Genomic DNA, 57,671 nt, shown 5'->3' on the forward strand with positions numbered 1-57,671 from the left:
GGTTACTCAACGAACGGATGGGCAAAAACTTCAACGAGTTTATCAATCATTACCGGATTGACTATTTCAAAAAACTGGCTCTCGATCCCGATAACAGCCATATTTCACTAATTGGTCTGGCCTATGAGAGTGGGTTCAACTCGAAAACTGTTTTCAACACCTATTTCAAAAAAGAAACCGGGATGACGCCAAAGGAATTCCTGAAACAGAACAGTTAGCCTACTCCCTTCTCTTTTCCCACACAGACAGAATAAATCACACTTTTAGGTTCACAATTATAATTGCGAACCCTTATCCTGTGCGTCTCACCTACATTTGCGTCATGATTTCATTGAAAATCATATCGAAAAGCAATAAATTAAATCTCAGAAAATAAAAACTTATGAAAAAGGCCATTAAGATCATTCTGCTGACACCCCTTGTTTTGATTTTAGCCGCTCTGATTGTTCTTTCCATTATGTATTCGCCCACCTACATGTACCGGTTAATTACCATGAATGTGGCGGATGTGTATGACTACAAAAACTTCGAGAACCGGAAAATTGAAGGCTCACAAGACACTTTCCATTTTGCTAAAAAGTTGGATGAAGATTATGTGGAATCGTTGTTTAACGATCGGGTCAAAAACTCCGGCTTTAAAACATTCGACGAGTGGGCCCAAAAATCGCAAACCACTGCGTTGATCTTCATCCGAAAAGACACCATTCTGTATGAGAAATACTTCAACGGTTTTTCCCGCGATTCTTACTTTCATTCGCAATCAATGGCCAAATCATTTATCTCGTTTCTCATCGGAGCGGCCATTGATGATGGTTTGATTTCAAGTGTTGATGACCCGATGACAAAATATATTCCTGAGCTGAAAGAACGTGATCCCCGCTTCGAAAAGATTACCATCAAAAATTTGCTGGAGATGCGTTCGGGCTTAAACTACTTCGAGGGATATTTTCCCGGTACCCACATTCACCTTCCCTGGCACGATGAAGCGGTTGGTTATTACCATCCCAACGTTCGGAAACTACTGTTGAAGAAGATAGACATTGCCCGTGAACCGGGAAAATCATTTCAATATTGCAACTACAATACCAGTTACCTGGGATTAATTATCGAGCGCGCCACCCACAAAACAGTATCAGCCTACCTCCAGGAAAAATTGTGGTCACGAATCATGGAATACGATGCGCTGTTTTCCATCGACAGCAAAAAATCGGGCTTTGAATATATGCCTAGTCGGTTAATTGCCCGAGCCATTGATTATGCCCGATTTGGTCGCCTTTTCCTGCATGATGGCAACTGGAACGGCCAACAAATTATCTCAAAGGATTGGGTGGTATCATCTACTCGGGAGAACAAATCCATTCCGCGGGATATTTACCCGGATTGGCTAGGGAAAGGATGCAAACACACCTATTATTCCTATCAGTGGTGGGGAAACACCAATTGCGATTCCACCTTTCATTTTTTCGCCAATGGAAATCTCGGCCAAAATATCTATGTCATTCCTGACAAAAACATTATCATCGTTCACTGTGGAAATTCGCTGGAGTACTACAACGAAGGTGACCTATGGCATGCAGCAGAACAGATTTGACTTAGAATTCTATAATCTTCCATACAAAACCTCGTGACCAGCGCCACGAGGTTTTCTTTTTCCTACCGGGAAAACTATTCCTTACCGCCAATATCAGACCATTGAGTCCACAATTATAATTCTGAACTTCTGCACAGCAATCCCGAACTTCCGCCAGAAATAGCTCCCCTACATTTGCATCATCACTTCATTGATAATGAACAGAAAAACAAATCAAAATAAAGAAGCCATGAAAGCAATTGTTGCCACAGGCTACGGAGCACCGGATGTGCTGAAACTACAGCAGGTGGACAAACCTCAACCCAAAGAAAACGAGGTATTGGTAAAAGTACACGCCTCCTCGGTTACAACCGCCGATGGTATGATGCGGACCAGCAAACCTTATTTCGGTCGACTGGTGACCGGATTAACCAAGCCTAAGCATCCCATTCCCGGAACCGGTTTTTCCGGTGTCGTGGAAGCGGTTGGCGAAAAAGTAGAAAGTTTCCAACCGGGTGACGAAGTCTTTGGTGAAACCACGCTTGGGTTTAGCACCAACGCTGAATATTTCACCATCCCTGAAAAAGGTGTCATTCTGCACAAGCCTGACAACCTGAGTTTCACTGATGCAGCCACCTTCTGCGACGGACACCTCACTTCCCTGAACTTCCTGAAAGAGATTGCCCAAATCAAACCGGGACAGAGAGTACTGATTAACGGGGCATCAGGGAGCCTGGGAACAGCAGCTGTGCAAATTGCCAAATACATGGGTGCTGAAGTGACCGGAGTTTGCAGCACGCGAAACGTCGGCCTGGTCAAATCGCTGGGAGCTGACTTTGTGATTGACTATACGAAAAAAGACTTCACCAAAGCCGACAAAACGTACGATGTAGTCTATGATACCGTTGGAAAAAGTTCCTATTCGAAAAGCAAAAACATTCTTTCGGAATCAGGATTGTATGTATCGCCTGTTCTGAAATTCTCGCTGTTGCTGAAAATGATATGGACATCACTCTTCAGTAAAAAGAAAGCAAAATTCAGCGCCACCGGGCTTCGTTCCGACGAAGATTTGCGAAAGCAACTGACCGATCTGGTCACCCTTTTCCAGGAAGGAAAGCTGAAAACGGTGATTGACCGGCAATATCCGCTGGAAAAAGTGGCTGAAGCCCATACTTATATCGCTTCAGGACACAAAAAGGGAAATGTTGTCATCATTGTGCAACCGGAAAATGATTCGTTATGGTAAGCAAGAGAAATTCCGCGCAGATAGCAGGTATCGCCATTTTGATAATGGCCGCTGTTGCCGCATTTACCTATGGCTACATTCACAATTCCCTGGTCGTTCCAAATCATTCTGAAACCACAATTGGCAATCTCAAAGCTTCCACATGGCTTTTCCGGACAGAAATTGTCGGGTGGCATTTCATCCTGTTATGTGATGTTGTTGTTGCCTGGGCTCTCTATAAGTTTTTCAAAGATGAAAATCAGCTTCTTTCTCAAGTCACTGCCATCTTAAGGCTTATTTATGCTGCCTTTTTGGGCGGAGCCGTTTTCAAACTCATCAGTATACTGAGAATCATAAACGGGGAGGCGGGAATCGCACCGGAACTGGCCGGCCAGCAAATGTTGTCTTTCCTGAAATCCTTTGAAAGTACCTGGTCGTTTGGACTGATCATCTTTGGATTTCATCTGTTGTTACTGGGCTTTCTTGCACTCCAATCAAAAGCCATTCATTCTTCCTGGGGAGTTTTATTGATTCTTGCAGCCCTGTCGTATATCACGATTCACAGCTCGAAAATAGGTTTTCCCCAGTTCGATAGCCAGATAAAAACCGCTGAAACGATACTCAGTTTACCCATGGCTTTGGGAGAAGTTGGCTTTGCCGTGTGGCTGATCATTCGGGGAGGAAAACCAAAAATGAAAATAAATGAAGCCTTTCAAAACAGTTAACTAAAATTCAAGGTCCTGAAAACAAAATGATCGTTTTTCGAACTAAATAATTGGCACACCTTCGTCCGTTTTATCCGATAAACGGATATAGCAAATTGAATCAAGGATTGGCCAATGGTTTTGCTACTATTTCGACAAATAATATAGGATCGCTTTTAATCCAGATGCTCCAACAGCAACAATCATTGAAAAATGAAAGAGCCACAGAACATAAGCTCTGTGACTCTTTTTGGTTGTTCGGATTTTATCAAATAAATCGGAATAATCGAATAGCTAAATTAATTCCTGATACAACGAACACTAAATCCCATCCACTTATCCTTGTACTCATCCTGAGTGGACCGGATTAATGTCGCTTTAACGTATCTCAAAGTTCGGGACCAGGCGGTTGAAGCTGTTGACTCAGTAGCACTCCACCAGAAACCAGCCTGCCCAGGGCGGATTAAAGCATGCCCTAAGAGACCACCGCCCGGAAGAGCCGTAAAACCAGAAGAATTATTGGATGACAAATCGTATCCAATTGTAGCATTAATACGCGAGCCCCACCAGCTGGTCGTAGCTGCTAAGGCTTTGGCAATATAAATGTCTTTATATACACCATATCCATTATCGATTAGATAATTCGCAAGTTGTGTCCACTCTGCATCACTTGGCAGGTGCCATCCTTCGGGACTGGCTGTTTTGGCAGCCGGCCAGTTATATAAAACACCGTAGGTTTTATAATTATCGGTTGCTTTGGCATCGGCTGTATTCGTTCCCCAGTAACCATTTACGTAATAATAAGGCTTGGTGCCAGACAGGATTAAAGAATTTACGCTTGGCAGGTAGGCCAGGTTTTCAGCCATCCAAATCTGGTCGCCGATTTTTATCGTTTTATATACTTTGCCATCTCTCGGGTCGGTATACGTTGGGTTTTCACCCGCCAATGCCCGGATATCGAAAATAATTCCGTTACCGATTGTTGTATCAATAGTGTCCGAACCTACCAATCCATCAACCTGGTTAATTACTGCCTGAAGTTGATTCATTGCAGGCTTCTCATTCCCTTTATCAACACTTTTAATTACATTTTTAAGCTTTGAGACAAGGGCATTGGCAATTCCGGATTGCAGTTCTCCTTTGGTTACATAACCATTAATCTTCGAAATCAAGTTGGTGATAAGCACAGTAGAGATAGATGAACTCTGAGATACGGTAGAGATGGAGGCACTTTTTAACTGGCCCCCCGGAGCTGCATTTAAGATACTTTCATCCTTCTGACAGGATTGGAATGTTACTGAGAACAAAACAGCGATTAGAACAATGGGGATTATGCGTCCCATAAAACCTTTTCGACGGATCTGAATTTTCTTTTCCATTTTTGTGAATGTGAAATTTTTAAGCATGTCCTATTAAGTTTATTAAGAATATAAAATTGGTGTCTACTCGGGTGATATAATTGCATTACGATGCTAGTATTAAAGAAAATTCAGAAGGAGATATCAGACAATTTAGTCTTTTTTTAGCGGAAAAAAAAGTAACCCGGTTCCGGCTTTCGTGGTGAAACTCAATCTTTCTGCCTTTCGCATGATAAAAACAGGCATTGTTGACTTACCCGGGACCATCTTAATTTGGTTGTTACTCCAAATCCCAAAACGGGATATCCAGGATGAAAACAAAACTATCCTTCTTTGTGTCTATCAAGAAGTTAACAACACACCGAATTAATGGTACGGGTTTTGCATTCTTTGTATCAGAAACAGCTCATTTAATACCTACAGCTATGAAAAAAACAATTATCATATCCGTCCTTGCAATCCTCACCCTAATAACAGGCATTGCAACAGCAAGAGATTATCCGGATGAGTACCTGGGTTTGCCGGGTGACAACCTGAACCTCTATGCTACCATGAAATTATTCCAGGAGTCAGAAACGCTGGAAGCTTTTGAAAGAAGCCTGAACGACCCCAATTCACATATCAATAATCTCGACCTGAATGGGGACAACCTGGTTGACTACATTTCGGTGGTTGATTATGTTGACGGAGACGTTCATAACATCGTTTTAAGAACTCAACTCAACAGGAATGAAACACAAGACATAGCTGTCTTCACAGTTCAACGCTTCGACGACGGGACAGCGCGGATACAGCTTATTGGTGACGAAGCGCTTTACGGCAAAAACTACATTGTTGAACCCATTTATGCCGACAGTCAGGAAACACCCAACCCGGGGTACATGGGTAATACTACAGTTATAGCAACTCCGGCACCGGTTACCGTCACGACCTACCAGGTTGCATTCTGGCCCATCATCCGGTTTATCTATCGTCCCGGTTATGTTCGCTGGCATTCCGTCTGGGGATGGGGACATTATCCTTCCTATTGGAATCCGTGGCGCCCATACTACTGGCATACTTACTTTGGCTATCACAGTCACTTTGACCATTACTATTATGCCCATTATCGCCATTGGAATCATTATCGGTACCATCGCTATCACAATTTCTACTACAATCATGTGCGGGCACACTCTCCACAAGTGAACGTCAGAATCAGGAGAGGAAACTATAGATCGACCTACTCACGCCCGGACCTGAGAAGAAGAGGTGACGAAATATACAGGAGAACAGCCCGAAGAAGCACGGGATATCGAACGGACAACTCACATTACCGAAGAACGAACAGCGGCCAGTCTGTAAGCAACAGAAGAACTTACAATACCCATTCAAATTCCGGAAGACGAACGGTTTCAGGTACCCCGTCGCGGACACCGACCAATTCCTCTGCCAACAGGAGATCCGTAGACACACGAAGATCGTCAACAATACGCTCCGGAAGATCCACCACAAATCCATACCAGGGAGGTAATAACGGCGTATCTCAAAGTCGAAGCAGGAACAGTTCATCATACGGAAGCGGCACACGTTCTTCGGTAAGCACCCAAAGACATGCGCCGCAAAAAACGACAATAAACAGAAGCAGATCGTCGAGGTCATCTACTGTTGGTCGGACTTACAGGCGACCAACGCAATCACGCACGACTTATTCAAACAGGTCATCTTCGAAACCAAGGGTGTCCTCCCGGTCTTCGAGTTCAAGAAGTTCATACCGGAAGCCCAATGTGTCATCGAGATCTTCTGTTTCAAGAAGTTCTTCCAGTCAACCAAGGGTGTCGTCCAGAAGTCATAGCTCAAGCAACAGAAATTCAAGCGTTTCACACAGGAGCAGTCGTAGCTCCAGCAGCAGAAGCTCAAGCGTTAGAAGTAGTCGCAGCTCGAACAGTCGAAGTTCCAAAGCGACCACTAAGAGCAGTCATTCCCGATCATCTTCGGGTCGAAGATCTGGACGCAGGAAATAAAAAGATGCAAGAAAGCCGGTCATTTCTGACCGGCTTTTTTAATTTATTTCTTTTGCAGAGTTTAAGTTTACAACTGGGCTTCTGCCGCTTTAATCTCATTCCAGGCTTCTGCATCCAGTTGCGCTCCAACAACGCCGATAATCCGGCCTGCCAAAAGCGCACCAAGGCGACCGGCTTTTTCCAGTTCGTATCCTTTCGATATACCAGCGAGCATTCCGGCTGCGAAGAAATCACCGGCTCCGGTTGTATCAACTACTTTGTTTCCTTTAGCAGGAATGTGCCATTTGCTGGTTCCTTGTTTGATGAAAGCACCTTTACTCCCCACCTTTACAACGGCAATATCACAGCGTGATGCAATCGCATCCAACGCTTCTTCCGGCTCTTTATCGGTAAATGCTTTTGCTTCCTCTTCGTTGGCAAACAAAATGTCAACGTAATTATCGACCAAGTCATTCAGTACCTCAAGATTTGCTTCCACGACATTGTAGCTGGCCAAATCGAGTGCCACTTTCAAACCTGCTGTTTTGGCTTTTCTGGCTGCTTCGAGAATCAATGCATAATTCTGTACCAAATAGCCTTCAATCAGGAAGTAGTCAAATCCTTCAAATACTTTCGGATCAACGTCGTCAGCTCCCATATCAACCGCAGCTCCAAGGTAGGTTCCAAAGGTTCGTTCTCCGTCCGGGGTAATCAGGGCCACAGCCCTACCGGTGCGGGTATCCATCTTCTTCAGAAACGGCTCAATCCGGTTTTCTTCAAGTTTCGATTCAAAGAAACGTCCCATGTCATCCTCGGCAACGGATCCGACAAAGCCACAGGGAACGCCCAAATTAGCTACACCATTCATGGCATTGGCTACTGAACCTCCGGTAGTTATCTTTTTCTCAAAACCATTTGTCTTTTCCTGCATCTTCTCTGATAATTCGCGACCGACCAGGGTCATGCTTCCTTTCGGAAGTCCAAATTCCTGCAGAGTGGATTCGTCACTTAGAAGAGTCATAATGTCTACCAGGGCATTGCCTATTCCCAGGATTTTCGGATAATCAACGTTATGCATATTGTGCTGTTTTTTGACTTTAAAATTTTCACAAATATATTTTAGTTTTTAGGAAAACCTGTTATTTTTGCAACGCCTTTGACGAAAACGTTGAAGGAATGTTCTTAAAAAAATCCGGTGAAAACAATAGTTTGCGAGCCGAAAACAACTATCTTCGCACAGCAAACATTGGTTAAAAACCGATAAAAAAATTCCCTAGTAGCTCAGTTGGTTAGAGCGGCGGACTGTTAATCCGTAGGTCGTAGGTTCAAGTCCTACCTGGGGAGCACTTTTAAGGAAAATATTTTCCCTAGTAGCTCAGTTGGTTAGAGCGGCGGACTGTTAATCCGTAGGTCGTAGGTTCAAGTCCTACCTGGGGAGCTGAAAAAAAGCCGGTCATTTCTGACCGGCTTTTTTTGCACCTTAACATTTTCAATGCATTAAAGTAAAAATGTTTTACATCTACATCCTGTATTCTCCCTCCTCAGATATCTATTATGTTGGTTCTACAGATAATGTGGAGCGTAGATTAGAAGAGCACAATTATCTGTCAGAAAATAGTTTTACCAGCAAACACCGTCCCTGGCGTTTAAAAGTTGCATTTGAGGTTGGTCATTCACGCACGGCCGCTCTCAAGATTGAAAAACATATCAAAAGACAGAAAAACAGAAAATATATTGAAGACATTATTGAACGAAATTCGATCGACCGATTAATTGCAAGGTTCAGCTCAGTTGGTTAGAGCGGTCCCGACGTACGTCGGGATTAATCCGTAGGTAGTAGGTTCTCCCGAAGTCCATCGGGACTACCTGGGGAGCTGAAAAGCTGGTCAGAGACGACCGGCTTTTTTGTAGACATTACTCGACTTGAAAAAAGAAAGGGCGCCACATGGCACCCTTTTTTATTTTATAATCATACGATTTGTCTATTCATGCTTATTAATCGCTTCCAGGTAAGCATCAAGATAATGCTTGTCGAGCTGATCCGAATCACCATATTTCTGACGCAACTCGGTTAACCGTTCGTGCATCATTTTCTGCACATCGGCGTAAGCCGGATCGCCATACACACTATGCATTTCATGCGGGTCTTTCTCCAAATCATAGAGCTCCCATTCGTCGATATCGTAGTAAAAATGCATGAGTTTGTACCGGTTAGTCCGGACACCGTAATGCCGTTTCACCATGTGAATTGACGGATATTCATAGTAGGTGTAATAGATCGCATCGCGCCATTCAGAACTCTGCCCATCAACCAACTTACGGAACGACATACCCTGCATGTCCTTCGGAATTTTCACACCCGCATAGTCGAGGAACGTCGGAGCAAAATCAAGGTTTTGTACCAACTGGTCAATCTTAGTCCCTGGCTTGATCTCTTTCGGATAACGCATTAGTAGTGGTGTCCGGAAGGATTCCTCGTACATGAAACGTTTGTCGAACCAGCCGTGTTCGCCTAAATACATTCCTTGATCGGAAGTGTAAACCACGATGGTATTGTCGGCCAGGCCGCTCTTATCGAGATAATCGAGCAATTCGCCCACGGCATCATCCACCGAGGCAACACACGCCAGGTAATCCTGCAGGTAACGCTCGTAACGCCAGTGTGCCAGTTGTTGCTCGTTCATGTTCGGATACGCTTTTTCGAAGGCTTCGTTCATGGGACGGTATACCGAATCCCAGGCAGCCTTTTGCGCGGAATCCATCCTGCCAACATTGTGTTTGAAGGCATTGCGGCCCCAGTTGGTCGGATCTTTCAGACCCAGTTTATCCATCACCTCCGGATAGAGTTTATCGTCACCCGACCAGTTCTGATCGCGGTAGACCCGCATCTCAGCAGCGTGGGCGGCTGTTCCCCGGCCACTGTAATCATCATGGTAGGTAGCCGGCTCCGGAAACTCCTTCTCCGTGTATTCCTTGTAGTACTTTTCTTCAGGCATCCACTCGCGGTGCGGCGCCTTTTCGTGGAAAAGTAAACAAAACGGCTTGCTGGTATCACGTTTTTTCAGCCAGTCGAGTGCCAGCCGGGTGGTAATTTTCGTTACATAGCCCGGAATCCGCTCCTCCTTCCCATTGATTATAAAATCGGGATTGTAATAATGTCCCTGGCCGGGAAGAACAGCGGAATAATCGAAGCCCTGCGGCGTTCCGTCGAGATGGATTTTACCGACCAGGGCAGTTTGGTAACCCGATTGCCGCAACAACTTCGGAAAGCTTTCCTGGTCCCAGTTGAACCGTTGGACATTGTCTACTTTGCCGTTAATGAAACTGTGTTTACCGGTCAGCATCACGGCCCGGCTCGGCGCACAAAGTGAGTTGGTGACAAAGGCGTGGGAAAAAATAGCCCCTTCATGTCCAATCCGGTCGATGTTGGGCGTCTTAATCAGGGTCGAATCATACGCACTAATGGCCTGGTAAGCATGGTCGTCACTCATGATGTAGATAATGTTGGGCCGTTGCGGTTTGGGAGCCTTCTGCGTGCAGGCGGTTGCAGCCGCTCCTACTGTCAGCAGGGCGAGTGCGTGTGTCAGGTGATTATTCATTTGGATATCGTTAAGGTTTGTGTCGTTCGATTCAGGTTGCCGGATACGGTTTCCTATTCCCCTAAAACCGTATCTCCCTAACAAATATAAAAATCTTACCTGCCGGAGACGTATCCTCACCTGCTTTTTTACGATTGACCCGCTGAGAAAGAACTCAATGCTTCTTCTTTTCCGGCCACATACTAATAGACAAACCAACACCGATGATAAGAGCTCCCCTTAAACCCGGACGCTCTATCTCCGTCGGAGTATTAAACTGAATACTGTTTATGTATTTATTGTAGCTGATATTATTCCCTCCCAGAGAAAGCATACTGGAAACCCGATGTGATAAGCGCGCCCGAACTCCTAATGCCATTCCCTGAAAATATTGGAATCCGGTATCACCCAAACCCGAATACGAATTCCCTTCCGGATCCTGAAAACGACCGTCTCCCCACATGCGCCAGGTGCCGACACTGTATTCCATAAACAGCGCCCAAAAACCATCTTCATCGTCCTGCAATACCAGGTAAAGTCGGGGTGTGGCCGAAAGAATGGAATACGTGGCCGAGATATTGTAATCACCAATTTTAAACCATTCTCCATCCCAATCCGATAGCGACTCAATGTCCCACATTCGTCCAATTTTCCCGTCGACCTGGAGCCCCATAAACGACAATGGAAAAAACTCATGTCCCAATCCACCAAAAACCGAATTCAAATCATCCACGGCATTCTGGTCAATTCCATATGACAGGATGAGGTTGTTGGGCTGATCGTGCCACTGGGCCTGAACTGTCAGTGAACAAAAAAGTAGGACAATAATATAAAACAACATTCTCATTGGTCAGCCTCTTCGTTTATAGTACCAATCCTAAACGAACACCCAGAATCAAACCGCCCGACATAACGCGGTCGCCTATATTGCTTTCAATTCCGGTGAATAAATCCCAGATAACAGCGTCGCCCACGGGACGACGAATGCCCCAAGTCAGTCGCCATGTAAAGCCACCGGAATAAATTCCATCCACATTCTCGCGGTACAGTGGAATATTCAACGCTTCCACATAATAACGCCCCGACAAATTCACATACGATCCGATGTGATGGCGGATACTTTTATTCATCCGGATACGTCGCGCGTCGGAATAGCGCCATTGCACACCGGTTTCTACGTACGGTAACAGGTAAAACGCTTTAGCCTGAAAATGCAACAAATGGCTGAGATAGGCGCTTGTTTCCGTGTAATACGGTGTGGTTTCAAAACCTGCACTTCCGGTGAATCTGCCCGTAAGCGGAAATTCATAGCGGTAACCCGGCGAAATAAAATCGACCCGGTGAAAAGCCGGAATTCTGGTTTCACTATTCTGAGCAATGGATTGAAAAATGGATAAGGTAAAAAGGCAAAGGAGAGCAACTCCCATTTTTTTCATGAAACAAACTTTAGTTAAATAATTAGATTTCGTTAGTGGTTCTGTTCTTTTATTCTTTTCTGAAGGAAAAGGTTACCTGTAAAAATATTGTTAAGTAACATGAAATGCAAGCACGCTAAACATTGCAAATACCGCTTTTTTTAAGAAAGGATATTATTCCCATCTTATCCGTATACTTTCATTCTATATGCTGAAAAGCAGCTCTAATAAACGTTTATTAGGATTTAATTAAATTTTTTAACAAAAGTTTAATAAAGTTAATCTTATACTTAGCCTCCGAATAATAAATCACCTAAAAAACATTGGAGGATTCTTTTATGTCTACCCGCACTAAATGGTTAAGTTTATCATTAACTCTTCTGTTTCAACTGGTTTTCATCGGAACCTATGCCGCCGGAACCGGCGTCGAGTTGTACACCCCTTACACCCGCATTTCCGTTCCACCAGGAGAAACGATTAATTACAACATCGAGGTTATCAACAACACCAGCCAGATTCAAACCATGCCCGTCAAGGTGATAGGAATGCCCCGTGGATGGGATAGCCAATTGAAATCGGGTGGCTGGAAAATCAGTCAAATCTCTGTCCTTCCGGGAAAAAAAGAGAAGCTTTCCCTGAAAGTAGATGTACCGCTGAAAATAAACAAAGGCAGCTATCATTTTAAAGTGTTAGCCGGCGGATACACTTCGCTCTTGCTGAATGTGGTGGTTTCGAAACGAGGAACCTACCAGACCGAGTTCACTACCGACCAACCCAATATGAAAGGGAACTCGAAGGCATCGTTTACGTTTAAAGCCAAGCTGAAAAACAGTACCGCCGACAACCAACTCTACGCCATCAAAGCTGATGCACCCCGTGGATGGAACGTCACTATCAAAGCCAGCTACAAAGAAGTCGCATCAGTCAACATCGCTCCTAACGAATCAAAAGATATTACCATCCAGATAAAACCGCCGTCTGAAGTGAAAGCCGGAACTTACCGAATTCCGGTAACAGCTTCTTCCGGAACCACCTCCGCCGAAATTGCGCTCGAAGTGGTGATTACCGGAACATTTAACATGGACCTGACAACGCCCACCGGCCTGCTCAGCACCGACATCACTGCCGGCGACCAAAAACAGGTTGAATTCCTGGTCCAAAATACCGGTTCATCCGATCTGAAAGACATCAACTTCGATGTAACACAGCCAACCGACTGGAAAGTTACTTTCGATCCGAAAAAAATTATCGACCTCGAAGCGGGCCACGCCACTAAAGTGATGGCTACTATCCAGGCTTCCAAGAAGGCAATCGCCGGTGATTATGTCACCAAAATCGAAGCAAAAACACCGGAAGTAGGAACCAAAGCCGAGTTACGTGTCACTGTCAAAACACCTATGTTGTGGGGATGGATTGGCGTTTTCATTATCCTCTTAGCGCTCGGAAGCGTGTTTTATCTGTTCCGCAAATATGGAAGGAGGTAATACATGGCTGAAAACATTATCGAGCTGGTCGATCTGACCAAAAAATACGGATCGTTCACAGCCGTCAATCGTTTAAACCTTTCGGTGAAAAAGGGTGAGGTATTTGGCTTACTCGGGCCCAACGGCGCGGGAAAGTCGACTACCATCCTGATGATGCTGGGACTTACGGAGCCATTTTCCGGCTCGGTGAAAGTTTGTGGCATCAATTCCACCGAAAACCCGATTGAGGTGAAAAGGCGTGTCGGTTACCTTCCGGAAGATGTGGGCTTCTACCCCGATCTGACCGGAATGGAGAACCTAAAATACATCGCCCGGCTGAACGGTATCCCGGAAAAAGACGTCGAAGCCAGGGCCAGGGAACTGTTAGCCCGCGTAGGTCTCGCCGAACAAGCCGAGAAGAAAACCGGGAAATATTCGCGCGGAATGAGGCAACGGCTCGGTTTGGCTGAAGTGCTCATCAAAACGCCCGAAGTCATCATCCTTGATGAGCCAACCTCAGGCATCGACCCGACCGGAATCCGCGAGTTCCTCGAGTTGATTGTCCAACTCAGCAAGGAAGAAGGTATCACGGTCTTGTTTTCTTCACACAATTTGCATCAGGTGCAGCAAGTTTGCGACCGGGTGGGATTGTTTGTCAGCGGTAAGCTGATTGCCGAAGGGAACATTGAATCGCTTTCGCAGAAACTCTTTTCCACCGAATCGTTCGTTGTGGAGGCAGGCGTCAATTCTTCCGGAAAGGAAAACAACGGAAATGGTCTGGAAGAAATTCTGAAAGACATCGACGGAGTTACTTCGGTTTCGCAAAAAGATCATACGTTCTACGTGGGATGTTCCCGCGATGCCACGGCTGACATTGCCAGGGAAATTGTCTCATCGGGTTCCGAATTGGCTTTCTTGCGCAAGAAGGAATACGGCCTCGATGACATTTATAACCGCTATTTCGAAGGAGGTGAAGTTCATGAGTGACATAGCAAAACAGATACAACAACCCAAAGAGCCGTGGCTCAGCAAACTGGGACTCACTCCCCGCAAAGATGTGGGCATGCATCCCTTCCGGGTGATTGTCGACAAAGAGATTTCGGACCTGGTGCGTAGCTGGCGTTTCAAAATTCTGATTGGCATCATCGTGCTAACGTGCCTCGGTTCGCTTTATACGGCTTTGACCAACATCGGTCACGCGGTGAAACCCGGCGATCCGGACAATGCGTTCTTCTTTCTGAAACTGTTCACCATTTCAGACGGAACGTTACCGTCATTTTTCGTATTCATCAGCTTCCTTGGGCCGCTATTAGGTATCAGCCTTGGTTTTGATGCCATCAATTCGGAGCAGAACAGAGGAACATTGAGCCGCGTGATGGCACAGCCCATTCACCGCGACTACCTGATCAATGCCAAGTTCATGGCGTCGATAACGGTCATCAGCGTGATGTTCTTTGCTCTGGGTTTCCTCGTTATGGGCCTCGGACTGGTCATCATCGGCATTCCGCCTACGCCCGAAGAATTTCTGCGCATCGTATTCTTTATCGTACTCAGTATCTTCTACGTAGCCTTGTGGCTGAATCTGTCCATCCTGTTTTCGGTCCGGTTCCGGCAGGCAGCCACTTCCGCTTTGGCGGGAATTTCGGTTTGGCTCTTCTTCAGCATTTTCTACAACCTGATTGTAAAGCTGATTGCCCGGGCGACCATGCCCCCCGAAATGGCACCGGAGCGCTACATCGTTGCTCACCGGAATTTTATACTGGATTTGATGCGCCTCTCACCGAGCCAACTGTTCAGTGAAGCCACCACAACATTGCTAATGCCGTCGGTACGCAGCCTTGGACCGCTCACGATGGAGCAGGTACACGGAACCATACCGAGCCCCCTTCCGTTGGGACAAAGTCTGCTGCTGGTATGGCCGCAGCTAACAGCCATTATCGCCATCACGGTAGTTTGTTTCGCTCTTTCGTACGTTTTCTTTATGCGAAAAGAAATCCGTTCCAGATAGTTAAACTCCGCTAGTGTCATCTTCCTGCCGGGAAGAAGATACGACCAAAGGCAAGTCGTCCGTTCGTTGATCGGACAGCTTGCCTTTTTTATTTCCCTGCGAAGTATCCATCACCAAGCATTTCCCCACTTTTTAACCGTGTAGCTGCACTAAATTTTTATCTTTGAAAGCGTAACCAAATTTCAGAGAATCGTGAAGAAAATTATTCTAAGTATGCTGCTGGCTGCAGGTTTGCTTGGGCAAACTACAGTCAGTAAGGCACAAGATGTGCCCCTGGGCGAAAACCTGGTCAAATATGTCAATCCGTTGCTGGGAACCGAATCGGATTTCTCGTTGTCGAACGGAAACACCTATCCGGCCATTGCCCTGCCATGGGGAATGAATTTCTGGACGCCGCAAACCGGAAAAATGGGCGACGGCTGGGGCTACACGTACCAGGCCAAGAAAATCCGGGGTTTTAAACAAACCCATCAACCCAGTCCGTGGATTAACGATTACGCGGCTTTCTCCATCTTTCCGGAAACGGGAAAAGTGATCATCGACGGAGCCAAGCGTGCATCGTGGTATTCGCACAAGGCGGAAATTTCCCGCCCCGATTACTACCGCGCTTACCTGGCCGACTACGATGTCGTCACCGAAATCACACCCACCGACCGGGCTGCCCGTTTTCGTTTTACGTTCCCGCAATCCGACTCGTCACGCGTGCTGATTGACGCTTTCAACATGGGTTCGATGGTGAAAATTATTCCGCAGGAGCGGAAAATTATCGGCTATTGCCGGAATAACCACGGTGGCGTACCGGACAATTTCCACAACTATTTTGTCATTTATTTCGACAAACCTTTTACGGTCGCCGGAACCTGGAAAGACAGCCTGAAGCTTTCGCCAGGATCGACTGAAGCCGAAGGGGAACATGTAGGCGCAGTTATTACGTTCAAAACGGAAAAAGGCGAGCAAGTCAATGCGAAAGTAGCTTCGAGCTTCATCAGCCCGGAACAGGCCGAGCTGAACCTGCAGAGGGAAATTGGGAACGACTCCTTCGATCAGGTGAAGGAGAAAGCCTACCAGGCATGGAACAAACAATTGAACCGCATCCGCGTGGAAGGCGGAACGGTTGACCAATACCGCACGTTCTACACTGCGCTGTACCGCACCATGCTCTTCCCGCGCAAGTTCTTCGAGCTGAATGCCAACAACGAGATTGTGCACTACAGTCCGTATAACGGGAAGGTGGAAAAAGGCTATATGTTTACCGACAACGGATTCTGGGATACCTTCCGGGCCGTTTTCCCATTCTTCACCCTGATGTTCCCGGAACATGATTCACAGGTGATGCAGGGGCTGGTCAACACGTACAAAGAGAGTGGCTGGTTGCCCGAATGGGCCAGTCCGGGACACCGTGACTGTATGATTGGTTCCAACTCGGCTTCCATCATTGCTGATGCTTACATGAAGGGAATTCGCGGATTCGACATCCATACGCTGTACGACGCCATCCTGAAAAACACGAAAGGCGTCGGACCGGTGCATTCGGTTGGCCGTTACGGAGCCGATTACTACAACAAGCTGGGCTATATTCCTTACAATGTTGGTATTAATGAAAATGCCGCCCGCACACTGGAATATGCTTACGACGACTGGTGTATCTGGCGTTTGGCCAATGCGCTCGACCGTCCGAAGAAAGAGATTAAGCTATTCGCTCAACGGGCAATGAATTACAAAAACGTATTCGACCCGTCGGTAGATTTCATGCGGGGCCGGAATGAAGACGGAACATTCCAGTCGCCTTTCCGTCCCGACAAATGGGGAGACGCCTTTACCGAAGGATGTAGCTGGCATTATACCTGGTCCGTATTTCAAGACCCGGCTGGCTTGGCGAAGCTTTTCGGTAATAGGGAAAAAATGGCCAAGCGTTTGGATGAAGTTTTCACAACCCGCCCCACGTTCGATGATTCGTATTATGGCATTCAGATTCACGAAATCACCGAGATGCTGATTGCCAACATGGGACAGTATGCACACGGAAATCAACCCATCCAGCATGCTATTTACCTGTACAATTACCTGGGGCAACCCTGGAAAGCACAAATGCATGTACGCGATGTAATGGACAAACTTTACACGCCTAATCCCGACGGTTTGTGCGGTGATGAAGACAACGGACAGACTTCGGCATGGTACGTATTTTCAGCAATGGGATTCTATCCGGTGGCGCCCGGAAGTAACCAATATGTACTCGGTTCCCCGCTCTTTAAGAAGATAACCCTGAAACTGGAGAACGGGAATACCTTCACGGTAGTAGCTGATAACAACAGCCACAAAAACGTGTATATCGAGAAAGCATTGCTGAATGGTCAAACGTACGACAAGAACTATCTGACACACGAAGCCATTGAAAAAGGCGGGGAAATCAAGTTTGAGATGGGAAATCAGCCCAATAAAACACGGGGAACACAACCCGATTCGTTTCCTTACTCCTTTTCCGATAAGAAATAAAATCTGACTTCAGAAAAAAAGAAAAGAGGATGCCGTAACTGACATCCTCTTTTTATTTGTTTTTAAGCTTATATTTCGATCAAATGATCAACATGGCATCTCCGTAGGTTCCGAAGCGATATTTCTCTTTAATGGCTACCTGGTAAGCATTCATCACCTTATCGTACCCGCCAAAAGCAGCTACCATCATCAACAAGGTAGAAAGCGGTAGATGGAAATTGGAAACCATTGAATCGGCCACGCTGAATTCGTAAGGCGGGAAGATGAACTTGTTGGTCCAGCCCTCATACGGCTTCAGGGTACCCATCGTTGAAACCGAACTTTCGAGTGTCCGCATCACGGTCGTACCTACTGCGCAAACCCGATGCTTCGACTTCTTGGCACCATTCACCTGCTTGGCCGCTTTATCGTTGATCCAGATTTGCTCTGAATCCATTTTATGCTTGGTCAAATCTTCCACATCGACGCTACGGAAGTTACCAAGTCCCACGTGTAATGTAATCTCAGCAAAATCGACGCCTTTAATCTCCAAACGCTTCAGCAATTCACGACTGAAGTGCAGACCAGCGGTCGGTGCCGCAACAGCTCCTTCATGCTTGGCAAAAATAGTTTGATAACGTTCGGCATCCGACTCTTCAACCGGCCGATCGATGAATTTGGGCAACGGTGTTTCACCCAAGCTGTAAAGAGTCTTTTTGAATTCTTCGTACGGACCGTCGTACAGAAAGCGGAGTGTACGTCCGCGGGAAGTGGTATTGTCGATTACTTCGGCAACCAACAGGTCGTCATCGCCAAAATACAATTTGTTTCCAATACGGATTTTACGCGCCGGATCAACCAGCACATCCCATAACCGCTGCTCGCGATTCAGCTCGCGAAGCAGGAATACCTCGATTTGCGCGCCTGTCTTCTCTTTATTACCATACAACCTTGCCGGGAAAACCTTGGTATTGTTGAATACCATCACATCCTCATCATCGAAATAGTCGATAATATCTTTGAAGGTTTTATGCTCGATCTCTCCGGTTTCACGATGCAAAACCATCATCCGCGATTCATCACGGTTTTGTGCCGGATGCAAAGCAATGAGATTTTCAGGAAGATTGTACTTAAACTTTGATAACTTCATAGAAGATTACAATTTATGTGGAATTTGATGAACCTTTTTCTATTTCGACTCCTCAGCAATCGTTATTTCTTTCAACGATTCGAGAAATTCTTCAATTTGTTGCGCGTTTTCCAGCGTGAAATCCCCCACGCGGGTTCGTTGTAAGCCTATCAGGTAAGCTCCGCTGTTCAATGCCTGACCAATATCCCTTGCCAGCGCCCTGATGTAGGTGCCTTTTCCGCATACAATGCGAAGTTTGGCTTCGGTCTCAGCAAACTGCAGTACCTCGATCTCTTTTACAACAAGAATTTTCGGTTTCAGTTCAACTGATTTTCCTTTTCTCGCCAGATCGTAAGCCCGCTGACCCTCAACTTTTACTGCTGAATATTCAGGTGGAACCTGCTCGATAGTTCCAATAAATTTCTGTACGGTTTCCCGGAATAATTCTTCCGTAATGTGCCCGGTTTCGAAGGTGGCATCTTCCTTCGTTTCCAAATCGAACGAAGGAGTGGTAGCTCCCAGTTTCAGCGTTGCAATGTATTCCTTCTCTCCCGCCTGAAGTTCTTCAATTTTTTTGGTTGCCTTTCCGGTACACAGCACCATAATGCCCGTTGCCATGGGATCAAGCGTTCCGGCATGTCCTACTTTCAACTTCTTTATACGCATTTTCCGGCAAAGGTTATTCCTTACTTTCTGCACCAAATCGAATGAGGTCCACTCGAGTGGTTTATCGAAAACAAGAATTTCTCCTCCCTTAAAATCAAATACTTTCGCCTCTTCAGCCATGTTCGGTTTACTTCACAAAAATGCCGGAGTTAACAATAATTTACTGAATATCAGCCGACAAAAATAGCAATTATCTCAAAGACTGCACAATTGCGTGCAAAATAATGGTCATAAATGCTATATCCGTATTGCCTCAATACGCCTTTTCAGCGCCTATGTACCATGACAAAACATCCGGCAACTCCCGCTTCACTCAAGTGCTTTCGGGATATTTACCGGAACCAGATAAGAAAGGCAGAAACGAGGATTACACTCTTCGTCTCTGCCTTAAAAAATATGATTAAGCCTCTTCTTCGGATTTCGTCTTCTTCATGATGGCGTAGATTTCAAAAAGAAACCCAAAGAGCACCACCATAGGAGCGAGTGTTATCCGGCGAAAGCTGAATATTTGGTCGGGATTGAACACATCGGGGCTGTCGCTTTTCCCACCTACCATCAGGATAAATCCTACCACGATGATCAGAAAACCAACAACGAGTAAACGGTAGTTTTGTCGCCCCAACGCGAATCCCTGATCCTTTAATTTTTCCGAATTTTTGGCCATTGTATCGAATTTTACTAAAAGGCAAAAGTAATATCAATAAAAAAGTTCATCAAATTTCAACCGCAAAAATTTGTTAACGGCAAAGAAAGTCGATATCCCCGAAATCAGGATACCCAGCACGAATACTAACCCCAACAGGATGCCCATGGTTTCCATATTCTGAAAATTAATCACCGCTTTTAATTCTTTCTGGTAAGAAAAAACCAAACCTAAAAGCATGATGGAGGCAATAATAGCTCCGTAAATGCCGTGCAATACCCCTTTCGACATAAAGGGCCTTCGGATAAATCCGCGCGTGGCCCCGATAAGTTGCATGGTATTAATGAGGAAGCGTCGGGAATAAATTGACAACCGGATGGCATTGTTGATGAGTGCAATGAAAATCACCAACATCAACAGACTGAGCACAGCCAGTATGACACTTAGCTTATTCACATTTCGATTGAGTTGCCGTACCAAATTTCGCTGGTAATGCACCTCTTTCACTTCGGGATATTCGAGAAATTTCTTTTCGAGCAGTGCCAGACTATCGGGATTGGCATAACTGGCGTACACCTTTACATCGATAGAAGAAAGCAGCGGGTTGTAACCCAGAAAATCGACAAAGTCTTCGCCCAACTCCTTTTTCAGCTCCTTTGCTGCAGTGGCTTTATCCACAAAACGCGTTGATTTGATGTAGTCGGTCGCATCGAGTTTCTTCTGCAAACGAATTACGTCTACGTCCCGGGCGTTGTCATTCAAAATCAGGGTTACCCCGATATTTTCCTTCACGTAGTCGGACAGCCGCTTGGCATTCAGCAGAAGCAACCCCATCAGTCCAAACAAAAACAGGACCATGGAAATACTCAACGTTGTAGTGAAATACGAACTAAATAATCGTCGTTTCAGTCTTCTGGGCTTTCTCTTTGACATATGTTATCCCTCTGCTCGAATTTACAAATCTGCGTTTTCCTGTTTTCTTCGCATGAATTCTTTTACTCCCAAACCTAACAACAAAAGAAGGAGAATGGCTGAACTGGCCATCGAAATCGTGTTACCCATTCGGTAGGAAACCGGCTGAAATTTGAATTTTATATCATAATCGCCAGCCGGCAATACCATTCCTCTCAACACATAGTCCGTCCGGAAATACGGCACCTTCTTGCCATCAAGATACACATTCCATCCTCTCGGATAATAAATTTCAGAAAAAACAGCCATCTGCTTGCTTTTTCCTTTGTAGTGATAATCAACCTCGTTAGGAGAATAGGAAGTGAGTTTCAACTGCGCATCCGGATCGTATTGAATCTGAACATTCTTCACTTCCGGTGCAAACCGTTTATCGATGACAGCCTGATCGGCCGGATTAATCATGTTCAATGCTGCAATTTCCTGGTCAGCATTATCCACCATGCGATAGTTTTTCACCAACCAGGCATGTCCCAGCGCCATTGGGTTCCTCAACGGGCGGCCATTGGGATTCACTATCACATATTTGGTATTCATCATGTTGATGGCGTTCAGCCCAACAAACAGGGAATCCATATCGGCGTTGCTTTTCATCGCTTTCATGCGACTACCCAGCGTCTGCATCTCGTGTTGCAGATGATATTCAATCAACTCCTGGTAACGGCGCATCTTCGCCCCGTGATATCCACCAATGGATTTAAAATAATACGAGGTAGTGGCATCGTTGAAGGTGCTCACTGTCATGTTCAGTACCCTGAAATCGGGATCTGTGTCTCTTAGAATTTCTTTATCAGCTGTCGTCTCGGTGAAATGCTGTTTGGCCTGACGAGGAGTCACAAAATTATCCTTGTTCAGATAACGGCGGTCAACTCCCCAGAAATCGATCAGGATCAAAACGCCCATCAGGACCAGCCCATTTCGCTTGGTTACTTTCTTCTCATAGGTTCCCCATAGCACTGCAGCGAACAAAACAATGAATATAAGCGAGCGGAAAGCGTCGCTGCGCAGCAAAGCCTGCCTATCCTCCTGAAGCGATTCCAGCAACCAACCCGGCAGCTGTGCATCCTGCGGTCCTGAGAAGTTTCCAGCCAAACCGGGAACTAAAGCAAACAGCAATGAAAAGCCGGCAGTGATACCAAAAGCCCATTTGAAGGCATAAAGCCATTCTTTTTTGCTCACTTCTCCACTCAACAACTTCTTCAACGCTAAAAATCCAAGCAACGGAATCGTGAAATCCGCAATCACTAAAATCATGGACACTGTTCGAAATTTATTGTAACCGGGAACATGATTCAGGAAGAAATCGGTCAAAGGCATGAAGTTCTTTCCCCAGGCTAAGGTAATCGAAAGAACAGTGGCCACAACCAGCCACCATTTCAGCGGCCCTTTTACTAAAATTAAACCGAGAACGAAGAGGAAACAGATAATGGCTCCGACATAGACCGGCCCCGAAGTAAACGGTTGCGGTCCCCAGTACCCGGGAAGCTGTTTTATAATTTGTCGGCTGTTCGGAACATTGTTCTGACGCAGTGTTTGATAAGTTTTGGAATTGGTATCGAAACCTCCGGTCGATGAACCTCCGTTGAAGTTCGGAATCATCAGGGTAAAGGTTTCTGCCTTTCCGTAACTCCAGGCTGTGGCGTAATCCTTATCCAAGCCAGAGGTTTTATTATGTTGATCGTTGGTCAATTCGGACTTACCCCGGATGGAATACTTACCATACTGATATGTTGTCCATAAACGGGTTGTGTTGGCACCGACAGCCAGTAATGCCAGAAGTGCAAGCACACCGGCAGTTATGGCAAACGGAACGAGTTCTTTTCTCCGAATGGCCATTATCAACTCCGTCGCCCCCAACACCAAAACCAACAAGAGCGTATAATAGGTAATCTGAAGGTGGTTGGCAAATATCTGTAATCCCAGGAAAAGGGCCATAATCAAGCCTCCTTTCCATCTGTTTTTTCGAAAAGCGTAATAAAGTCCACCGATAATGGGTGCCATATAAGAAATAGCAATGGCTTTGCTGTTGTGCCCCGCCGCAATGATGATGATGTCGTATGAGGAAAATCCGAAGGCTATCGCCCCGATGATACTGAGCCACGGGTCGACTCCAAACAAAAGCAGTGCAATGTAAAATCCGACAAAATAGAGAAAAAGGAAATAGAACGGATTCAGGTTAAAAAGCGTCACTACTTTATGCAATGGCGAGAAAATAGTTTTCGTGATGGGCAGGGCAACCAAATAGGAAGGCATTCCTCCAAACATACTGTTCGTCCATAGAGCCACATCATCGTGCGAACGGTTATAATCCCTGATTTCTTTTGACATTCCCTTGTAGGTGAAATTGTCGTGCTGGGCAAGCTTTTGGCCTTCGATTGCCGGCGAAAAATAAATCAGAGACAGAACAAAAAATAACAGAATTGCGACCACGTAGGGTAATCCTGCTTTACGGGAAATTTTCTTCATCAGTTTTGCGTGTTACCGTTTCACATATACACAAAAGTATATTTTTTTAACAAACGCTCCGTTCAACTCACTTTTATTAAATATTTTTGACATAAATCAAATTTCCGTGGGAATAATCATCAAACAAACCATTCGAGGTTCCATCTGGTCGTACGCCGGCGTTTTGCTCGGTTTTTTGAACCTGGCCATCTTATCTCCCAAAATTTTTTCGGCGGAAGAAATTGGACTGACGCAGGTGCTGATTGCCATATCCACCATTCTGGCGCAGTTCTCCGGACTGGGTTTTCAGGATGTCACCAACCGGTTGTTCCCCTTTTTCCGAAATAATAAACAACATCACAATGGCTATCTCTTTCTCGCCATGGCTGTTTCGGCTACTGGATTTATTCTGGTTTCGATTTTCTTGTACTTCTTCACTCCTTACCTGGTCACGCAAAACCTGAATAAATCGCCTTTGCTTTCGGAATATGCTTTTTATGTCTGGCCGCTGGTTTTCTTTTTCCTGTATTTTGCCGTGTTCGACAATTACAACAAAGTACTTTACAATATCGTTCTGGGTACGTTCCTCAAGGATTTCCTGCTGAGATTACTCAACCTTGGCATCATTTTGCTGTACTATTTCGATGTTGTTGATTTTGCCAGATATGTGTTGTTGTTTGTGATTATTCAATCTGTGCCGCCACTGGTTCTTAGTTTATACCTAATCCGTAAAAAGAAATTCAATCTTCGTCCACAGCTTCATTTTATCACGCCGGAACTGAAAAAACAAATTCTGTTGCTCTGTGTTTTCGGAATCATTTCGGGCCTCAGCAGCTTTGCCTTGATCAACATCGACAAGTACATGGTGAACGCCTACATCGATTTGAAAGCGGCCGGAATTTATTCGGTTACCTTCTATTTCGGAACGTTAATTATGATTCCTTCGCGGGTGATGAACAAGGCGGTGGTACCAATCATCTCTGAGTCATGGAAAGCCAACAACATGGCCAAAATTGATGATGTGCTGGTCAAGAGCAGTATCAACCAGTTCCTTTTCGGACTATTACTGTTTGCCGGCATCTGGGGAAACCTTCACAATATTTTTCGCATCCTGCCGGAAAATTACGAGAACGGCCAGTGGGTTATTTTCTTTATCAGCATGGCGAATCTGATCACGGTTTCCACCGGTAGCAGTATCATGGTCCTCAACACTTCGCATTATTACCGATTTCAGGCTTATTTTATGTTCCTGCTCATCACGCTTGTTGTGATTTCCAATATCCTGTTAATCCCTGTGCTGGGAATAACGGGTGCAGCATTAGCATCGATGATATCGACACTCATCTATTCAGCGGTTCGTCTGATTTTCCTAAAAATAAAATTTGGACTATGGCCGTGGAAACTACAGCATCTGTCGGGCATTGCGATTGCCGTTATCAGCTACGGTGCCGGAACACTAATACCTTCGATCTCTAATCTCGTCGCCGATATTCTTGTTCGCAGTCTGGTTATTCTGGTTGTTTATATTGTGCTGGTTTATTTCCTGAAATTGAGTACCGATTTCAACCACATCATCAATAAACAACTGGGTAAAAGCAGGGAATAGCATTATCTCGAAGCCATCAGTTCCCGGAACCTTTCAATGGCTTGATTAACTCCTTCTTTACCCAAAATCTTTTCCACGAATTCACGGAAGACTCCGTCGCCTCCTTTTTTGCTCAATTCGATAGAAGTATACTCCTTTACGTATTCAGGAGCATCAGAAGGGGCAGCACTGAATCCGGCATCTTTTAACACATCGATATCGTTGATATCATCGCCAATGTACGCCAAGTCGTCCCACTCGAGATTCAGTTTACCCAATAACTCCTCAACAATCCGGCGCTTATTTCTCACCCCTTTGAACAGGTAATCGATTTTCAGCTTTTCGGCCCGTCGCTCAACTAAGCGAGTATCTTCTCCGGTTACTATACCTACCGGAATATCGAGCATCCGACAAAAAATAACACCGGCACTGTCGCTGGTATTGAATTTCTTCAACTCGTCACCATTCTCGGTATAGTACATCCCTCCATCGGTCCAAACGCCATCAATATCGGTTAAAACCAGTTTGGGTAGTCGTCGGCTAGCGCACATAGTCAGGGTATATTATTTCATTACCGGAAATATCCTTGGTCAGCTTTTTCCCAATCACCTCGTCTCTTTCGCTCCAGCGAAAACCATCACCGGGTGAAAGAAGATGAATATCCTTTTCCCCTACTACCTCACCAGCCTTCATTGCCCGACGTGTCGCCAGCGAACGTTCGAGTTTATTCTTGGCTCCAATCACTGATTCAGGCACGACAATATCTTCCACTCCCATTGCTTTCTCCATGTTACGGATATCACGAACCATGCGATGAATGCCGTCCGGTGCGAGGGAACCTTCCTGATCAGTTCCTTTCATCTGCCGATCGAGGGTGATATGCTTCTCGATTACCTTGGCTCCCATTGCGACAGCAGCAATCGGTGCCGCTATTCCAATGGTATGGTCGGAGTAACCAATGGTGTATTCAGAATAGTGTTTTTGAAGGTAGTGAATGGTACGCAGGTTGACATTCTCATACGCTGTCGGATATTCCGAAACACAGTGCAGAATAGAAATATTGCTGTGGTACCGGGTAATCGTTTCCAGGGCTTCATCAAGCTCCTTCTTGCCCGTCATTCCGGTCGACAAAACAATCGGCAGTTTCGTTTCCGCCATCGCTGCTAACAAAGGCAAATTCGTCAAATCGCGCGAAGCCACTTTTAACCGGTCAGGAGAAAACAGCTTGAGCAAACTCATCGCGCCAATGGCACAAATGGTTTCTACGAACTCAAGTCCGGATTCCCTGGCATATTGATAGATTTCGTAATGCTGCTCATCCGAAAGTTCCAGATGAGCCCGGTGCTCTCCGTAGGTCTTCCCAAAAGAATGCGGAGAATCATAGGGCCGGTTCATCTGCGATTCCGAAAGTTCTTCTGCCAAATCACGTTTAGTCAACTTGATGGCATCAATGGGTTTTAGTGTTGCCTGAAAACGTTCATCAACTACCGGCCGTACAACTGTGTCAATCATTAGCTTGGCAATGTCGACCGAGCCGTTATGGTTTTGTCCGATTTCCCCTATTATGTATGTCATTTTGTATTGGCTTTTATATTCTTTTTCATTCCAGCAAGAAACTCAGGATGATTATCCAGCCAGACAACCAATTCGTCCATCGATTCCCAGTTTTGTTCTATTTTCAGTTGATATAGTTCCTGCATCGTTCTGAAATCCTCCTCTGTATCAACCGTCATACGGATATCGTTGCGATAACGCAGGAAATCAGGCATGTGTAACCAATGTAGCGAAAACATGTCCGGATGTTCGTACACAAAGTTAGTGACATGCTCCAGATACAATGGATCTTTGGTCACAGAAAGGACTTTCTCCAATGCCGAGATGCGAACCATTTCTGCAAAAAATCCAAAGTGAGTCTTCATCGCCGGATGGCCAAATCCATCCCGGTGACAGACATAGTCCAAACTATCTTCCCATGCACTTCCCAGCTCTTTCATATACGAAACCGAAAGAAATGGATTATCGGCACAAACACGGTAAACGACGTCATAATCTTCCGTCCGTGCAGCTTTCACAAATCGGTTGAGTACATTTTCTTCGCTACCGCGAAAACAAGAAACCTTTTCTTTTTGACAAAGCTGCTCCACTTCATCATCGATCTCGTGTGTTGTGGTAGCAACAATCACCGGCAATTCCAGCTTTTTCACTTCACGAATAAGAATCTCCAGAATTCCTTTTTCCTGAAAAAAGGGTTTGACAATTTTATTCGGCAACCTTTGCGAGCCTTTCCGAGCTTGTATAATGACGGCTGTTTTCATTTCAGGATTCTTCACTCTGCATTATTCAATATCTGAGAAACTGCTTCCTCCATCTTTTCCGCGGCATTCGATACAAAATAATAATTCAAATCGACTGTAGTCTGCTCACCTGAAAGCTGCTTTTCCAAAGCGTCGCTTAATTCATCGGTATTGTAAACCCCAACTGCTCCGCCTTTTCCGATTAGGTCGCCCATGTATCCTGCACCATAAAGCTTGGAAAGCACAACGGGTTGCAAACCAAAAGCCAGTGCTTCGAAAAGTGATGTGCTGTAAACTCCGACCACTGCTGATGCCTTTCGCAACTCCTCATATAAATCACTTTTGTATTCTACCGTGATATTCATTCCAATAAAATAGCTCCTGTAATCCTGAGCCTTAGCAATCTCAGACGGATGCAATTTAAAAACAACTGACCACTCGGGATGTTTTAACGAAAGCTCCCTTGCATATGTTCGAATCTGTTCCCCGATGGTCGCCTGCGAAATGAATAAGACATCATATTGATTTTCTCCGGAAAGGTCGCCAACATTTTTTTCCAGGAAAGGAAAACCTGTAACATAACAGTTTTCCTTCGGAATAGGAACAGCCGATGTATCTCGCCAGAAATTTCCCCATATTAACTCAAACCGGGGAAAGAAGTTGTATTCACCGGAAGGATAATTATATCCAATGTGACGGCTCCCCATCGTTCCATGTTGAATCTCGATAGTTATAATTCCAATTTCATTGGCAGCTTGAATCAACGGCATATTTTCCGTTGAATAGGCATTGACCACCACGACCGAACGCGGTCGCTTTTTCGCTAACAGCTTCTTCCAGTAGTCCCTGAAAAAGCGGTAATAGAGGAAGCGTTTGTAGATAAAACGCGCGTAGTATTCCTTCTTTTCCGGGACACCCAGTGCGTCGCAAAACCGATCGGCCAGCTCCACGCTCTGCCTCTTTGCCTCCGAGGTCTGAGCTCCCAGGCCGGTCATTTCGTACCACTTCCCCGCAAACAGCAGACGGTCTGTATAAAATGTTGACGACTCCAGGTGCGACGGTTCCAGGTGAGGTGTATCCCCAAACAACAAGGGCGGTTCAATCACTCCAATCTTCAACCCCGACTGACGGGCCCAGAGGTAAGAGTATTTGCAGCCATACCGCTCTCCAAAGTGCACTTTTCGCGGCTGATCCACCAGCATCACATCCACCCCTGACGGAAACTTCCCCGGGTGCCGAAAAAACTTACCTGAACGAATCATCGACCAGGCCCGCTTCACCTGGCGCTTCAGGAGGACCAGCTTACCGGTCGACACCCCCATCTCCCGCCCGATGAATCCCCTGGCATTCAGCAAATCGTGATACACAGCAAACCGGCAATTCGCCCACAACGGAATGCCGTCAATCCGGTACTTCTCCAGCAATTGACTCTCCTCCTCGAACGTCAGAAACTGTTGAAAAAGCCGGTCGGTTTGTGCAATATTATCCATGCGAAAAGTTTGCGCGGAATTTATTTATGAAACGGATGCTTTGTCAATTCTTTGACGGCAAACGGATGGTAATCGCCTTTTAGTCCAACCGGCTGCTGGTTCCGGATTTGATGTACTGTTTCGATGGCCCGACGAGCATCGGTAATGGTATATCCGTTACCCTTCAAAATTTCCTCGTAGCTGCGCGTGTGTAAATCAGTAAAGCCGGCACTGAATTCCAGTTCCTCTCCCTCGATGGTAATCGAACGATAGGTACGCTGTCCCTTCGCTTTAATGGCTTCAGGCAATGTTTCTTCATTAATGCTGAGAAACCACCTGACACGTGCCCGTTCCAACTGCAGAAAGCCGGCGGCCCGGTCGTGGGTGTGAATATGAACGGTATTTTGCTGAATGTCACCAAAAATCCAGGCCAGCATGTCAAAAAAGTGCACACCAATGTTGGTCGCAATACCACCCGATTTCGTCACGTCCCCTTTCCAGGAAGTATAGTACCAGTAACCACGCGAAGTGATGTAGGTGAGGTCGATGTCAAATATTTTGTCCTTCGGCGCTTCTTCCACTCGTTTCTTCAAATCGATGATGGTTTGGTGCAAACGCAGCTGCAGGATGGTGTTAATTTTCTTTCCGGTTTCTTCCGACAACCGCTCCAATGCATCGATGTTCCATGGATTCAATACCAGCGGTTTTTCGCAAATGGCATCGGCACCACGGCGTAAAGCTACCCGGATATGTGCATCGTGTAGATAGTTAGGCGAAGCGATACTGATATAATCCAGCGGCACCTTTTCATCATATTTCAATTTTTCCAGATACCGGTCGAAACGCTCGAACTCCACAAAGAAACGGGCTGAAGGAAAATAACTGTCCATTATTCCCACACCATCGTACGGGTCGTAAGCAGCCAGTAAATGATTGCCGGTATCCTTAATCGCTTTCATGTGCCGCGGAGCAATATAACCTGCTGCTCCTATCAATGCAAAATTCTTCATCTCAAATTCGTTTTATCTGGTTGTTTTCCAGTTTGTATTTTTGGTTGCTTTCCGGACAAACCGCTTCTCCTGTTTCAGAAAACTCCAGGCGATGTCCATACTCACTTACCCAGCCAACCTGTCGCCCCGGGTTACCAACGATTAGCGCATATGCCGGAACATCTTTCGTTACTACCGAACCTGCTCCGATGAGCGCAAATTCTCCGATTTCGATGCCGCAAATAATCGTCGCATTGGCCCCAATGGAAGCACCTTTCCGCACAAGCGTTTGCCGAAATTCTTCCTTCCGGTTGATAAAACTTCGCGGGTTGATGACATTGGTGAAAACCATGGAAGGCCCCAAAAAAACATCGTCCTCGCAGATGACACCGGTGTACACCGAAACGTTGTTTTGCACCTTCACATTGTTGCCCAATACGACATTGGGCGAAATAACCACATTCTGCCCGAGATTGCACTTCTCGCCCAGCTTTGAGTTCGACATCACATGACTGAAATGCCAGATCTTCGTTCCCTCACCAATGACACAGTTGTCATCGATAACGGCAGTTGAATGTGCAAAATAGTCGGCCATTTTATCGTATAATTTCTTTCAACTTCGAAACAATCTGTTCTTGTTCTTCGCGCTGTAACTCCGTATGGATTGGCAGTGCCAGCACCTCATCGCAAAGTTTTTCCGCTACCGGGAAGTCTCCTTCGTTGTACCCCAAATACGCAAACGCTTTTTGCAAATGCAATGGCGACGGGTAATAAACCATCGACGGAATGCCGGCTGCCTTCAATCTATCTTTCACCTTATCTCTTGACTTTCCGGTTACCCGGACAACATACTGATGAAAAACGTGGGTCGAAAATCCACTTCGCGATGGTGTCACAATTCCTTCTACATCCCCCAACAATTCATCATAAACTACTGCAGCGGCTTGCCGAAAACGGTTCCACTCATCGAGGCGTTTCAGCTTAACGCGAAGAATGGCTGCCTGCATCGTGTCGAGGCGCGAATTCAATCCGATTCTTTCAAAGGTATATTTTTTTGCCTGTCCGTGGCTCGCTATCATTCGGGAAACCTTTGCCAGCTCTTCATTATTGGTAAAAATGGCACCACCATCCCCATAGCATCCCAGTGTTTTGGTCGGGAAAAAGGAAGTGGTTCCTATATCGCCCATCACGCCGGCTTTGTGTTGGGTCCCATCCTGAAAGGAGTACACTGCTCCCAATGCCTGTGCGTTGTCTTCAATTACTTTAATTTGATGTTTCCACGCCAGCGAAAGAATTGGCTCCATATCAGCCGATTGCCCGAACAGGTGTACTACAACAATCGCCCTGGTTTTTGATGTGATAACCTTTTCCAACTGGTCTACATCAATATTGTACGTATCGGGATGTACATCGACAAAAACCGGCTTTAGCCGCAACAACGCAGCTGCTTCGGCGGAAGCCACATAATTGAACGCCGGCATAATGACTTCATCACCCGGTTCCAAGCCAAGTGCCATGTAGGCTACCTGTAATGCTTCGGTACCATTGGCACAGGGAATCACAAATTTGCTATCCAGATATTCAGCTAACTTACCGGCAAATTCCTTAACCGGTTGTCCATTGATAAAAGCAGAGGAATCGATTACATCCTGTATTGCCTGATCGATTTCGGGCTTCATTTTCAGATACTGCCCGTGCAAATCGACCATCTGTATTGATTTGCTCATTTCTTCGACTTACTTGTTTGAGCTTATTCGTTAGAGGATTTTCTACAAAGTTGCTAAAAAGTCTGCTATTACATTCGATGCTTCACCATCTCCGTAAAGATTGACAGAAAAATCGGATTGTTTTGCCGACATGGTCCGGTACGCTTCCAAAATGCGATTGCCATCACTCCCGGCCAGCATATTAAAACCACCATCAACCAACTCCGTCCATTCGGTTTCCTCCCGTAAGGTGATGCAATGCTTCGCGAAGAAAAAGGCTTCCTTCTGCAAGCCGCCACTGTCGGTGAATACCAATTGGCAGTTTTTCAGCAACTGCAGCATATCGAAATATCCCACCGGATCAATTACATGAAAAACTGGCTCAATGCCCAAATTTTTGATGATCTGTCTTGTGCGGGGATGCAAAGGCATCACCACCGCCCTGTCGCGATGAATCTCATTCAGACTGTCAAAAATCGCCCGAATCCGTTCCGGATTGTCTGTATTTTCCTGCCGGTGAACGGTAGCCAAGACAAAAGGCTTTCCTTCCAAATCCAGGTTTTTCAAAATAGTTGAACGGTCCTCCGATTTAGCGGCATAAAAAAGCGCTGCATCCTGCATCACGTCTCCGTTCTTCACGATTTGGCAATCGAAATTGTCAAAACCTTCTTTCTTCAGGTTTGCTACCGCGACATCGGTGGGACAAAACAGCACAGAAGAAATCCGGTCGGTGAGAATGCGGTTAATTTCTTCGGGCATCTGGTTGTTAAACGAGCGGAGACCTGCCTCCACATGTGCTACTGGAATATTCAGCTTAGCAGCAGCCAAAGCACCGGCCAGCGTCGAATTGGTATCGCCGAAAACCAGCACCGTATCGGGTTTTTCTTTCAGAACGACATCTTCAATCGACTCCATCATGCGTCCCGTCATTGCTCCGTGACTCAAGCCCTGAATCTCCAAATTATAATCCGGGTACGGGATTTCCATCTCCTCGAAGAAAACCTCCGACATATTCTTATCGAAATGCTGCCCTGTGTGGACGAGGATTTCGCTAAACCCTTTTGCCTTTAGCGCACGGCTCACCATGGCAGCTTTTATAAACTGCGGCCGGGCTCCGACGATGGTGACGATTTTCTTCATGAAGATATCTTATTGAGATGTTCTGCTAATGTCGATGTTAAATTCTTCCGGGAATACTGATGAATCCCTTCCGAATTTACCGAAAGATTTCCTTCCCGGAAACGGTTGAAAAACTCCAGGATATTTTTCTTTAGACCTTCTTCGTCATCGAATCCCGAAATTAACCCAGCCTGCACTTCTTTCAAAATATTGGCCACGTCGCCATCGGTTGGACCAATCGTTAACACCGGACGGCAGGCTGCCAGGTACTCGAAAAATTTCCCGGTAAGGATGCCTTTGGCGTTGGGTGTTTGATTGATGGCCAACAGCAAAACCTGCGCCTGCTGCAGCATTTTCATCACCGTGTCGTGCGGAACATATTCGACGAGCTCCAGATAGGGTTCCAGCTGATGATTCCGGATGTCTTCGAGCACCGAAACATCGACCTTGCCCACCAGTTTAATTTGCAGCGAATCGGCCAGCTCCGGTATCGCAGTTACCAGTTCCTGCAAAACCTTCCACAGAATCCGCGGATTGCGGTTTGGCGGCAACGAACCTGCATGAATAATGCTGAATTTCTCGTCCGTTTCAGGAGTCTCTTTACTCACATCGGCATCATCGAAGCCATTGGTAATGACGTGGATATTTTTTCCATCCAACTCCTCAAACTCCGTTTTCATTTGACGACTCACCACCACCATTTCGTCACACGAAGTGATGACTTTTCGTTCCAGCTTCCGGTGTTTGGCATCCGCCAGCGGAGTAAGATTCAGGTCCGGATAAAAATCGATGTTGGTCCACGGATCGCGGAAATCGGCCAGCCACGGAATATTCAATTTCTTTTTCAGCGCCAGCGCAATCAGGTGCATGCTGTGCGGCGGTCCGGTTGAAACAATCGCATCGACCGGATGCGCTTCCAGGTATTTTTTCAGGAACCGAACGGAAGGACGAACCCAGAAACGACGGGAATCGGGGATGAAAAAGTTACCACGAATCCATACGGAGAGCTTCTCCTTGAATCCCGGTCTTTTATTTTCAGAAAGGAAAGCAGCATTCACACGCTCTCCTTTTTTCTGACCAATGAATTTCTTATAGGCCGAATACGGCTCGACGATGGGTCGTTTGATCACCTCCAGCCCCGGTCGTACATCTTCCAGCAAACTGGGATCGTCGACCGGCACCTCTGGGTTTTCCGGCGTATAAATCACCGGCTCCCAATCAAAATCGGGCAGGTATTTCGAGAATTTGAGCCAACGCTGAACTCCGGCCCCTCCGCTGGGCGGCCAGTAATATGTAATGATTAAAACCCGTTTTTTCATTCCAAATTCCTGATCAACTTCCGAAACGAAGGGGGATGGTTTCAGAGTTTCGTTTAATGGCGATTTATAGACTCCAGTAGTTAAATCCGGTTATCTTCCGGCGATAAATTCCGCGAATGTCAATAAAGACCGGCCTGTCGGTTGCCAGCGAATCAAAATATTCCTGACTTAAATCGACATAATCACGATGCGAAACCGCCAGAATAAGTGCCTGATATTTTCCACTTGGTTTTTCGGTCAAACTGATGTGACATTCTTCTTCCAGTCGATCCGCTTCTACCAACGGATCCATCACGTCTACTTCCATACCGAAGTCCTTTAAGTGATGAACCACTTCGGCTACTTTCGAGTTCCGGAAGTCACTCACATCTTCTTTGAAAGTAATTCCGAATACCAGCGCCCGGGCACCTTTCACCTCGTGGCCGGCCTGAATCAGCATTTTTACCGTATTCATCGCCACATGCGAACTCATCGAATCGTTGATGATGCGGCCGCTATCCATCATCATGGGATGAAAACCGAGTGAACGTGCCCTGTGAGTAAGGTAATACGGATCGACGCCAATGCAATGGCCTCCCACCAAACCGGGATAGAACTTCAGAAAATTCCATTTGGTTCCGGCTGCTTCCAGCACATCGTAGGTGTTCACATTCATCAAATCCATGATTTTCGATAACTCGTTCACCAGCCCGATGTTGATGTCGCGCTGTGTATTTTCGAAAACCTTGGCGGCTTCAGCCACTTTTATCTGCGGTGCACGGTAAACTCCCGGACGAACAACCATTTCGTATACTTTGGCAATCTCATCGAGTGCCTGTTCGTTGTTTCCGGAGACAATCTTGATGGTTTCTTCCACCGTATGGACTTTATCTCCCGGATTAATACGCTCCGGCGAATAGCCATATGAAAAATCAACATCAGCCTTCAAGCCGGAACCTTTTTCCAGAATCGGGAGACAGACCTCTTCTGTCGTTCCAGGGTAAACAGTGGATTCATATACTACGTAGTCTCCTTTTTTCAGTACCGAAGCAACCGTTTCCGTCGCACTTTTCAACGGTCCCAAATCGGGAATTTTGTACTGATCGACCGGTGTGGGTACCGTAACCACGAAGAATGAAGCCTCCTTTAGTACAGACTTATCACTTGTGAACTGAATATCGCAGCCATCAAAAGCTTTGCTCTCCAATTCCCCGGAAGGGTCAATATTTTGATTCAGCAGCTTTAACCGCCGCTCGTCGATATCAAAGCCAATTACCTTAATTTTTCTGGCGAAAGCCAACGCCAACGGCAAACCAACATAGCCCAGGCCGATAACAGCCAGCGCGGTTTCTTTTTTTTGTAATCCTGAAGCAATCATATGCCTTGATTTATATGTTTCTATTTCGCCGCTTTAAAAATCTGCATCAAAGCAACCGAAGAAGAATTTCTAACTGTATATTAACGAATTAACCCCAACAATTCGTACTTCTTCCACGATAGAAAACAACTCATTCAGAAAAATGAAGAATCCTTCAAAAGGACCGGGAAATCATTTCTGATCCCGAAAGTTCCCTTTTGAAGGATTGCAAATAACTTATCCTATTTTCTCGAAAAGGCTTTTAAAACTTACCTGATCGTGAATAATGTTTCGTAAATCGCTGATCGACACACGTTCCTGCTCCATGGAGTCGCGATAGCGAATCGTAACCGTATCGTCCTCAACCGTCTGATGATCGACCGTGATGCAGAAGGGAGTTCCTACCGCATCCTGACGACGATAACGCTTACCGATGGAATCTTTTTCGTCGTACCGGCAATTAAATTCGTACTTCAACGTGTCGATGATGGCGCGGGCTTTCTCCGGCAGACCATCTTTTTTCACCAGCGGCATCACTGCCAGTTTAACCGGGGCCAGCGCCGGCGGCAATTTCATCACTACGCGGGAATCTTTCTTGCCGTTGGCGCCCTCGATTTCCTCTTCGCAATAGGCTGCCGAAACGACCTGAAGGAACATGCGGTCGACGCCGATGGAGGTTTCAATTACATAGGGTACGTACGATTCGTTGATTTCGGGATCGTAGTACTGAATTTTTTTGCCCGAAAATTCCTGGTGCTGACTGAGATCGAAATTGGTCCGGGAGTGAATACCTTCCACTTCCTTGAAACCAAACGGGAATTTATACTCAACATCAACCGCAGCATTGGCATAGTGTGCCAGTTTTTCATGCTCGTGAAAACGATAATTACTCTCATCGAATCCAAGGGCTTTATGCCAGGCCATACGAGTCGCCTTCCATTTCTCGAACCATTCCATTTCGCTGCCGGGACGAACGAAATATTGCATCTCCATCTGCTCGAATTCGCGCATACGGAAAATAAACTGCCGGGCCACGATCTCGTTACGGAATGCTTTACCAATCTGGGCAATTCCGAAAGGAATCTTCATACGACCCGTTTTCTGTACGTTCAGGTAATTCACAAAGATTCCCTGTGCCGTTTCCGGACGCAGATATATTTTGGAAGCGCCGTCGGCTGTCGAGCCCATTTCGGTGGCAAACATCAGGTTAAACTGACGGACGTCGGTCCAATTGCTGGTTCCGGAAATCGGGCAAACGATTTTATAATCGATGATGATCTGCTTGAGGTCAGCCAAATCCATATCGTTCATGGCCTTGGAAAAACGCTCGTGCAGTTCAGTCCATTTCTCCAGGTTGGCTAAAACTCGCGGATTGGTTTCACGGAATTTGGCTTCGTCGAAACTGTCGCCGAATTTCTTCTTCGCCTTTTCAATCTCCTTGTCGATTTTCGCCTCGTATTTGGCCAGCTGATCTTCAATCAGCACATCGGCACGATAGCGCTTCTTGGAGTCCTTGTTGTCAATCAACGGGTCGTTAAACGCGTCGACATGGCCGGAAGCTTTCCACGTTGTGGGATGCATAAAGATTGCTGAATCGAGTCCCACCACGTTTTCGTGAAGTAATACCATGGAATCCCACCAGTATTTTTTGATGTTGTTTTTCAATTCAACACCATACTGTCCGTAATCGTAAACAGCCGCCAGGCCGTCGTAGATTTCACTCGACGGGAATACAAACCCGTACTCCTTACAGTGGGCGATTAGCTTCTTAAACAAATCTTCCTGAGCCATAAATTATGATTTAAATTTTCAGTATACGTTTCCTGATGTTCTTTGGGAATTTTTTCTGATGAGAATCAATCGTCTTAATCAACCTCTTCGAAGTCGATGTATTCACCATCGGAACGGTTGTATTTTTTTTCGTGCCGTTCGGATTGTTCAATGGTTACTTCGCCTTCTCTCTTCTCTTCCTTTCCGGGCCGACCCGACTTTTTCTTCATATCATCGTACAACTTTTGTGCTGCTTTGTCGACCACTTTCGGCGCCAGCCATCGCATCAGAAACCGGAAACCGTAATAAACGGCCAGGATGATGAACAGCGTCTTCAGAAAACCAACAAAATATAACAGTACAAATAGTTGCATATAACTCCCTCATTAAAAAGCAAAGGTCAAAAATATAAATTATTTTCGACCTTTGCCCGTTGAGAGAATCAACTTATGTGGAGCTTCTGTTAAATCGGCCCACGATTTTTCTCTTTATTGTATCCGATTAGGAAGTTGAGTCCGAAACGAAGGTTTAAACTGGAGGCATCAGCCGGGTTCACAGCCGTCAGTACGTTGTCGGTTACCATGTAAAACTGCACTGGTCCACCGCGTAATCCAACACCTAATCCCAGATTGGCGTACGAACCTTCGATAACCGAATAACTGGCTGAAAGGCTAAAGAAGTCGCCCCAATAAGCATTTCCCGAAGCGGTAAACGACAAGCTTGCCTGGCTGTTGTAAATCCGGGCACGCGCCAAACCACCGACCTCAATGTTCGGATTAACCCGATAACTTCCGCCGATGTATACCTTTACAGGAATAGCCGTACTGAAGCTATTGTTGGTATTGTCGATGCTAAATGCGTGTTTGATTGAATCGCCTAAATCGCTGAACGCATCGCTCGGCGACTTGTAATTCGGATCGTTTTTATTCAATGAATTGTCAATATTCACCCCTTCGTAGTTGAACTGACCATTCAGCGTCAAATTGGTTACATCGGTTTTCCAGCCAATACTTCCCAGGTCGATGATACTGGCCGAAAGTGTCACCTTATCGGTTGGCTTGAATACTGCACCGAGGTCGACGGCAAATCCCATGTTACCGGTGTTGGTCATGTAACTTCCATCGAAATGAGTGTCGACCGAATCGACCAATCCATCAGTACTGGTATAGAAATTAAACGGTCCGGAAACGTTCAACTGACCGGTACCTTCTACATTTAGATATGAAGCGTCGCCCGGCGACTGTACCGACATGCTGATATCTTTACTTTGCGCAGCTCCCATACCAAACAAGATTTTAGCGGTCATACCAAGCGTCACCTTCTTATTCAAATCGTAGGCATAGCCAAGCGCCAGTTCACGATAGTGAATACCATTCAGCCCGAAAGAGCCTGTATTGAAGGATGATCCGAGGTAAGGAGCATTTCCGTTTTTCACCAAAGCCACCAGGTTGTTACCAAAGAATGCGTTGGCAAATTCCTTCTCGGTAACAGCCAGATTAAAGACATTCTTCCCTGTTCGGAAACCAAGCGTGAAAAAAGAATAATTGGTTTTCTCGAACATGAAATTGGAGTCATCCAGCTTATTGTAGAACTTGTCCAGGTCGACAATCAGTGAATCGGCATACTGCCCTGTTCCCTGATGAATCAAATCAGAATATCTCCACCCGTTGGTGTTCATGTTCAGATCAACACTCGAGAAGCCTGGCATACTAAAATGCCAGCCACTCTCAATTCCGGTGTTTGCCGGGTTCATTTCCCATGTCTGCGAAATATTTTTCATGTGATACATGGTATTCGGCTGAGCATGGGCGTTTCCTGCCACCAGTCCCAAAACGGACAGCAGCAACAGGAATTTTATATTGTTTTTCAGGTATTTCATTTTATTCTTCGTTGTTACTTACAGAATCGAATGACATTACTATCTCCTTTTCAGGAAGTTTGAAGAGCGCCGAGCTAATTATTCAGGTTCGCTCTGACTTTTACTCCCAAACTCACATTTAACGGCGAATCGGAATAAATTCGTGCCGGCGTCAATCCCTGGTTCGGACTTGCCAAATGAACCTTGAGCGCTATTCCGTTCGATTGATTCAGGTCGCTGATCTGCTCAGGAGATAACACAATTTCCGTTTGTGTGATGGTCGGCTGCTGGTAATTACCCTGCTCGTCGGTTTGTGCCGCTGAAATTGTTTCCGAGCTGATTGGATTACCATATTGCGTTCCTGAAACGGTATCGATAAATGCCATCTCGAACTGGAAATCGAGCGGAATACCATTGGTAATGTTCATTACCAACGTAACACTGTCGACCTGATTAACATTATCCATGTTCACATCCAGCGTGTCATTAATGTCAAATCCCTGCGACTGAATCTCCAGCGGCAAATCCGCCATCAATCCGACCATCAGTTTCGATTGATCTGTGATGAAATTTGGCGTAGCCGGGTCAGCGGGTCCATTCGGATTGAACGACACTGTACCTGAATATTCGATTTTATCATCCGGTGGCAGTGAAATGAAATTCACAATATCGGAGTTACCATTATCATAGGTAATTGTATCGTTAATCGTTCCTTGCGCACGCGAGGTTGGATAGGGAACTGCCATCGGCGAAGGATTCAAATCAGCTGTTTGACCATCGGTATTGTAACCTTTGAAATTGGCATTCAATGTAGCAGGGACTCCAACTGAACTTGTCACTTTTAAACTCAATTTCGGATTGGGTAACTGCACATTTCCGTTTAGGTTACTAAGTCCTCCAATATTGAATTGAAAAGATCCTGGATCAATAGTAATTGATTCCTGTCCCAGATCACCTTCAATGTATCCTACCTGGATATTATTCATATCAGCAGAAAAAGAAACCTGGTCAGTTGGGTTAATATTTACGTAGCCGGTCGATTTGAATAAATGAACCGAGCTGGTATAGGGCAATACATTGTAATTCTGATTGGCTCCCTGCGTCAGGTCAATTGTGTAACCCGAAAGATCAAACTCCTGATGATAGGAGATTTGTGTTCCGTCGGTCAGTATATCGAAGACTGCCGGCTGACCATTTTTCATGGCTGTCGGTAATTCAATTCGTACTCTGCCTGCCGCTGCAACAGTACTGTTAACGTCAACCGCCAATACTCCTGATTTTACTTCCGTTTTGAATACTTTCACCGGCTGATTATTCAGACCATTAACACTAAACGTGTACTCACCCGAAGTGCTGCTCACGTCCTGATCAGGAATCATAACCGAGCCCTGAGAAAGGACAGCATTGGTAATCTGGAAATTCAATGCCAGCTCATCGGCTAACCGGATAGGGACTGCCGTTGTCGAGCCCGGGGTAGAGAAGCTTGTCAAATCGAAATGAAGTTGATCCGACAAACTTACATTGGCCAGTGAAACCGACTGCGTCTGCGTTCCACCTGAGGCCACATTACTGAAAACAAATTGCAGAGACGTACCCGGATTAAGTGGATCAACCAGGGTGAAGGTTGCAGAAACCTCGACCGGATAATTGTTGACCATGGTCAACGAAAGTGTCCCGTTTTGGAAGGTCACCTGTTGGAAACTATTCAATCCAGTCGGGTAATAACTTCCCGCGTTGTTCGCACTGGCCGACGGAAACTGAGCACTTTGACCATCGTAAGCCCTCAACGGAGTAAGAGACGGAACGGCTAATGTTAAAGCATCCAGCGTTACAGCACTGGTAAAACTGGCATCCGCCAACTGTACTGAGTTAACCGTCACGGCATCGGACTGAATTGTTTGATTGGCCGGGAAATTCACCATGCCAGCCGCATCGAACTGGTAAATCGAATCCTCAGTGTAGATGATGTGCAAAAGGTTGTTTGAATCACTCTGCAATAACGAGTCCGGATCGTCAATTTTATCCACAAAGTCCTGGACAGTGTAGTTACCGTGTGCCAGCGGAAGATAAAGCGCAGGCTTCCAATTGACCGGACCGGCCATTTTGTCGAAATTGAATTCGCCGGTACTACACGAATTCAACAGCGCGATTCCCAACAGTACGACGAGGAACCACAATTTCTTTTTCCCAAACATATGCTTCATGTATTAAATTTTCCCTTAAAATTTTTTTGCTATTATTTTACCTGTTTTGTCTTTGCTATCTAAAAAGTGTACATCTGCAGATATGCGCATAAAAAGACACTCGTCATTTTTATAACGAAAAAATCTGAAAAAAATTCTCTTAAAATTTCCTTAAAGACTATTGGACGTAATAGTTGTACAAAAATCCGTCGGCTGAACCAACCACCAAATTAAAATGCTGACTTCCGGAAGTAAAAAATCCGATACTAAACCGGGAGTTACCGGCCATCGGAAAACCGTTGTACAAACTTCCGTCTTTGTTAAAAAGATAAATCAGATTCTCCTTTGGATTAACAACTCCAATCTTCTTGTTGTTAGCCGAAAAGGTGTAAATCTGCGGGGCCCTGCCGGGAGCTTCTTTAAAGTGATGTCTAAACATTTTCTGGCCGTCTGAATCGTATACCGTCAAATCATTCCCATCGAGGTAAACGAAGTCATTTTTCCCGTCAGCATTCATGTCATCGTACATGAAATAATGCGAGGGACTGAAATTCTCGATTTCTTTTGTTTGGTAATCGCCATTAAAATAGAGGAAATAAACCTTGCCGTGTTCATCGGTTCCCACCAGGCGTGCAGCGTGACTTCCATTTCCCGGCTCGAGCACAAAGTTATTGTTCATCGAGTGCGCATACTGCGCTTTACTTTGTACGCGAGTATTTCCTTTCCGGTCTTCAATATAGGTTCTGTTTTTATCGAAGAAAACAATGTAGTCGCGGGTTCCAACCCTGAAATGCTGCACCGGTTGCGTCACTTCGTGCTCGGTTTTGCCAAATGTCCAGCCCGGAATTAGCTTGCCCCGTTTATCGTACAAATACACGTGATGATCGGCGCACGCAATGAAGAAGCGGTAATTCTTGTTGTGATCGTAATCAAATACTGCCACGCCATTGGTCGCTTTCGCACGAAGCTTTATCGGGTAGTTTGCCACATAGTTGCCATTCCGATCGATCAAATGTAACTCACCGGCCGTGTTAAACAGGTACTGCAACTTTCCGTTTTTGTAATAGTCAACCTGGTACACGTCTCCCATGATTGGCCCCGGCAGCTTGATTTTCCAAAGAACCCGTCCTTCTTTATTTATCAGATAGAAATTATTGTCAGTATCCTGAACAACCACTTCCCGGTTGGCCCGGTCATAATGGTTGATGACAAACTGCGGTTTAAACTGAATATCCGTTTCCAGGTGACTCGACCAAACCGTTTGCGGCCGTTCGCGCAGATTAGGATTGTACCGCAGCAGGGCACTATTGTATATCATCCCATTCTCAGGACCGAACTCCCAACCAAAGGCTTCGAGCCTCAACAAATGCTCCAACTTCGGCTCCAGTTTCTGACTAATTTCCTGATGAATAATATCTTTAAAAAATGGCAATGCCCTTCCGGGAGAAAACCACATATAGAAATTGCAACGCTGCGATAACCGATCGCTGAATTCCTGGTAACGGATATTGTTTTTCAATACTTCCTGAAGTACATAATCTTTGATGAAGCCCGAAAGTGAACGATAGGAATCCCCCATCACCATGTAGTTACCCACAAACGAAACATACCGCGTGGGAACCGGCCTGAAAATCGGACCGAAAACCCGCTCGCCAAAATTATCAATAGGCATGTTGTAAATCGGGTAAGCTGTTTGCTTGTCGACATGGTATGTTCGAACATAATCGTTTAGCGATTTACCGTTAATTCGGGCCCAATGTCCAATCATTTCCCGGATGGCCTTCTCCGCCTGGTTCCTGCTATGTACTCGCATAACCAGGAACCGATTTTCGTCTGGTTGCGACGGATTGCCACGGGTATAAACCATTGCAACTTCCTTATCCATCAGCTTTTTGACCACCTCCTGCGGATTTTGCCCGGTAGATTTTTTAACAGCACCCAACTTATTTTCGTAAGCATAGTAGTTGCCGGCCCTATCAAGGTATTTCTCATAATCCTTAAAAAAGACAGAAGAGTTGCTCAGGTTAAAGCTCAGGATGAAACTGGTTTCGGCGGGAAGGACTTCTTCCATGCGAAATCGCTGTGGCTGCTGATGTAAAAATATATTAAGGTAGTTATTGACGGAATCATCGGTATAGGTAAACCCATTGAGCATAAGTTCGTCCTGCTTCATCTCCATATCAATCTCCGACCAGGTAGCGAAATTATTAAAACCGCGCAGTGCATGGGCCACCGGTTCGCTGGTACAAAGCGATAACAAGCGCGGAAATGTCTGGTAGTTGATATAGAAATTCATGTCGACATTCGCACCAGCTGTTTTATACACCTTCTGGAAATGGGGCTTATCAAGCAACGATGATGTATTGAGCTGACGAATAGCTTCCTCCACTTTCACCGGATTCTCTCCGGCAATGAAAATTCCTTTATGGAAGGCATACACCAGTTTATGCTGCTTGCCCTTCTGGTTCCAAACATACTTGTTCACCTGAACATGATCATACTTTCGATGGGTAACCTGAGCATTATCGGGAGCTAATACTTTCCGGATAAACTGATTGATAATATTTTTCTCCGAAATGTCGTCCAGTTCAACCAGATAGAGCTGGTTAAAACTATCCTTCCCTTCGAAGCCGAGCGCCATTACCAGTGGTTTATTCCGGAACAATTCCCTGGCTTCGCGATTGGCCGTGAACAGCGAATCAACGTAGGTTATCTCACTCTGTATATCTGAAAATCCGGGCAATTCAGAAAGATCCTGCCACATCGGGTTTTCCTGAATATCTCCCGTAAAGGCGAAAATATTGCGGGCTTCAATAATCAACGGAGAGTTTACCGGAACCGCACGTAGCGCTGAAGTACCTATATAGCGCGACTCGCGGCTGAAATAGTACCAACCGATAAATATTCCTACAATGATTAATCCCGTAACGATTCCCAGACCTTTTTTACCCATAAATTGTACGTTATCTGATTTCTTCGCAAGAAAATGTTATGTAAAAATAATTACAATAACCTACAACGTCAACAATTCAGGGAACGATCCGAAGAAGGTTACTGTAAAATAACTTTGAAAGTAACCGGTGCCTTGTTCGCAATCTTCAGCTTCAGGAGATAAATACCCGCCGGCAATTTCCCGGTAGGAATACTTACCGTCGTGCCTCTCGAAGGATAGACCACGCCGCTTTTCACTGCATTACCCGAGATGGAGAATAACTGGTAACCGAACTGTGGCAACTGTGACTGAACTTCCAGTTTAATGATACCGGAAACCGGATTGCCCAACAACCTAACACCAACATCCGCGACATCGCTAATTCCTGTAGCAGTCTGATCTACGACCAATTGCATGGTCACCGGAAGATGGTCGGAGTTATTATACAAAGCAGTGACCAAATCTGCCGGATAATCTGCATTGGAGCCGTCAATCAACGACTGATTGAAATGCTGTCCGTCTTGTCCTATGGCTTTGTAGCTTCCCTCTTTGTATGAAAGGTTGTTGGTATTGTTCAGCAAATCTTCCTGAACGAGAATAAAATCGAACCGATCATCCATACCGCCGCCTGAAGCACAGCCACTAACTGAATGTGTTGATTGCGTATGATATAGCGCATAAGTATCATTGCTGTGCCAGTTTCCCTCCTGTCCTATCGGGTCGTAGAAACTGTAGGAAACATCGGAAGGAGCAATTAAATTCTGAAATGCCTGTTCATCGCTGTTATACAAATTGCAGTCTCCCGAGAAGATAACGTTCCCATTCCAACCCATTTGCTCCAATTCGGTCATGATACTTTTTGTTTCGGTCGCACGAGTGTTGATGTCATCAGTGGTGCTTCCTGCCTTTAGGTGCACCACCACATAATTAATGAAAACAGTATCGGCACCATCAGCCAAGTCGGGTGACTTGTAATAGAGCCGGTAGAAATTAGCATCCCTTTCGTTGCTTCCCAGCACCAGTCTTCCTTGCCATTTCAGCGCGAGCTTATTGGTATTGTAATACAGCATGTTGATCAGGTAAGTTCCTGAAAAATCAGCCTGAGCATATTGGTTCCGACCGTCTGCATTCAGTGCATGATCGAGCAAATACTTGACATCCGCTTCATCACCATTCATCTCGTTTACCGTGAAAATATCAGGCAGATAATAACCGAACAGGATTTTCAGATAACCATTTTTATCATCGCGATTGTTGGTCTGCTGGTCACAGGAATAAACATCTTTGCCGTAGTTCAGCAGGTTGTACTGCATGACGCGGAGCGTATCCTGAGCCTTTAGCTGACTAAAGGCGACAATGGACAGGAAAAAAAGAAGGTTTAGTTTTTTCAGGTTATGCATAATTCATTATTTCGGTCGCCCGGATTTTACTTCCGAAGCATCCACAATTTTATACAGTTTGTCAGATCGTCTGATTTTTACTTCCATCGGCATCGAGAAAAACTCCCCTTTCCGGGTCTCTTCCACCGCCTTTTCATCCACCCTGATTTCCGGAACAACCATTTGCACGACACCGGTTGTCGGGCCGGTAATAAGAATTTCGTCGCCAACTTTCAGACTTTGAGTTTCCATTTTGAACTCCGCCACTTTCAGTTTGCTGAAATAGTTGGTTCCTTTACCGATGTACATCCTCTTTTTAGTTGCCCGCGAACCATAATTGTGGCTCCATTCTCCTAAGCGCTGACCGAGGTAGTAACCGTCCCAGAATCCTCTGTTGAAAACAGTGCTTAAGCGGCTATCCCAGTTATCAATCTTTTCCTGCCCAAATGTTCCGTCGAAATAGGCTTCAGCCGCTTCACGATAACATTCGGCTACAGTCTTAACGTATTCTGCACTTCGGGCGCGGCCCTCGATTTTCAACACGGATACACCCGAATCGAGTATCTTATTCAGGAAATGAATGGTCTTCAAATCCTTTGGCGACATGATGTACTCATTGTCAATCTCCAGTTCTTGTCCGGTTTCTTTATCGGTAACGATATACGCGCGACGACAAGTCTGCATGCAGGCACCCCGATTGGCTGACGAACTCGTTTCGTGTAATGAAAGATAACACTTCCCGGAGATAGCCATACACAGCGCGCCGTGGACAAACATTTCCAACCGAATACGTTTCCCGGAAGGACCTCTCAAATCGTCCCGTTCTATCTGTTTCGAAATCTCTGCAACACGGTCCAGTGTCATTTCGCGGGCCAGCACCATTACATCAGCAAACTGTGAGTAGAACTTTACTTCGGCATAATTGGTGATGTTCACCTGCGTTGACATGTGCACTTCCACGCCTTGCTCACGACACATCTGTATCACGCCCATGTCGGAAGCAATTACAGCCGAAACTCCGTTCGCTTTAGCTGCCGCTATAATCTCACGAATCTTATCCAACTCATCATCGAAAATGCCGGTGTTAACCGTCAAGTAAGTATTGACACCAGCCTTTTCGGCGCGTGAAACAATCTCTTTCAAATCATCGATGGTGAAATTGTGCGATGACCGGGCCCGCATGTTCAGTTTTTCAACACCGAAATAGACCGATCCGGCACCAGCCTGGATAGCTGCCATTAACGATTCGTACGACCCGACAGGGGCCATAATTTCCACATCTTTTCTCTCCATAACCGTTTTAAGAAACTGATGCAAAGGTACAATTCCCAACCTGATCAGCAAGCTGTTTTACATACGGCTATCGCTTAATTACCTTACGGGAAATCTGTTGACCTCCTACTTCAATGTTAACCAAATACATTCCCGGAGGATATGCTGAAAAGTCGAGTTGTTCCGTTAGCCTGCCATCGACCGGATACACCTGCCGATTGTACATCCTTTGACCAAGATAATTATACACAACAATATTTCCCGAATCAGCCGGTTTTTCCAGATCCAGTTCCAGCTGCATCTGGTCGCGAACCGGATTAGGATAAAGCCTCAAATCTCCCGGAGAAAGCGGAACGGTTGCCACATCTACGTTATCACCAATCAACAGGTTATCGATGCACCATCCCCATGCCCATGCATACGGATCGGAATAAAGCCTGAAGCGGACAAGAATCGTATCACCTGGAACAAAATCCGAAGATGAAGTCATGTTAAGCACTCTCCGTTTGAACATATCCTTGCTTCCTTCTGTCAGCGAGTTTCCATTTTGTATATCCTGATTATAGGCGGTGAGCCACGTACCACTGGAAGATGAATCCCATCCGGGAGCAATCGCGTTCCAGGTATGTCCGTCATCCTTTGACCCCTCAACTACTACATAGTCGTAGAAATCGGCGCTTCCAAAGCTTGCATTATCAGCACCTGGTTCAACCAGCACAACCTCATCGAAAGCGATTTCTGTATTTGCGTTCAGAATTACCGGTGAGCGTAACACCGTAATATAATTGATATATGGAGCTTTATCTCCCGAACCTTCATAAGGATGAGGTGAGTTGAGCGCATCGTTATCGAAAAGTGAAGTTTTGGACACCGTGAAATCTGTACCCGAAAAATCATCCGTCGCTGTATTGAAATCATTTTCGTAATAGGTAACAGCTGGCAAAACCGACACAATCGATACTGTGTAGTAATTCTTTGCCGGTGACGTTGATTGATTACTGTTGGGTGAACTATCGGTGGCCACAATCCGGTATTCCAGTACATCATTGGATGTCAAACCGGAGGGCAGTGGCACATTCGCTGCATAGGTCGAGTCAGCAACCAACGGAAGATCAAACGTTCCCGCGTTTGAGCTATTCAACATCAGTTCTACCTTAACCGAAGCCACTCCAATATTGTCCGTTGCGGTAGCCTCGATGTAAACGGAGTCCGCAGATGAGAAGACCATTTTTACCGGCACATGCGTAATCGTTGGCGGAGTAATATCTTCACCTACATAGAATGAATAATAGTTATTGGGAGCATGAACCGGCTTTGTGAAATTCCGATCGCGCAAATCGGTTACCGCGATATAATAATCGGTTGTTGTACCCATTGCCGGAATGGTAATACTGGCAGAGTATTCATCAGGATTTCCTGTACTCTGCATCGTATCCACTGTTTCTGTTTGCCAATTATCAAATGAATAGTGCAACGCAACCGATGTTGTGTCGATGCCATAATCACCGTAAACTTTCGCTGTAACCGGTACCCCACCCAATGGAACCTGGCTGTAGTCTGATACGGGAATATGGACAATGTACGTGTATTTCCATCCCATTTCCGCCAGCATTCCTTCCAATAACGGTCCAGGGTCGTGGTTTGCTTCTCCATAGGCCAGCGCATGCGTCATTAATGCATTGGCACTTCCGGCCGGATAAGTGGCATCATCCAGATGATAAAAACTGGAACCATCATTCCAAGTAGAAGGGGCATACAACCGGGGATTGGTTCCGTTGTAATCTTCACGAGCCAACCGGCTGTCGAACTGAAGCGCATTTCCGGTAAATTGACTATATAAGTCGGCCGAGGGATTAGCGAAATAATTGGTATCAACCAACTGTTCTCCCTGAAGATTTTGCACATACACATCGTAAATGCCCGGGAAAAGATTTGTGTCATCTCCTATTTTCCCTTCGAGACCGGTTACCGAAGCAAATCCAATAATTCCCAATCCGTGACCAATTTCGTGAATAACGACCGATACAAAATCGTACTTATCAACCGGTGTATTCCCATCAGTTCCAAAATACCAGTCAGTGTTGTCAGAGTTAAAACGGGCGACCATATCAGGTGAGGTGCTTCCTAAAATATCCTGATTCGACATCTTATCTGCTAAGGCTACCGGATAATAGGTGTTTTCACGAAGTGCTCCGTTGAAATCCCGGTAATAGGAAGCTGGCCCACATGAACCGAGAACTCCTTTATCAAGTGACGTCCAGGTTGCTTTTAGTCGAATCGGGACAGGACTGTCTAAAACGGATTCCCAGACACTCACTGCATATCGAAATGCATCAGCTGCTTCCTGGCTAAAGCCTATCAGCTCCAAATTAAAGGTTGAATTTGCCGTTGCAGATTTGAGAAAAGCATTGGGTGGAGGGACAAAACTTTTGCGAACAGAATCGCTTTTATAACATAAAGCATACCTTCCGGGAAGGCTATGATTATAATTCTTAGAATAGGCCTGATTTCCCAACATCAAAAAAAAGGCCAGTACGATCAGTAAAGTAAGGCGTCTTGGCATTAGCCCGGGTTTTAGGTTAATTAATTTAAATCAGGCTCCTAATTTAATACAAATCTTGAACCCATTTCCTGCGTCATGGACTCAATTTGAATTTGTAACGTTAAAAAGTTGGTCAGGTTACGCTCGAAATGTTCTGGCAATTGATCGTCGATGAAGCTGAATTTCTGATTGGATGGTATTTTCAACCGGGCTGCCAATTCGAAAATATTGTTGTCAACCAATGGCTCTGGTTCCTTCCCCTCGTCACGCATCAACATAAACCGATGATACAGCAATAACAACCGGGGACCAGGCTTTGTATCTTCAAAATGGAGCAACTCCACATTTCCTTCCATGTACAATTTCGATGGCGAACTGCTTCGGGTCAGAAAATTGACTAACTCCACTACTTTTACCACAATATCCATTTCACCGTTTTCGGTTTGGTTCTTCACCGTTTCAATCCGAACCAGACAGCCGCGATCCTGTGCTTCGCCATTTAACACATACGGAATTCCAAACATTTGATGCGACTCCATGACATCATTCACCAAGTGCTTATAGCGCTCCTCGAAAATATGGAGCTCAAACTCCTCTCCCGGGAATGCAAATACACTCAACGGAAATATGGGATATGTCTGAATATCGTTCATGTCAAATGCGGTTCTTCATTTTTATAAACAAAATGACATTGCAAAGGTTGAATTTCACCTTCTTCCTGTAGCATTCAGCACAAGTGTTCAACGCAAATCCGAAGAAGAAAATTCAATTTCAGCGAACTCACAACTTCTTCTGCGTTGTAAACAAAAACGTATTTTCAGCCCTAAAATTGTCATCAAAAGTCAATTACTCTTTCTGTATTACCTAAAAAATATTTACTCCCGCTTTTTTACTCAAGAAAATGCTGGAACATGTATATTTGTCTAAACCGGAAATTTTCCGGAAGCGTTACCACTCCTAATTTGATAAAAATGACAAAGTTCCTTAGCATGTGTGCATTAGTTATCGGCATCTTATTGTTGACTTCCGGAAGACCGGTAAAGACGTATGACGAATTGTACCGACCTCAGTTTCATTTCTCTCCTGAGAAAAACTGGATGAACGACCCCGATGGATTAGTTTACTACGATGGTGAATATCACCTGTTTTACCAATACAACCCAAACGGGAACGAATGGGGCTATATGCATTGGGGGCATGCTGTCAGCACCGACTTGGTTCATTGGAAAAATCTTCCTATAGCCATTTACCCCGACAACGATTCGAAGGATAAAGTAAAATGCACCGCCTGGTCCGGCTCGGCTATTGTCGACAAAAACAATGTAACCGGCCTACAGGAAGGAAACTACAAAACCTTACTGGCATTTTACACCAGCCGTGGATGCGGTCAACGTTTGGCCTACAGCAACGACAAAGGACGTACCTGGAAAAAATATGCTGACAATCCTATTATTCCGGAAGCGCCGGGAGAAGAAACCCGCGATCCGAAAGTCTTTTGGTACGAGCCGGGCAAAACCTTTGTCATGGTTCTCTACCGTATGCCCGGAGCCGATAAAAAGAAAGAAGGAATTTCCATTTACAACTCCACTGACCTGATCCACTGGACTTTCGAAAGTCATGTAACCGGTTACTACGAATGCCCCGATCTTTTCGCCCTGCCCTTGGATGGCGACAGCACCAAGATGAAATGGGCGCTCCTGGGCGGCGATGGCTCATACATGTTGGGCAAATTTGATGGAAAGCACTTCACTCCTGAGTCAGGGAAAAAGGTACTTGACTACGGAAAAAATTTCTATGCCACACAAACCTGGTCCAATACGCCGAACGGCAAAAGAATTCAAATTGCCTGGATGAGGGAAAGCAAATATCCCGGCATGCCTTTCACCGGACAAATGTCGTTCCCTACTGTGCTTTCGCTGAAATCGACAACCGAGGGACCACGCATTGTCAGAACGCCGGTCAAGGAAATTTCCTCCCTTTACGGGAAGAAAATGGATAAAACCGACAAGAACATCATCCCGGGCCTGAAGAACAACAACCTTCTCAGTGGAATACGCAGTGAATCCTTCCGCATCACCGGTGTATTCGATGTCAAAACATCCAATGCGTTCGGAATTACCGTCAGAAAATCGCGGAAAGAACCGGGAACGCAGATTGCTTACGATGTAAGTAACCAAGTACTGACCTGTTTGGGTTCGAAAATGCCATTGGCTCCCATTGACAACAAAATCAAACTGGATATTCTGGTCGATCGGGCATCGATCGAAATCTTTGCCAACAATGGTGAAAAAGTCATCACCGACAATTTCACTCCTGCCGAAAAAGCGGATGATATGGAACTATGGACGCGCGGTGGTGAAATCATGGTTGATTCACTGGAGGTACATGAAATAAAATCCATTTGGAAAGAATAACTCAATCTTAACATGATGACGAGCCGCTTCGATTACCATATGCACACTCTCCTGTCCGACGGCAAGAACAGCCACGAGGAAATGGTGGAAGCGGCAATTAAAAAAGGATTTTCAGAAATCGGATTTACTGACCATTTCTGTATCAAACAGCCATGTGCATGGGCAATGGGAGCAGACGGTCTGGAGCCAATGCTGAAGAAACTGGATGCCTTACGGGAAAAATACCAGGGTCAAATTCAGATTCTTTTCGGCGTTGAAGTAGATTATTTCCCTGACAAGGAAGAAGAAATTGCAAAGGAACTAGCGCAATATCCGTTTGACTACGTACTTGGTTCCGTTCACTTTCTGGACAACTGGAATTATGATTCAGACCGCAGCCGGTACGGAGAGTTCAGCAACGATTACCTCTACCGTTGGTATTTTGCTGAGCTGCAAAAAGCTGCTTTATCAGGTCTTTTTGACACCATGGCCCATCCCGATTTGATTAAGAAATTCAGGGTTTGGCCCGAGAGCAAACAAAACGGACTTTTTAAGAAAACAGCAAAAGCATTCGCCCAATCGGGAGTTGCATTTGAAGTCAATACGAGTGGAATCGATCGCCCTTGTGGCGAATTCTTTCCCGGAAAGGAATTTCTTAAGGAGTTATACAAAGCGAATGTCCCGGTCACTCTGGGTTCCGATTCTCACAAGGCAGAGCAAATCGGACGCTATTTTGATGATGCCCGAATCATGCTCAGAGAGCTGGGCTACCGTAATTTAATACGCTATCAGAAACGACAAAGGATTGAAGAACCGCTATAAACAAAAAGTCCCGGCTACAACCGGGACTTTTTTTAATCTCATCGATCAATTCGACAGTAGCTTATACAATTCGGTCAAATCGGGCGTCAAAATAATTTCTGTACGCCGGTTCTTCTGACGTGCTTCCGGTGTATTTCGCGGATCGACCGGAACATATTTGCTTCGGCCGGCAGCTGTAATTCGCTTCGGATTGATGTTGGCATCCTGCAAAAGTATTTTAGTAACAGCCGTTGCCCGCATCACGCTCAGGTCCCAGTTGTCCTTTATCGCCCCGGCTCCCCGCAACGGAACATCGTCTGTATGTCCTTCCACCAACACATTGATATCCGGATTAGCAGCCAATACCTGGGCAATTTTCTTCAACGCCTGTCGCCCCTGCTGACCAACGGCATATTTCCCCGACTGGAACAACAACTTCTCCGCCATCGAAACATAAACCTGACCATTTTTCTCGGTAACGTTTATCCCCAGTTTTTTGTACCCGGTCAACGCATCCAGCATCTTCTGTTTCAAGTCTTTTACCGCTTTGTCTTTTCTTGCCAGAAGGTCCTCCAGATGTTGCAACCGCTGATTTTTTTCCGCCAGTTTCTTTTCTCTTGCATCCAAATCAGCTCTCGCCGATTCAAGATTCGTCAACAACCGCGAAATCTCATCACTGCTCCCTGATTTTACAGCAGAAATCTGCTTCTCTAAATCAGCGTTGGTGTCCTGTAACCGCTTCACTTCGCGTGCCAGATTGTCCCGCTCATCTTTCAGTGAACTTCGTTCGGCTTGCATCTTTTTCATTTCAGCCTCCAGCTGATCGGCCTTCGAACCGGCTTCGTTCGCCTTGGCCTCCATATCCTGAAGCTTCTGCTTTAACAGCAACTGGCTGTCCTCACACTCATCTAATTTACCTTTTACCCGGTTAAACTCACTGGTTGAGACACATGAAGGCAACATGAAAATCGTCAATAATGTGCCCAGCAGCATAACACGAAAGTTTCTCATATCTATCCTTGTCATATATTTGTATTATCAAATCGTCGAAGTAAAAATAATGAAAGACCATGCACTTAACAAACAAGTAGTGCATCTGCTTCGTATATCCTGAATAGGGATTAATTTATAACTTTGTTCCGTTGGAAAATCATATAACGATAGTGTCTCAGTTCATGGCAGAAGCGCAAACTCAGCTTCTGGAAAAAATTGAATATCCGGCAGATCTGCGCAAATTAAGCGAGAAGGAACTTCCCGATCTTTGCACGGAACTGCGCAATTATATTATTCGGGAGGTCTCATCCAATCCCGGACACTTTGGAGCCAGTCTGGGAGTGATTGAGTTGACGGTGGCTCTTCATTACGTATACCAAACACCTTACGACCAACTGGTTTGGGACGTAGGTCATCAGGCGTACGGCCATAAAATCTTAACAGGAAGAAGGAAAAAATTCCATACCAACAGACGAATGGGTGGCATCAGTGGTTTCCCGAAAATTGCTGAAAGCGAATTTGATTCATTTGGAGTCGGCCACTCGTCCACCTCCATTTCGGCAGCGCTTGGTTTGATGTTGGCCGCCAAAATAAAAGGCGAAGCCGATCGTAAAGTAGTGGCCGTTATCGGTGATGGAGCAATGACCGGCGGAATGGCTTTCGAAGGCTTGAACAATGCTGCTACCAGTAATTCAGATATCCTGGTTATTCTGAACGATAACAACATGGCCATCGATCCGGCCGTAGGAGGTCTGAATAACTACCTGGTCCAGATGCAAACTTCGCCGGCCTATAACCGGCTGAAGAGTGACGTGTGGAAAATTCTGGGAAAACTGAACAAAGTAGGTCCTAAAGCTCGCCAGGTGTTGCAACAGCATCAGCATGCACTGAAGTCGGTTTTGTTGCGGAACAGCAACCTGTTTGAATCGTTCGGATTCCGATACTTCGGACCAGTCGACGGACACGATGTGAATGCCATGGTAAAAATCCTGGCCGATTTGCGCAACATCGAAGGCCCGAAACTTCTGCACGTTATCACGAAAAAAGGCAAAGGATTTGCTCCGGCCGAACAGAACGCCACCAAATGGCACGCTGCTCCCGGAAAATTCGATATTCGTACAGGCGAAGTGTTTGTTGATTTACCATTAAAACCATCGCCACCGAAATATCAGGATGTTTTCGGTAAAACCATTGTGGAACTGGCCGAAAAGAATGAAAAAATTACCGCCATCACTCCTGCGATGCCTACTGGTTCGTCATTGAATTGGATGATGGAAAAATTTCCCGAACGAACTTTCGATGTAGGAATTGCGGAGCAACATGCCGTTACTTTTGCAGCCGGACTGGCAGCCAATAACCTGGTTCCGTTCTGTAATATATACTCTTCGTTCATGCAGCGTTCGTACGACCAAATTATTCATGATGTGGCGCTGCAAAAACTGAACGTCGTTTTATGCCTCGACCGGGCCGGCCTGGTTGGCGCCGATGGTGCCACTCATCACGGCGTATTCGATCTCGCTTATCTTAGAAATATACCGAACATGACGGTTTCGGCACCAATGGACGAAATCGAAATGCGGAACCTGATGTACACGGCTCAACTTCCTGATAAGGGGCCGTTCTCCATACGTTTCCCACGGGGCAAAGGAATCCACCTGGAATGGGAACTTCCACTCAGCGAAATCCCGGTAGGAAAAAGCAGAGAGATTGCGAACGGAAAAGATATCGCCGTACTGAGTATCGGTCACCCTGGCAATTTTGCTAAAGAAGCGACCGAAGAACTCAGCAAAGAAGGTGTTTCGGTGCAACATTACGACATGCGCTTTGTGAAACCGCTCGATACCGAAACTCTGGATTCAGTCATGAAGCATTTCGACAAAATCATCACGGTTGAAGACGGTGTGATTAACGGCGGATTCGGCAGTGCGGTGATGGAGTACCTGTTTGAAAACGGATATCAGGGCCGGATAAAACGTTTGGGAATTCCCGACCGGTTTATCGACCAGGGTTCGCCGGAAGAACTTTACCGCGAATGTGGTTTTGACAGTGACGGAATTTGCCGCGAAGTCCGCAAGATGATGAAAGGATAACGGCTTTTTCGAAAGCAATCCGGAAGTTCCTTTCTGATATTCTTTTCGGCTGAAAAACCGATTCTTATCAGGAAATTTCTATCTTCGGAGCACACTGTAAAACTAACACCTTGTTTCAATTTTTCAGCAACCGGAATTTTAAAGGAGTACTACTGGGCTTTGCTTTTCTTATCAGCATCGGTACGTTTATCTATACCAAAACATTAGTCGATAAGCTAAAGCAGGAGGAACATCGGAAAGTAGAATTGTGGGCTCAGGCAACGCACCGCCTGGCAGAATCGCATAATTCTTCGGGAGACGAACTGGCTTTTACCTTTGATGTAGTGGAAAACAACCAAACGGTTCCCATCATCGTCACCAACCAGAATGATAGTATTCTCTACGACCGGAACCTGGAAATTGCCGACGGCCCGGGCAAGCAGCAAAAACTGCGACAGGTACTGGCCAACATGAAAAAGCAGTATCCGCCCATCGTTATTCCTATTTCATCTGGCAAAAAAAATCTTATTTACTATAGTAACTCCGTTTTGTTGAAGAAGCTCCGGTACTATCCGCTGGTTCAACTTCTCATCCTCATCCTGTTCATCCTGGTTGCTTACATCGCGTTTAGCGCTTCGCGTGTGTCCGAACAAAACCGCGTTTGGGTAGGTATGGCCAAGGAGACAGCCCATCAATTGGGAACGCCCATCTCCTCAATGATGGCCTGGGTGGAACTGCTGCGCATGCAAAATGTGGATGAATCAATCGTGTCAGAAATCGCCAAGGACACCGAACGACTCAACCGGATTACCGAACGCTTCTCGAAAATCGGATCTGCTCCGGAATTGACCGAAACTAACGTAGTTGAAGTACTGGCCAACTCGATTGAATATCTCGAGAAGAGAAGCCCTAAACGGATTCTGTTCACTTCAAATTTTAATCCTTTCCAGGAAATTATGATTCCGCTGAATACTTCGCTTTTTTCCTGGGTAATCGAAAATCTGTGCAAAAACGCTATCGATGCGATTGAAGGAAAAGGGGAAATCAATGTTTCGCTGTATGTAGCCCCGGAGGAACTTTACATTGATGTGAGTGATACAGGAAAAGGGATTCCGAAAACCAGTTTCAGAGAGGTTTTCCGCCCGGGGTACACGACAAAGAAAAGAGGCTGGGGACTAGGACTATCACTGGCTAAGCGCATTATCGAAAATTACCACAACGGACACATATCTGTCAAACACTCGGAGATAAACAAAGGAACCACGTTCCGTATCGTTCTTCACTCCGACGAAAACCTGACCGAGAAAATCACTCAACCTGTTTAATATTAAGAATTTCAAAATTATCAGGTTTTTTTCTGTGGTATATTAAAAATTTATACTTTTGCAAAGCTAAAAAAGGAAGGTTGTGAAATACCTGAAAAACTATATTATTCCTTTCTCCGGATTGAAGGAGGGAAAACATCAGTTCCAGTTTGAAGCTGGCGAGCGCTTTTTCAGGGAGTTTGAAGAGTCGGAGATTGAAAGAGGTGAAGTGAATATCGAGGTAGAACTCGAAAAACGGACAACCTACTTATCGCTTGGCTTTAAATTAACTGGAAGCGTTCAGTTAATCTGCGACCGGTGCCTGGACAATTACGACCAGCCGCTGGACAGCGATTTTAAGCTCTACGTGAAGTTCAGCGAAGAACCGCAGGTAGATGATGACGAAGTGATGTATCTCCACCCGAATGATCATCAGGTAGAGATTGGTCACTTGATATATGAATTTATTGTTCTGAGCTTACCGGCACGACATGTTCATCCGGATGATGAAAACGGCGAAAGCACTTGTGACCCGGATATGCTGGATAAGCTCGATGAATACGATCATCCCGGAGACGGCGATGAACCCATCGATCCGAGATGGAATGATTTGAAAAAGATTATTGGTAACTAAGTAAAGTTGATTTAAAATGGCACATCCGAAACACAAAACGTCGAAAACGAGAAGGGATAAGCGCAGAACGCATTATAAAGCAACTCCTGCTACC

47 protein-coding genes and 2 tRNA genes (2 of these 49 running past the window's edge) are annotated in these 57,671 nt (G+C 45.6%); 19 read left to right on the forward strand and 30 right to left on the reverse strand.

Annotated features, from left to right (window positions below; genetic code table 11):
* The 4 genes from CLV93_RS03370 to CLV93_RS03385 form a co-directional block, all read left to right on the forward strand.
* A protein-coding gene (locus CLV93_RS03370; protein ID WP_211297727.1) for a tetratricopeptide repeat protein crosses the window boundary here: on the forward strand, window positions 1–218 show its 3' end. The gene continues 1,579 nt to the left of window position 1, outside the view; only the last 218 of its 1,797 coding nucleotides appear in the window; its start codon lies off the left edge, out of view; the stop codon is at window positions 216–218.
* A 164-nt stretch (window positions 219–382) separates the two neighbouring features.
* Window positions 383–1,591: a serine hydrolase domain-containing protein gene (locus tag CLV93_RS03375; protein WP_106540731.1), complete on the forward strand. Its 1,209-nt coding sequence runs from the start codon at window positions 383–385 to the stop codon at window positions 1,589–1,591.
* Between the two features lie 229 nt (window positions 1,592–1,820).
* Window positions 1,821–2,816, forward strand: coding sequence for an NAD(P)-dependent alcohol dehydrogenase (locus CLV93_RS03380; protein WP_106540732.1), 996 nt, complete (start codon window positions 1,821–1,823; stop codon window positions 2,814–2,816).
* Window positions 2,810–3,520 (forward strand): DUF4386 domain-containing protein, encoded by a 711-nt coding sequence (locus CLV93_RS03385; RefSeq protein WP_106540733.1) that lies wholly within the window; start codon window positions 2,810–2,812, stop codon window positions 3,518–3,520. The genes CLV93_RS03380 and CLV93_RS03385 overlap by 7 nt, the downstream gene beginning before the upstream one ends.
* A gap of 278 nt (window positions 3,521–3,798) precedes the next feature.
* Here CLV93_RS03385 and CLV93_RS03390 read toward each other — a convergent pair whose 3' ends face one another.
* Window positions 3,799–4,842, reverse strand: a complete 1,044-nt coding sequence (locus tag CLV93_RS03390) for a fibrobacter succinogenes major paralogous domain-containing protein (RefSeq protein WP_170108854.1) — start codon at window positions 4,840–4,842, stop codon at window positions 3,799–3,801.
* 440 nt (window positions 4,843–5,282) lie between these two features.
* On the opposite strand from CLV93_RS03390, the gene CLV93_RS20085 reads away from it, so the two are divergent.
* A complete protein-coding gene (locus CLV93_RS20085; RefSeq protein WP_146141940.1) occupies window positions 5,283–6,860 on the forward strand; it encodes a hypothetical protein in 1,578 nt (525 codons plus the stop codon).
* 67 nt (window positions 6,861–6,927) lie between these two features.
* On the opposite strand, the gene CLV93_RS03400 is transcribed toward CLV93_RS20085, so the two are convergent.
* Window positions 6,928–7,917 (reverse strand): adenosine kinase, encoded by a 990-nt coding sequence (locus CLV93_RS03400; RefSeq protein WP_106540736.1) that lies wholly within the window; start codon window positions 7,915–7,917, stop codon window positions 6,928–6,930.
* Between the two features lie 192 nt (window positions 7,918–8,109).
* Here CLV93_RS03400 and CLV93_RS03405 point away from each other — a divergent pair.
* The 3 genes from CLV93_RS03405 to CLV93_RS20630 all read left to right on the forward strand — a co-directional run bounded on the left by CLV93_RS03405 (window position 8,110) and on the right by CLV93_RS20630 (window position 8,638).
* A tRNA-Asn gene (locus CLV93_RS03405) sits at window positions 8,110–8,183 on the forward strand.
* 20 nt (window positions 8,184–8,203) lie between these two features.
* A tRNA-Asn gene (locus CLV93_RS03410) sits at window positions 8,204–8,277 on the forward strand.
* Window positions 8,278–8,347: 70 nt separating this feature from the next.
* Window positions 8,348–8,638, forward strand: a complete 291-nt coding sequence (locus CLV93_RS20630) for a GIY-YIG nuclease family protein (RefSeq protein ID WP_106540737.1) — start codon at window positions 8,348–8,350, stop codon at window positions 8,636–8,638.
* Between the two features lie 183 nt (window positions 8,639–8,821).
* On the opposite strand, the gene CLV93_RS03420 is transcribed toward CLV93_RS20630, so the two are convergent.
* The 3 genes from CLV93_RS03420 to CLV93_RS03430 form a co-directional block, all read right to left on the reverse strand.
* Complete coding sequence (locus tag CLV93_RS03420) at window positions 8,822–10,438, reverse strand: sulfatase family protein (protein ID WP_106540738.1); 1,617 nt, start codon at window positions 10,436–10,438, stop codon at window positions 8,822–8,824.
* A gap of 154 nt (window positions 10,439–10,592) precedes the next feature.
* Window positions 10,593–11,264, reverse strand: coding sequence for a hypothetical protein (locus tag CLV93_RS03425; protein WP_146141941.1), 672 nt, complete (start codon window positions 11,262–11,264; stop codon window positions 10,593–10,595).
* Window positions 11,265–11,280: 16 nt separating this feature from the next.
* Window positions 11,281–11,853, reverse strand: a complete 573-nt coding sequence (locus CLV93_RS03430; protein ID WP_146141942.1) for a hypothetical protein — start codon at window positions 11,851–11,853, stop codon at window positions 11,281–11,283.
* A gap of 317 nt (window positions 11,854–12,170) precedes the next feature.
* Here CLV93_RS03430 and CLV93_RS03435 point away from each other — a divergent pair, with 317 nt between their 5' ends.
* From CLV93_RS03435 to CLV93_RS03450, 4 genes are all read left to right on the forward strand, one after another.
* On the forward strand, window positions 12,171–13,316 hold the full coding sequence (locus CLV93_RS03435; protein ID WP_106540741.1) for a COG1470 family protein: 1,146 nt from the start codon (window positions 12,171–12,173) through the stop codon (window positions 13,314–13,316).
* Window positions 13,317–13,319: 3 nt separating this feature from the next.
* Window positions 13,320–14,282 (forward strand): ABC transporter ATP-binding protein, encoded by a 963-nt coding sequence (locus tag CLV93_RS03440; protein ID WP_106540742.1) that lies wholly within the window; start codon window positions 13,320–13,322, stop codon window positions 14,280–14,282.
* Window positions 14,236–15,303, forward strand: a complete 1,068-nt coding sequence (locus CLV93_RS03445; protein ID WP_246187184.1) for an ABC transporter permease — start codon at window positions 14,236–14,238, stop codon at window positions 15,301–15,303. Before CLV93_RS03440 ends, CLV93_RS03445 begins: the two co-directional genes overlap by 47 nt.
* Before the next feature lie 192 nt (window positions 15,304–15,495).
* A complete protein-coding gene (locus tag CLV93_RS03450) occupies window positions 15,496–17,799 on the forward strand; it encodes a GH92 family glycosyl hydrolase (RefSeq protein WP_246187185.1) in 2,304 nt (767 codons plus the stop codon).
* A 79-nt stretch (window positions 17,800–17,878) separates the two neighbouring features.
* Here the strand turns inward: CLV93_RS03450 and queA are convergent, their stop codons facing one another.
* The 5 genes from queA to CLV93_RS03480 form a co-directional block, all read right to left on the reverse strand.
* Entirely contained in the window at window positions 17,879–18,928 is a 1,050-nt protein-coding gene (queA, locus tag CLV93_RS03455; RefSeq protein WP_106540744.1) for a tRNA preQ1(34) S-adenosylmethionine ribosyltransferase-isomerase QueA, read from the reverse strand.
* A 39-nt stretch (window positions 18,929–18,967) separates the two neighbouring features.
* Window positions 18,968–19,693, reverse strand: a complete 726-nt coding sequence (gene truB / locus CLV93_RS03460) for a tRNA pseudouridine(55) synthase TruB (protein ID WP_106540745.1) — start codon at window positions 19,691–19,693, stop codon at window positions 18,968–18,970.
* Window positions 19,694–19,973: 280 nt separating this feature from the next.
* Window positions 19,974–20,237: a DUF3098 domain-containing protein gene (locus CLV93_RS03470; protein ID WP_106540747.1), complete on the reverse strand. Its 264-nt coding sequence runs from the start codon at window positions 20,235–20,237 to the stop codon at window positions 19,974–19,976.
* Between the two features lie 33 nt (window positions 20,238–20,270).
* Window positions 20,271–21,149: a cell division protein FtsX gene (locus CLV93_RS03475; RefSeq protein WP_106540748.1), complete on the reverse strand. Its 879-nt coding sequence runs from the start codon at window positions 21,147–21,149 to the stop codon at window positions 20,271–20,273.
* A 21-nt stretch (window positions 21,150–21,170) separates the two neighbouring features.
* Window positions 21,171–23,651: a YfhO family protein gene (locus tag CLV93_RS03480; protein WP_106540749.1), complete on the reverse strand. Its 2,481-nt coding sequence runs from the start codon at window positions 23,649–23,651 to the stop codon at window positions 21,171–21,173.
* A 106-nt stretch (window positions 23,652–23,757) separates the two neighbouring features.
* On the opposite strand from CLV93_RS03480, the gene CLV93_RS03485 reads away from it, so the two are divergent.
* Entirely contained in the window at window positions 23,758–25,236 is a 1,479-nt protein-coding gene (locus CLV93_RS03485; RefSeq protein ID WP_106540750.1) for a lipopolysaccharide biosynthesis protein, read from the forward strand.
* Between the two features lie 2 nt (window positions 25,237–25,238).
* Here CLV93_RS03485 and CLV93_RS03490 read toward each other — a convergent pair whose 3' ends face one another.
* From CLV93_RS03490 to CLV93_RS03580, 19 genes are all read right to left on the reverse strand, one after another.
* Window positions 25,239–25,766, reverse strand: a complete 528-nt coding sequence (locus tag CLV93_RS03490; RefSeq protein ID WP_106540751.1) for a KdsC family phosphatase — start codon at window positions 25,764–25,766, stop codon at window positions 25,239–25,241.
* Complete coding sequence (locus tag CLV93_RS03495) at window positions 25,756–26,790, reverse strand: N-acetylneuraminate synthase family protein (protein WP_106540752.1); 1,035 nt, start codon at window positions 26,788–26,790, stop codon at window positions 25,756–25,758. Before CLV93_RS03495 ends, CLV93_RS03490 begins: the two co-directional genes overlap by 11 nt.
* Window positions 26,787–27,545, reverse strand: a complete 759-nt coding sequence (locus CLV93_RS03500; protein WP_106540753.1) for a cytidylyltransferase domain-containing protein — start codon at window positions 27,543–27,545, stop codon at window positions 26,787–26,789. The genes CLV93_RS03495 and CLV93_RS03500 overlap by 4 nt, the downstream gene beginning before the upstream one ends.
* Window positions 27,542–28,999 carry a polysialyltransferase family glycosyltransferase gene (locus CLV93_RS03505; RefSeq protein ID WP_106540754.1) on the reverse strand — a complete coding sequence of 486 codons (1,458 nt, stop codon included), beginning with the start codon at window positions 28,997–28,999 and terminating at the stop codon, window positions 27,542–27,544. The genes CLV93_RS03500 and CLV93_RS03505 overlap by 4 nt, the downstream gene beginning before the upstream one ends.
* 20 nt (window positions 29,000–29,019) lie before the next feature.
* A complete protein-coding gene (locus CLV93_RS03510; protein ID WP_106540755.1) occupies window positions 29,020–29,988 on the reverse strand; it encodes a Gfo/Idh/MocA family protein in 969 nt (322 codons plus the stop codon).
* 1 nt (window position 29,989) lies between these two features.
* Entirely contained in the window at window positions 29,990–30,562 is a 573-nt protein-coding gene (locus CLV93_RS03515; protein WP_106540756.1) for an acyltransferase, read from the reverse strand.
* A 1-nt stretch (window position 30,563) separates the two neighbouring features.
* On the reverse strand, window positions 30,564–31,694 hold the full coding sequence (locus CLV93_RS03520; protein ID WP_246187186.1) for a DegT/DnrJ/EryC1/StrS family aminotransferase: 1,131 nt from the start codon (window positions 31,692–31,694) through the stop codon (window positions 30,564–30,566).
* A gap of 42 nt (window positions 31,695–31,736) precedes the next feature.
* Window positions 31,737–32,813 carry a non-hydrolyzing UDP-N-acetylglucosamine 2-epimerase gene (gene wecB / locus CLV93_RS03525; protein WP_106540758.1) on the reverse strand — a complete coding sequence of 359 codons (1,077 nt, stop codon included), beginning with the start codon at window positions 32,811–32,813 and terminating at the stop codon, window positions 31,737–31,739.
* Window positions 32,810–34,111 carry a glycosyltransferase gene (locus CLV93_RS03530; protein ID WP_106540759.1) on the reverse strand — a complete coding sequence of 434 codons (1,302 nt, stop codon included), beginning with the start codon at window positions 34,109–34,111 and terminating at the stop codon, window positions 32,810–32,812. The genes wecB and CLV93_RS03530 overlap by 4 nt, the downstream gene beginning before the upstream one ends.
* Window positions 34,112–34,175: 64 nt before the next feature.
* Window positions 34,176–35,468: a nucleotide sugar dehydrogenase gene (locus CLV93_RS03535; protein ID WP_106540760.1), complete on the reverse strand. Its 1,293-nt coding sequence runs from the start codon at window positions 35,466–35,468 to the stop codon at window positions 34,176–34,178.
* 216 nt (window positions 35,469–35,684) lie between these two features.
* Complete coding sequence (locus CLV93_RS03540) at window positions 35,685–37,238, reverse strand: glycine--tRNA ligase (RefSeq protein ID WP_106540761.1); 1,554 nt, start codon at window positions 37,236–37,238, stop codon at window positions 35,685–35,687.
* 74 nt (window positions 37,239–37,312) lie between these two features.
* Window positions 37,313–37,591: a DUF4834 family protein gene (locus CLV93_RS03545; protein ID WP_106540762.1), complete on the reverse strand. Its 279-nt coding sequence runs from the start codon at window positions 37,589–37,591 to the stop codon at window positions 37,313–37,315.
* An 89-nt stretch (window positions 37,592–37,680) separates the two neighbouring features.
* Window positions 37,681–39,096, reverse strand: coding sequence for a DUF5723 family protein (locus CLV93_RS03550; protein ID WP_106540763.1), 1,416 nt, complete (start codon window positions 39,094–39,096; stop codon window positions 37,681–37,683).
* Between the two features lie 74 nt (window positions 39,097–39,170).
* A complete protein-coding gene (locus CLV93_RS03555) occupies window positions 39,171–41,279 on the reverse strand; it encodes a hypothetical protein (protein ID WP_106540764.1) in 2,109 nt (702 codons plus the stop codon).
* 157 nt (window positions 41,280–41,436) lie between these two features.
* A complete protein-coding gene (locus CLV93_RS03560) occupies window positions 41,437–44,211 on the reverse strand; it encodes a cache domain-containing protein (protein ID WP_106540765.1) in 2,775 nt (924 codons plus the stop codon).
* 98 nt (window positions 44,212–44,309) lie between these two features.
* A complete protein-coding gene (locus CLV93_RS03565; RefSeq protein ID WP_106540766.1) occupies window positions 44,310–45,590 on the reverse strand; it encodes a T9SS type A sorting domain-containing protein in 1,281 nt (426 codons plus the stop codon).
* Between the two features lie 6 nt (window positions 45,591–45,596).
* A complete protein-coding gene (locus CLV93_RS03570) occupies window positions 45,597–46,862 on the reverse strand; it encodes a peptidase U32 family protein (RefSeq protein ID WP_106540767.1) in 1,266 nt (421 codons plus the stop codon).
* A gap of 67 nt (window positions 46,863–46,929) precedes the next feature.
* A complete protein-coding gene (locus CLV93_RS03575; protein ID WP_106540768.1) occupies window positions 46,930–49,404 on the reverse strand; it encodes a T9SS type A sorting domain-containing protein in 2,475 nt (824 codons plus the stop codon).
* Window positions 49,405–49,442: 38 nt separating this feature from the next.
* Window positions 49,443–50,036: an LON peptidase substrate-binding domain-containing protein gene (locus CLV93_RS03580; RefSeq protein ID WP_106540769.1), complete on the reverse strand. Its 594-nt coding sequence runs from the start codon at window positions 50,034–50,036 to the stop codon at window positions 49,443–49,445.
* 318 nt (window positions 50,037–50,354) lie between these two features.
* On the opposite strand from CLV93_RS03580, the gene CLV93_RS03590 reads away from it, so the two are divergent.
* Together CLV93_RS03590 and CLV93_RS03595 are read left to right on the forward strand one after the other, a co-directional pair.
* On the forward strand, window positions 50,355–51,797 hold the full coding sequence (locus CLV93_RS03590) for a glycoside hydrolase family 32 protein (protein WP_170108855.1): 1,443 nt from the start codon (window positions 50,355–50,357) through the stop codon (window positions 51,795–51,797).
* 12 nt (window positions 51,798–51,809) lie between these two features.
* Window positions 51,810–52,598 (forward strand): histidinol-phosphatase, encoded by a 789-nt coding sequence (locus tag CLV93_RS03595; protein WP_106540772.1) that lies wholly within the window; start codon window positions 51,810–51,812, stop codon window positions 52,596–52,598.
* Between the two features lie 45 nt (window positions 52,599–52,643).
* Here CLV93_RS03595 and CLV93_RS03600 read toward each other — a convergent pair whose 3' ends face one another.
* Entirely contained in the window at window positions 52,644–53,588 is a 945-nt protein-coding gene (locus CLV93_RS03600) for an OmpA family protein (RefSeq protein ID WP_170108856.1), read from the reverse strand.
* Between the two features lie 131 nt (window positions 53,589–53,719).
* On the opposite strand from CLV93_RS03600, the gene dxs reads away from it, so the two are divergent.
* From dxs to rpmF, 4 genes are all read left to right on the forward strand, one after another.
* Window positions 53,720–55,660 carry a 1-deoxy-D-xylulose-5-phosphate synthase gene (dxs, locus tag CLV93_RS03605; RefSeq protein WP_246187187.1) on the forward strand — a complete coding sequence of 647 codons (1,941 nt, stop codon included), beginning with the start codon at window positions 53,720–53,722 and terminating at the stop codon, window positions 55,658–55,660.
* A gap of 110 nt (window positions 55,661–55,770) precedes the next feature.
* Window positions 55,771–56,964, forward strand: coding sequence for a sensor histidine kinase (locus CLV93_RS03610; RefSeq protein ID WP_106540775.1), 1,194 nt, complete (start codon window positions 55,771–55,773; stop codon window positions 56,962–56,964).
* A gap of 82 nt (window positions 56,965–57,046) precedes the next feature.
* Window positions 57,047–57,577: a YceD family protein gene (locus tag CLV93_RS03615; protein ID WP_106540776.1), complete on the forward strand. Its 531-nt coding sequence runs from the start codon at window positions 57,047–57,049 to the stop codon at window positions 57,575–57,577.
* Between the two features lie 16 nt (window positions 57,578–57,593).
* On the forward strand, window positions 57,594–57,671 hold the beginning of the coding sequence (gene rpmF / locus CLV93_RS03620; protein WP_106540777.1) for a 50S ribosomal protein L32. The gene runs 108 nt beyond the window's last position; only the first 78 of its 186 coding nucleotides appear in the window; its start codon is at window positions 57,594–57,596; its stop codon lies off the right edge, out of view.

It is taken from the genome of Prolixibacter denitrificans (genome assembly GCF_003014495.1).
Taxonomy (GTDB): domain Bacteria; phylum Bacteroidota; class Bacteroidia; order Bacteroidales; family Prolixibacteraceae; genus Prolixibacter; species Prolixibacter denitrificans.

Bases quoted from the DNA above. Each gene is read 5' to 3' on its own strand.
- CLV93_RS03375 (WP_106540731.1), top strand. From the start codon at position 383: ATGAAAAAGGCCATTAAGATCATTCTGCTGACACCCCTTGTTTTGATT.
- CLV93_RS03380 (WP_106540732.1), top strand. From the start codon at position 1,821: ATGAAAGCAATTGTTGCCACAGGCTACGGAGCACCGGATGTGCTGAAA.
- CLV93_RS03385 (WP_106540733.1), top strand. From the start codon at position 2,810: ATGGTAAGCAAGAGAAATTCCGCGCAGATAGCAGGTATCGCCATTTTG.
- CLV93_RS03390 (WP_170108854.1), bottom strand. From the start codon at position 4,842: ATGGGACGCATAATCCCCATTGTTCTAATCGCTGTTTTGTTCTCAGTA.
- CLV93_RS20085 (WP_146141940.1), top strand. From the start codon at position 5,283: ATGAAAAAAACAATTATCATATCCGTCCTTGCAATCCTCACCCTAATA.
- CLV93_RS03400 (WP_106540736.1), bottom strand. From the start codon at position 7,917: ATGCATAACGTTGATTATCCGAAAATCCTGGGAATAGGCAATGCCCTG.
- CLV93_RS20630 (WP_106540737.1), top strand. From the start codon at position 8,348: ATGTTTTACATCTACATCCTGTATTCTCCCTCCTCAGATATCTATTAT.
- CLV93_RS03420 (WP_106540738.1), bottom strand. From the start codon at position 10,438: ATGAATAATCACCTGACACACGCACTCGCCCTGCTGACAGTAGGAGCG.
- CLV93_RS03425 (WP_146141941.1), bottom strand. From the start codon at position 11,264: ATGAGAATGTTGTTTTATATTATTGTCCTACTTTTTTGTTCACTGACA.
- CLV93_RS03430 (WP_146141942.1), bottom strand. From the start codon at position 11,853: ATGAAAAAAATGGGAGTTGCTCTCCTTTGCCTTTTTACCTTATCCATT.
- CLV93_RS03435 (WP_106540741.1), top strand. From the start codon at position 12,171: ATGTCTACCCGCACTAAATGGTTAAGTTTATCATTAACTCTTCTGTTT.
- CLV93_RS03440 (WP_106540742.1), top strand. From the start codon at position 13,320: ATGGCTGAAAACATTATCGAGCTGGTCGATCTGACCAAAAAATACGGA.
- CLV93_RS03445 (WP_246187184.1), top strand. From the start codon at position 14,236: ATGACATTTATAACCGCTATTTCGAAGGAGGTGAAGTTCATGAGTGAC.
- queA (WP_106540744.1), bottom strand. From the start codon at position 18,928: ATGAAGTTATCAAAGTTTAAGTACAATCTTCCTGAAAATCTCATTGCT.
- truB (WP_106540745.1), bottom strand. From the start codon at position 19,693: ATGGCTGAAGAGGCGAAAGTATTTGATTTTAAGGGAGGAGAAATTCTT.
- CLV93_RS03470 (WP_106540747.1), bottom strand. From the start codon at position 20,237: ATGGCCAAAAATTCGGAAAAATTAAAGGATCAGGGATTCGCGTTGGGG.
- CLV93_RS03475 (WP_106540748.1), bottom strand. From the start codon at position 21,149: ATGTCAAAGAGAAAGCCCAGAAGACTGAAACGACGATTATTTAGTTCG.
- CLV93_RS03480 (WP_106540749.1), bottom strand. From the start codon at position 23,651: ATGAAGAAAATTTCCCGTAAAGCAGGATTACCCTACGTGGTCGCAATT.
- CLV93_RS03490 (WP_106540751.1), bottom strand. From the start codon at position 25,766: ATGTGCGCTAGCCGACGACTACCCAAACTGGTTTTAACCGATATTGAT.
- CLV93_RS03495 (WP_106540752.1), bottom strand. From the start codon at position 26,790: ATGACATACATAATAGGGGAAATCGGACAAAACCATAACGGCTCGGTC.
- CLV93_RS03505 (WP_106540754.1), bottom strand. From the start codon at position 28,999: ATGGATAATATTGCACAAACCGACCGGCTTTTTCAACAGTTTCTGACG.
- CLV93_RS03510 (WP_106540755.1), bottom strand. From the start codon at position 29,988: ATGAAGAATTTTGCATTGATAGGAGCAGCAGGTTATATTGCTCCGCGG.
- CLV93_RS03515 (WP_106540756.1), bottom strand. From the start codon at position 30,562: ATGGCCGACTATTTTGCACATTCAACTGCCGTTATCGATGACAACTGT.
- CLV93_RS03520 (WP_246187186.1), bottom strand. From the start codon at position 31,694: ATGAGCAAATCAATACAGATGGTCGATTTGCACGGGCAGTATCTGAAA.
- wecB (WP_106540758.1), bottom strand. From the start codon at position 32,813: ATGAAGAAAATCGTCACCATCGTCGGAGCCCGGCCGCAGTTTATAAAA.
- CLV93_RS03530 (WP_106540759.1), bottom strand. From the start codon at position 34,111: ATGAAAAAACGGGTTTTAATCATTACATATTACTGGCCGCCCAGCGGA.
- CLV93_RS03535 (WP_106540760.1), bottom strand. From the start codon at position 35,468: ATGATTGCTTCAGGATTACAAAAAAAAGAAACCGCGCTGGCTGTTATC.
- CLV93_RS03540 (WP_106540761.1), bottom strand. From the start codon at position 37,238: ATGGCTCAGGAAGATTTGTTTAAGAAGCTAATCGCCCACTGTAAGGAG.
- CLV93_RS03545 (WP_106540762.1), bottom strand. From the start codon at position 37,591: ATGCAACTATTTGTACTGTTATATTTTGTTGGTTTTCTGAAGACGCTG.
- CLV93_RS03550 (WP_106540763.1), bottom strand. From the start codon at position 39,096: ATGAAATACCTGAAAAACAATATAAAATTCCTGTTGCTGCTGTCCGTT.
- CLV93_RS03555 (WP_106540764.1), bottom strand. From the start codon at position 41,279: ATGAAGCATATGTTTGGGAAAAAGAAATTGTGGTTCCTCGTCGTACTG.
- CLV93_RS03560 (WP_106540765.1), bottom strand. From the start codon at position 44,211: ATGGGTAAAAAAGGTCTGGGAATCGTTACGGGATTAATCATTGTAGGA.
- CLV93_RS03565 (WP_106540766.1), bottom strand. From the start codon at position 45,590: ATGCATAACCTGAAAAAACTAAACCTTCTTTTTTTCCTGTCCATTGTC.
- CLV93_RS03570 (WP_106540767.1), bottom strand. From the start codon at position 46,862: ATGGAGAGAAAAGATGTGGAAATTATGGCCCCTGTCGGGTCGTACGAA.
- CLV93_RS03575 (WP_106540768.1), bottom strand. From the start codon at position 49,404: ATGCCAAGACGCCTTACTTTACTGATCGTACTGGCCTTTTTTTTGATG.
- CLV93_RS03580 (WP_106540769.1), bottom strand. From the start codon at position 50,036: ATGAACGATATTCAGACATATCCCATATTTCCGTTGAGTGTATTTGCA.
- CLV93_RS03590 (WP_170108855.1), top strand. From the start codon at position 50,355: ATGACAAAGTTCCTTAGCATGTGTGCATTAGTTATCGGCATCTTATTG.
- CLV93_RS03595 (WP_106540772.1), top strand. From the start codon at position 51,810: ATGATGACGAGCCGCTTCGATTACCATATGCACACTCTCCTGTCCGAC.
- CLV93_RS03600 (WP_170108856.1), bottom strand. From the start codon at position 53,588: ATGAGAAACTTTCGTGTTATGCTGCTGGGCACATTATTGACGATTTTC.